Below are 45,458 nucleotides of genomic sequence, written 5' to 3' on the forward strand. Positions count from 1 at the left end.
CGACCCGGCCCGCCACACCGAGAAGATCAGGAACGGGCCACACGCGGCCCACATAACCAAGATTCAGAACGGGCACTCAGGCAACGCGAGTCCCTTCGGGCAGCGGGGTGGTTACGGCATCCTTCAGCGGCGTCGTGGAGTACGGGATCGGTAGCGGCGCGCCCTGGGCGAGATCGAACTCGTCGCCCTTGATGCCGGCGGCCAGCGCGTCGACGTCCCAGCCGTGTAGCCGCGCGATGTTGCCGCTGAGGATCGCCTTCTTGTGCTCGCGGGTGAGCTGCGGGACCGGGAAAAAGATCCCGTGTCGCGCCATCTGCTCCTCGGTGAACTGGAAGTCGACGAACGCCTCCAGGCCGGGTCGCGGATGCGAGTTCATCGCGCCGCTGGCCCAGTAGATACGATTGAGCGCGTCCTCACCCGCGACCCCGAGCAGCCCGGCGAGCAACTCGCCGAACACGCTCGGACGCATGGTCAGGACGAGGTTCATCGTCTCGAGGTTGACCCAGATGTTCGGGAACCGCGCGAGCAGCCAGGCGGTTTCCTCGACGAACGACAGTCCGCCGTGGACGATGGAGAAGTTGAGGTCCGGGAATGCGGCGGCCGCACCCTCGACGTCGATCGGGCTGAACGCGTCACCGCCGGACGGCGACGGGCCCATCGGTAGCGACTTGTGTGTCGCGACGCAGGTCAGACCGAGCTCGCGGGCCTTCTCGTAGAGCGGGAATCCGATCGCGGGGTCGTCCATGCGCCATGGGGTGACGTCGCCCTCGTGATAGCTGACCGGGTACAGCTTCAGTCCGACGGGGTTGTCCAGCAGCTCGACCTGGCGCTCCATCTCGCCGAGCGGGTCGGGACGCAGCGGGTCGATGGCGATGTAGGAGCCGATGAACCGGTTGGGCCAACGCCGCGTCGCCGCTACGGCCTTGTCGACGCTGGAGTAGCCGTCCTTGAAGAAGAAGATCGGGACGGGGTGGAACACCGCCACGTCGGTGTAGGACTCCCGGAAGAGGATGTCCGCGGTCTCCTCGACCGTCCAGTCGCGCAGCGTCGCCTCGGCATCGAGGTCGTAGCCGGCGGGCTGTCCCGCGAAGAAACTGGCCTGCAGTCGGCGCAGCGCGTCGGCGTACTCGGGCGAGGCCATGTTGGCCTCGCTCATGTCGAACGTGTGCGCGACGCCGTCGATGACGAAAAACTCGTCCTGCATTCTGGCTTCCCTTCGAAAAACCGGCCGCAATCTACCAACCAACCGTTTGGATCAAAATATCCGCATGCCTGTTGAGGGTCAAGGGTCCAGGTATGCGTCCGATCTCGGAGAATCCGAGGTCAGGTGATCAGGGCTCCGGCGTCGACCGGCAGCGCGACGCCGGTGATGTAGCGCGCCTCGTCCGACGCCAGGAACAGCAGTGCGCTACTGACGTCCCGGGCCTCGACCCACGGAATGGGCAGGGCGTGCATGGCCTGCGAGGCCGGCGCGAAGTCCGCGCGGGCCGGGTGCGGCAGGTCGGGCCGGAACAGCCGGTAGGTCGAGTCATTCATGATCATCGGAGTGTCCACCTGGGTGGGATGCAGGCTGTTCACCCGGATGTTGTGCCGCGCCAGCTCGAGCGCGAGCGCGCGCATCAGGCCCACCACGCCGTGCTTTGCCGAGACGTAGTGCGCGACGTTCGCATACGGCTGCAGCCCCGCCGCCGAGCTCGTCAGGACGATCGCCCCGCCGTGGCCCGCCGCGATCAGGTGCGGGATGGCCGCCCTGCACGTACGCCACACGCCGCTGAGATTGATGTCGAGCATCGTGGTCCACACGTCGTCGGGGATGTCCTGCGCGGGATGCGGTGCCGAGCTGATCCCGGCGTTCGCCGCGACGATGTCGAGCCGGCCGAACCGGTCGAGCCCCCGAGTGAGGGCGGCCGACACCGCCTCCTGGTCGCGCACGTCGGCCTCGACCGCGACAATGCGTCGGTCCAACCGCTCGACCTGCTTCACCGTCTCGGCGAGGTCCTCCGGGGACGGCCCGTCGTAGGGCACACCCTGAATCGACCGGCAGATGTCCATGGCGATGATGTCCGCGCCCTCCTCGGCCAGCCGGACGGCGTGGCTGCGTCCCTGCCCTCGTGCGGCGCCGGTGATGAAGGCGACCTTGCCTGCTACCCGTCCCGTCATGTGACTGCGGTTCTCCGTTCCCACTCGTCTGTTCCGTTCGCTGACGATCCCCGGCACCCGGCCGGTGGCTGCACGGTCGGCGAGGTCAGGGTCCGGCCCGGTTCGCGCCCGCGTTCTGCGTCACGTTCGTGGGACGGCGGTCCGACCCGTCGGTGTGGTCGGCTCCGTCGAGGACGGGTGGTGCGTCGAGGACGGGTGGTGCGTCATGGAGCGCCGTCGTGGCCGCGGCGGCCATCTCGTCCGGCGACGCCGTCCCCCTGCGGCCAGGCCTCCTGCGCCGAAGGGCTCCGGCGTAGACACCGAGCCCGACGCCCACGATCAACGCCGCACCGTCGAAGAGCTCGCTGACCCACGGGGCGGCCCCCCACAGGGTCAGCCCGTTGACGCTGATAGCGAGGAAGAACACCGCAGTGATCGTGCCCCATACGTTGTACCGACCGGGCTGGATCGACGTCGCGCCAAGAAACGCCGCGGCGATGGCCGGCAGCGTGTAGTTCGAGCCGAGCTGCGGGCTGCCGGCGCCGACGGCCGCGACGAGCAGAACGCCGGCGCCGCCCGCGATGCCGCCGGCGAGCACGAGAGCGCCGAACGTCTGCCGAGAGACGCCGATGCCCACCAACAACGCCGCCCGGGGATTCGATCCGATCGCGTAGAGGTTTTTGCCCGTCGGCGTCTTCTGCAGCAAATACCACGCGACGAGGGCGATGCCGAGGAGGAAGTAGAAGAGTGTGGGCACGCTGAGCCATTTTCCCGGGCCGAGCCTGAGGAGCCCGGGGCTCACGCCCGTGGTGATCGAGACTCCGCCGGAGTACGCGAGGACGGCCGCCCCGATCACGCTGGACATCCCCAGCGTGGCGATGATCGAGTTGATGCCCACCGAGGCGACGAGGATCGCGTTGATCGTGCCGATGACGAGGCCGATGACGATGGCGGCGAGGATCGCGGGGAACAGCGGCCAGCCGGACTTCGACATCAGGCCCGCGCACAGGACGGAGGTCAGGCCGGCATTCGGCCCGACCGAGAGATCGATCTGACCGGCGACCAGTGGAATCACGGTCGCGATGGCCAGGATCCCGAGGATTGACTGGTCGGTGAGGATGTTCCTGGCGTTGGCGACGGTATCGAACTGGGGGGTCGCGGAATTCACGCTGAAGAAGACGATGACCGCGACGAGCAGGGCCACGAGGCCGTACCGCTCGAAGAACTCGGTAATCCGTAACTGCGCCTTCATCGGGTCGCCCTCTGCTTCTCGAGCACGGATTCCAACAGGTCGTGGCTGGTCATCCCGTGCGGATGTTCGTCGACGATGCGGCCGTCGCACAGCACGAGGACCCGGTGGCTGATCCTGGTGAGCTCCTCGAACTCGGAGCTCACCAGGATCACGGCGGTGCCGGCACGACTCGCCTCGGACACGAGGCCCAGGACGGTCTCTCGGGATCCGACATCGATGCCCTGCGTGGGTTCGTCGAGCAGGAGCACCGTGGGCGAGGTGCGCAACCACCGGCCGAGCACGACCTTCTGCTGATTGCCGCCGGACAGGGCATCGATGGGCAGGTGGACGCTGCTCGTCCGGACCGCATAGGTGGCGACATCCCGCGCCACGTCCCGCAGCAGCAGGCCGGTGCGCAGCCACAATCTGGAGAAATAGCGTTCCGACTGGCCGGCGGTCATGTTCGTCGCGACACTTTCCTGCGGAAAGATGCCCGCCGCGATGCGGTCCTCGGGAATGAACGCGATGCCCCGGCGGGTCATGGCCGAGGTCGACGGCGATCGGACGGCAGTGCCGCGCACGACCAGGTCACCGCGCTCGATCCGGCGCGCGCCGTAGATCATCTCCATCAGCTCGGTCCGGCCGCTGCCGAGCAGGCCGGCGATGCCGACGATCTCGCCCGGACGAAGCGTCAGGCTGACATCGCGCAGCGGGCCGCCCGCGACATGGCGCAGCTCGAGCACGGGCGCCGCCGACGCATCGGCCGGCCGGGCGGCCGTGACCGAGCGCTCGAGCTTGCCGCCCAGGATCAGCTCGACCAGCCGTGCCTCGGACAGGTCGGCCGCGTCGAGGGTGCCGACGTGTCGGCCGTCCCGGATGCAGGTGACCCGATCGGCCGCCCGCCGCACCTCGTCCAGGCGGTGGGTGACGAGCACGACGCTGTGCCCGGCCTCGGCGAGCCGGCGCAGGGTGCGCAGGAGCTCGCTCGCCTCCTCGGCCGGCAGCGCGGCCGTGGGCTCGTCGAGGACGAGGATGGCCCGGCCGGACTCGTCGACGTCCTGCAGGGCGCGGGCGATGGCGAGCAGGGCGCGCTGCGGCGTGGACAGCGACGCCGCAGTCACCCGCGGGTCGACGTCCAGATCGAACCGGCGCAGCACCTCGGCCGCCCGTCGCCGCGAGCGCCGCGAGCGGATGGTGCCCAGCGGCCCCCGGACGAAGTGACCGCCGAGCCCGAGATTGTCGCCGACGCTGAGCACGGGCACGATGCCCAGGTCCTGGTGGACGAACCGGAAGCCGGCCCGGGCGGACTCCGCGGGCGTGTGCCGGGTGAGGTTCCACGTCGACCCGTCCGTCGTCAGCTCGCCGGCGTCGGCCTCGAGCACTCCGGCGAGAATCTTGATCAGGGTCGACTTGCCCGAGCCGTTGCCGCCCACCAGGGCATGGATCTCTCCCCACGCGAGCTCGAGCCGCACCCCGTCCAGCGCCTGGGTGCTGCCGAAGCTTTTCGACAGCCCCCGGACGACGATCGCGGTCCGGGCGTCGCCAGCAGGCATCGCTGACATCAGCGCGTGACTCCCCAGGACTTCTCGTACGCCGCCGGGACGTCGAAGCCCGGCGCGAAGTCCTTGCCCGCCGTGGGAAGGTCCTGCGCTCCGTCCACGATCTCGAATCCGAGACCCTCGTCCCGCGCGGGCGTCTTGTTGAAGTAGCTGTTCAGCGTGTCGACGGCCGCGAACGACCACCATTGCAGCGGCCAGGAGTTCACTGCTGCCAGGCCCTGGTGCGACCGCAGCGCGTCGTAGTCGGCGGCGACGCCGAATCCGCCGATCATCTGCATCTTGCCGGTGAGCCCGGACTGGGTCACACCCTGCGTGATGCCGAGGGTCGGGTTGGTCGCGCCATTGGCGGCCACCGCGTCCGGGTTCTGCAGGAAGGCGGCCTTGACCTTCGAGGTCAGGGCCGGCCCGAAGTCCGCGGCGAGCCAGGGGACCTCGACCCGCTTGCACGCCGGGCAGCCTGTCTTGATCTTCTGCGAGAAGCCCTGTTCAAGCAGCTTCAGCGTGGTGTACTCGTTGTTCGAGAAGTCGATGATCTTGCCTCGGCAGTCGGCCTTCGCGATGGCCCACTGCGCGGACGCCGCGCCGTAGGCACGCACCGCCGCGGCGAAGTCCTTGTAGCGGTCACCGAAGCTGATACGGGTCGTGAAGATCGGCTTCTCGGTCTGGGTCGACGGGTCGTCGTTGAGATCCCAGCCCTGGACCGAGACGATGGGGACGCCAGCCGCGGTCGCGTCCTTGACGGCCTGCGTTACCAGGGGCGCATCAAGCCCGACCCCGATGATGCCGTCGGCCTTCGAGGCGACGGCCTGCTTCACCATCACCGGGAAGTTGGCCGGATTGAGCTTGCCGTCGTACAGGGTGGCCGTCCATCCGATGGCCTTCGCGGCCTCCTCGACGCCCCGGGCGCCGACGGCGACCGTCGATGACGACATCCCCACTGCGATGATCGCGATCTTCTTTCCCCGGACCGCGGGGTTCGGCGCCGTCGGCGGCGCTGTGTAGGTCCTGACCGCGTCCGAGGACGAACCCGCCGAGCAGGCCATGGTGGATGCGGCCGCGCCGCCGCCAGACCCGGCCGTTGCCCCGGAGCCGGACGAGGCGCAGCCGGCGACGGCTGCCGATAAGACCGCCACGGACGCCGCAAGGAGTGCGGTTTTTCGCACATTGACCCCCTGAGATCAATTGTGATTCGCGCAACACGCGGTGAGGCAGTTTCTACCAACCGGTTGTTTGACTGTCAACGGCTGAGGGCGATGCGGCCGGGGAGGAGCGGCCGGGACGGGTCGCCGGCGCCGGGAGGCAGGGGAAGGTGGGACGGCCGCTCGGACGGACCGGACCCGACACCGGAGCGCGGGTGACAGGCGCGGCAGATGACCCTGCCGGCACTGTTGCATCGGCGATGTCCGCCCTCACCGAGCTGCCGATCGGTCGTGACCGGTGGATGCGTCGACGTCGTGTCCATGTCCCGGTTCCGACGTCGGAGTTCACCGGGTTCCGGTTCCCACCCGAGGTGATCGTCCTCGCGGTCCGCTGGTACCTGCGGTTCGTGCTGTCGTACCGGGACGTCGAGGAACTCCTTGCCGAACGGGGCCTCGAGGTCGACTACGTCACGATCTACCGGTGGGTGCAGCGCTTCACACCCCTGTTCGCCGACGCGGCCCGGCCCTGCCGGCACCGTCCCGGCGATCGGTGGTTCGTCGATGAAACGTAGGTGAAGGCCGCCGGCCGGTCGAGGTCACCACCGACAAGGCCCCGGTCTACCCGAGGCTCCTCGACGAGCTCCTCCCCGAGGTCTGCCACCTCGACGCGGCCCGAGAGAACACCCGGATCGAAGCCGATCATGGCTGGTTGAAAGCCCGACTGCGGCCGATGCGCGGCCTGAAACAGCCGTTGACACGCTCGCCGTAGCGGTGCGCCAACTCCTCGACGTCCACGGTGGTGGCCAGCCAGTCCGGGGCCGCGACCGCGAGGGCCTCCAACGCCGCCCGCACACTCTCCCCAGCAAGCTCGGTCCGGTTCAGGTCCCGCACCGCGCTGATCACATGGGTGGAATCGGTGCGCGCCCGGCCACCGGCGCCGATCAGGCCCCGCTCACGGCAGACCTCCACGAACCGGTCGAACACCACCCGTTCCAGGCATGGTCGGCCAGGCGGGCCCGGAACCGCGACAGCACAGTGGCGTCGAACCCGGTGTCGGTCAGCTCCGCGCCGAGGGCGTACTTCCAGTCGATCGCGCGGACCGCCATCGCCGCGGCCTGGCGGTCGGTCAGGTTATCGGTGAACTGCAACACCGTGACCAGCGACAACACCGCCGGCGGCAGACCCGGCGCCCCCCGCCGGCCGAACGCCGGGGTGAACGGCTCATCGACGAACACCTCGGCCAGCCGGTCCCGCAGCCGCATCGCCAACGTCCCCCGGGGAAACGCCGCCCGCGCGACCGCCACGGTCTGCGCCGGGATCTCGGGCAGCCCCTTCGGCTGCAACGACATGTGCCCCACCTCCCGCAGCCCACGAGGCGACCAGGACCGCAGAGGAGATCATGCCGCACCCACGACACCCAGCCGAATTAAGCAGCAGAGTCCGCTACGGCACCAAAAACCCCATGACCTGGGAGAACGCGGCACATCCCGGCACATCCCGGCACATCCCGGCACGGCCCGGCACGGCCCCGTGCGACTTCGGGGACCGGGACGAGATGGTTGCGGCGGAACCGGCCGATGTCGCCTTCCACGCCGCCCTTCTCGTGCGCCCCGCCCAGCCCGGGCTGGCAGTAGAACGGCTCGATGCCGTAGTGAGACCGGAACGCGGTCCACCGTTCGGTCTCGACCCGCGCCCGGGAGAAACCCAGCACCTGCGAGACCGCGGCCTTCAGGTTGTCGTAGTGGATCCTTCCCGCGGGAACTCCACCCAGGACCCGAAACGCGTGGACGTGACGATGCTCCTATGTCAAGCCGCGAGCTGACGGCCATCTGCGGGGGCCGGTGAGGGCGGTGCGGCGTGGCCGCGCGCGTCGGCGCGCAGAGCGGTGAACACGACTTCGGACAGCCGCCTGCGCAGGAGACGGACGGCTTCGGTGCGGGTCTTACCGCGGGCGAGCTGACGATCTGAATTTTCATGATTGGGGATACTGGCAGAACCTGAGCCAGTGGGTCAACATCCCATTTCACGTCGCAGCTTGGAGTAACCCCAACAGCTGCAAGGCGTACATCCGTTATGCCGGTGGAGCCTGTGCATACATAGCTCCGAATTACTACGAGATCGATTTTATTCCTCCTCGGGCGACGGATCAGATCTTCCTGCAGAACCCGTCGTACGCTCCGGCGCCGGGCTGCTAGAACAGCGTGACCGCGCGTAACTGCTACCTGTAGCAGGCTGATGGCACGGAGGGCGGGAGAGCTCATGAACCGAGCGGTTACCCTGACAGTCGCGATCGGTTCTGCTGTCGCTGCCCTCCGTGCTGTCATCGTTGCCAGTCGATGCGCGTCAACGGCCGTCATGTGACGGCACCGACGGTGGGAACGCGCCGGGTCGTGATGATCTCGGTGTAACTCATGACGGTCGGGGCGGCGGGAAGGCGCAGTCCAACGGGCGGTTGCGTGATGACCTGTTCGATGGTCAGCGGTACACCAGTGTCGGAGAAGATCACATACTCGGTGGCGAGGCTGGGCTGGTCAGAGACCACCAGGCCGACCGCATGACCGGGCCGGCCGGCGTGGTCGCGAACCGGCCCCACGTCGAAGACGCCAGGGACCATGGCGAGGGCCTCGTACAGCGCGGCGTTCTGGGCCGGGCTCGTCAGGCCAGAACGCAGGTCGCTCAGGACGTTGGACGAGATCGAGGTGTCGCTGGGGTAATCGACTGTCGCGGCACGGGTCTTCAGCCTCGCCACCAGCTGCGCGGGGTCGGTGGGAGTCAGGGCCGGATCGAAGTCCCGGGGCACCGGTGGCCGGTCGGACCTGCCCCCGAACCGGTCGTCGTCGAAGGGAGTCGGACCGCCGACGTCCCCGCCGGCACGGTCGATCTGCTGGATGTACCGGTCGGTCCGCGTCATCCCATCGTGGTCACGCCACAGGTCCGTGATCGTCGTGCGGGCGGTGGTCGTCGCCTTGCGGCGGGCGACCGTGACGTCGAGCCCGTAGGTCTGAATGCGGGCATAGCGGACCGGGCCCGTCCCGGGTTGCACGCCGTCCCGCTGCCCGCGGGCGGCATCCGTCAACGCCACCACGGCACGCTTATGATCACCAGTTGTGGCGGTGAGGAGCGGCGTGGGCAGCAGGGGGGCGGCTGCGGCCGTGTTGGGTGTTCGCACGGCCGTCCATCCCACCAGCACACCCGCGATCAGCAGGACGGTGGCCGCCGCGGCCAGAATCCCCCTCCGGCTCGGGGCAGAGCCCCGGCTGAACGACACCCCGCGTCGGCGGGGTCGCGCGGGCGGGTCGGCCATCAGCAGGGCAAGCCTGCGCTCCCCTTCCCGCTGCTCGACGGCGCTGAGCGGATGGTCTGCCACCGGGTTGGCGGCGCTGAGAAGCGCCCGCACAACAGCAGGATCGTCCTCGGTGCCGCCACGATCGATGCGGTCGGACATCATGACCTTTCCCTGGCAGTGAGTGGGGGCGTGGGTTCGGGGATGACCGGTGTCGAGGCAGCGTCGGCCAGGGCCGTCTCGAGACGGCTCCGGGCACGATGCAGGCGGACCTTTGCCGTGGTGGTGGACACGGCCAGGGCCACGGCCAGGCCAGAAAGGTCCAGCCCCTCCCACCCGGCGAGCTGCAGAATCTCCCGGTCGTTCTGAGAAAGCCGTTTCAACGCCTGCCAGGCGAGGTCTTTGCGTATCGCCTCGTCCGCGACGTCCTCGTCGGTCAGGGTCGCCGGGCTTCCCAGCGCGAACCCGAGGAACCGGGCTTCAAGCCGTGTCCGACGAACTCCCGCGCGACGCTGGTTACGCACGACGTTGCCAGCGATCCCATACAGCCACGGCCGGACCTCCGCCGAGACGGTGGGGCTGCGCCCCCAGTGCCGCCAGGCCGCGAGGAAGGTCTCCGAGACCACATCCCAGGCGGCCTCGTCGTCACCCAGGCGTCGCTGCGCGAACCGCAGGACCGCCCCGTGGTGCTCCCGGAACAGCGCCTCGAACGAGGGCATGTGCGAACTGACAGGCACAGGGACAGTCCTTCCGCAGGGGCGTCGTCCTGTATATGTCCCGCACCCCCGCGCGGTTACATCCCCACCAAGATTTTTCGCCCGGCCGGCAGGCCACTGGGACTCTTCTCTTCCGTAGTTCCTCGCGGGCAACGCCACACTGCCCGTGCTGACGTCTCGCGCGGCTCTGTTCCGCCGCCGGCCCTACGGATCTGTGAGTGTGTCGTTGCGGTGCTCCCGGGTGGAGTGCCTTCAGGCTCGGTGCCGGTGACCCCGGCGTGACTCGCTACGGATCCGGCCGCTGCGGCGTGCCTTGCCTTTGACCTGTCCGTCGGGGTTGCCGGTACCGGCCTGGCCCACCAGTTGGCCTGATCAGAAGCCTGTCCGCCCGCGAGGCGTGACCCGTCACAGATGTGCCGCTCGGTGACTCCACCCAGGCCGGTACCGACGTTGACCCGTCCGCCGTGAGAAAGGACCAGGCCGGTGCCCATGCTGGCAGAACACTGCGACGCCGTCGTCGGTATCGACACCCACCGCGACACCCACCAGGCAGAACTCGCCCTGCCGACCAGCTCCCCGGTCGCGACCTGCACCATCAGCAACGACAGCACCGGTTTCGCCCGCCTCCTCGCCTGGATCACCGACCACGCCCCCGGACCACGTGTCGTCGTCTCCATCGAGGGAATCCGCAGCTACGGCGGCGGTCTGACCCGCGCCCTGACCGCCGCCGGCCTGTTCGTCATCGAGTGCGAGCAGCCCCACCGCACCGTCCGGCGCGGCAAAGGGAAATCCGACCCCGTCGACGCGCACCTCGCCGTCCTGGCCGCACTCCGCCTCGACACCGGCAAACTCCCCGTCCCCCGCGCCGACGGCGACCGCGAGGCCCTCGGATCCTGCTGGGTGCCCGCCACGACCTCACCGTCACCAACACCGCGCAGACCAACCGGCTGCGTGCCCTACTGCTTGTAGGGTGCCAGAAGTCGGCCACCGGCGTTGACCTGGGGTTTTAGGCGGCTCGTTCGTATTCGTTGATCAGGCCGCCGAGGACGGGCTGGCGTTTGATCCGTTCCTGGGTCAGGTCTGCGACGGGGTGGTCGGGCCGTGGTGGTTGAAGGTCGCGGCTGCGGTGGGGTCGTCGTCCGTTGTAGTGGGCTGCGTACTCGGCCAGGACGGTGCGCAGGTGTCGTTCGCCGAAGAACAGCATTCGGTCGGTGACCTCGGTCCGGACTGCGCGGACGAACCGTTCGGCGTAGGCGTTCGCCCGGGGGGTTCGGGGCGGGATCTTGACGGTGGTGATGCCGGCGTCGGCGAGGACCGCGTCGAACGATGCGGTGAATTGTCCGGCGCGGTCGCGGACCAGGAACTGGAAGTCGGCTGCTCGGTCACCGAGGTCCATGAGGAGGTTCCGGATCTGTTGGGTGGTCCACGATCCGTCCGGGTGGGCGGTGACTCCGAGGATGTGGACGGAGCGGGAGTCGACCTCTATGACAAAGAAGCAGTACAGACGCCGCAGCGTCACCGCGCAATCCACGTGGAAAAAGTCCACCGCCAGCATCGTCGACGCCTGCGTACGTAGGAACTGCCGCCACGTCGTGTCGGTCTGCCGCCTGGGCGCAGGGGGCAGCCCCAGAGACGTCAGGACCCGGCGGATCGTGGATGTGCTCACCCGGTGGCCGAGCTTGAGTAGCTCACCCTGGATCCGCCGGTAGCCCCATGTCGTGTTCTCGGTCGCGAGTCGTTTGATGAGGGTCGCGATCTCCTTGCTGACCGGTGGCCGTCCGGTCCGGTGCGGGTGGGTCCATTTCTTTGTGATCAGACGGCGGTGCCACCGTAGGACGGTGCCGGGGGTGACGAGCAGGTGGGCTCGCAGCGTCCTGGGCAGGAGTCGGATCAGCGCGGCGAGAATCGTCCGGTCCGTCCAGTCCAACCGCAGCTTGGGCTGGGTACGGTGCAGCACTGCGACCTCATGCCGCAGCACGAGCAGCTCGATGTCCTTCGACGCCGACGAGCGGCTGAGGAGAACCAGCCAGCCACAGACCCGAACGAAGATCAGGTACAGCAGGCGTACGGACATAGCTGACCATCATGCCGACAGTCGCACCGTCGCATCAGCCCAGCCCATGGGCCCAGGCCGACTTTTGGCACCCAACAAGTGAGTTCCAGGAGACCAATCAGCGCACGTCTCGACGCGGCCATGGTCCGGGCCGCGGTCACGAGTGCCTCGCCGATCGCATGGGACCCTGGTCGTGACGCCGATCCCGAGAGAGCACGGGCGTGCAGTTCCTGATCTTTGTGGCCCCCTCCGGGCAGCCGGCGCTGTTGTATGGGCGATGTCCGCCTTCGCGTGGCTGCCGACCGGTCATGATCAGAGGATGCGTCGACGTCGTGTCCGTGCCCCGGTCCCAACGTCGGAGTTCTCCGGGTTCCGGTTCCCGCCGGAGGTGATCGTGCTGACGGTGCCGGTGGTACTTGCGGTTCGCGCTGTCCTACCGGGACGTCGAGGAGCTGCTCGCCGAACGCGGCCTCGAGGTCGATCACGTCACGATCTACCGGTGGGTGCGGCGCTTCACGCCGTTTCTCGTTGACGCGGCCCGGCCATGTCGGCACCGTCCTGGTGACCGGTGGTTCGTCGACGAAACCTATGTGAAGGTCGCCGGCCGCTGGACCTATCTCTACCGTGCTGTTGACCAGTACGGACAGGTCATCGTTGTCCTGGCCAGCACCCGCCGTGATCAGGCCGCCGCCCGCCGGTTCTTCATCCGGGCGCTGTCCCATGGCCGGCGGCCGGTCGAGGTCACCACCGACAAGGCCCCCGTCTACCCCCGGCTCCTCGACGAGCTCCTGCCCGAGGCCTGCCATGTCGACGCCGCGCGAGAGAACAACCGAATCGAAGCCGACCACAGCCGCCTGAAAGCCAGACTCCGGCCCATGCGCGGGCTGAAACGCCGGCGTTCTGCCCAGACGATCAGCGCAGGGCACGTGTTCGTGCAGAACATCCGCCGCGGCCACTACGAACTCGGAATCGACACCGACCCGCACGCACAGCTCACAGCCGCGTTCACCGAGCTCACCCTCGCGATCTGATCACCAGCTCGACGGGGTCAACCATGCCTACCTTCCCACAATGCAACAGACCCCTGCGAGACGGTATCGGGGATGTCTCCCCGGAGGGGCCGGCGGTGGCCGGAGACGGGCCGGCCGGTCTGCGTCTCACTCCGACGGAATGGCGATTGTTGGAAGCCCTTGCCTGCCGTCCCGGCAGGCTCGTCAGTCACCGACAGCTTGTGAGGCAGGTTTGGGGACCCGGAATAGCCGAGGACAGCTCCTCCCTTCGACTTTATATCAACAAGTTGCGCCGCAAGCTCGGACCCGATCCTGCCCGGCCCCGTTACCTGACCACCGAACCCGGCATGGGCTACCGCTACCAGCCGTGACCGTCATCGGCTATATCTCGATGTGTGAGCCCATGATGACGGTGCGGTCGCCCGGGAGGCCGAAGTGTTGGGCGGCGTCTGCGGTGATGTGGGACGTGGCGATGAACAGCCGTTTGCGCCAGCGGGCCATGGTCGGCGCGTCCCCGGTCCTGAGCTCAATCTTGGACAGATAGAAGGACGCGTGGTCCAGGTCCAGCCGGCCCTCGGTGGTGTCCGGGTCGAGCATCCGCAGAGCGCCCAGCACGTCCGGTTTCTCCAGGTAGCCGAACCGGGCGGTGACGTGGCTGATGCCATCGTCGGCGTAGCCGAGGTCGTCCACGGCGATCCGCTGGTTCGCGGGGGCGCGAGGCACCGGCAGGGTCTCGACGGACAGGATCAGTACATGGTCGTGGCGCACGTGGTTGTGCTCGACGTTGGCCCGCAGCGCCAGTGGCGCGGTCTGCTTGCCCCGGTTGAGGAACACCGCCGTGCCCCGCACCCGAACCGCGCGGAACGTGTTGGTGCGCAGGTGGTCGACGAACTCGCGCAGCGATCCCTCGCGCCGTTGCCGCCGCGCGGTGACGATCTGTCGGCCGCGCTGCCAGGTCGTCATGACCGTGAACGCTGTCAGGGCGATGAGCAGCGGCAGCCACGCGCCGTGGACGAGTTTGGTCAGGTTGGCCGCGACGAACAGGAGATCGACCAACAGCAGCACGCTCGCCCCCAGTCCGAGCAGCCATCCCGGCGTGTGCCACTTCCACCGGGCGAGGTAGAAGAACATCAGGGTGGTGATGGTGATAGTCCCCGTCACCGCCATGCCGAACGCGAACGCGAGGGCCGCGGAGCTGCGGAAGGCGAAGACCAGGGTGAGTACCGAGATCATCAGTAGCCAGTTGATCCACGGGACGTAGATCTGCCCGATCGTGGACTCCGAGGTGTGAGTGACCCGCAGTCGAGGCAGGTAGCCGAGTTCCGCGGCCTGGGAGGCGACCGAGTATGCCCCGGTGATCACCGCTTGGGAAGCGATCACGGTTGCGGCGGTGGCCAGCAGGACGAGGGGCAGCCGCGCCCATCCCGGTGCCAGGAGGAAGAACGGGCTGCTGACGGTGTTCGGGTTTCCCAGGATCAGCGCCCCCTGGCCAAGGTAGCTGAGCGCACACGCGGGAAAAACCAGGAACAGCCAGGCCCGGCTGATCGCTGGGCGACCGAAGTGCCCCATGTCGGCGTACAACGCCTCGGCGCCGGTGACCGCCAGCACGACCGCCGCGAGAGCGAAGAACGCGGTACCGAAATGGTGGACCAGGAAACCGCCCGCGCAGGTTGGCGACAGTGCCCGGAGGATGGCCGGGTGCCGGACGATGCCGGACACCCCGAACGCGCCGATGGCGACAAACCATACGATCATCACGGGTCCGAATATCCGGCCGACCGCGGCGGTGCCCCACCGCTGCACGAGGAACAGCACCACAATGATCACCGCGGTGGTCGGCACAACCACCTCCTTCAGCGACGGACGCAGCACCTTGACGCCCTCCACGGCGGACAGCACCGAAATGGCCGGAGTGATCATGCTGTCGCCGAAGAACAGCGCCGCGCCGAAAAGGCCCAGGGCGGCCAGTACCGCGGTGGTCTGCGGGCCTCGTTGCGTTCCCATCCGGCGCAGCAGGGTGATCAGCGCCATGATGCCGCCCTCGCCGTCGTTGTCGGCGCGCATCGCCAGCAGCACGTAGGTGACCGTCACGATGATCATCACCGACCAGAACACCAGGGACACCACGCCGAACACGTTGTCCGTACCGACGGGGACGGGATGTGGGTCGCTCGGGTTGAACACGGTCTGCAGGGTGTAGATCGGGCTGGTTCCGATGTCGCCGAACACGACACCGAGCGCACCGACGACCAGCGCGAGCCGCACCACCTCACGCGACTGCGGACCGTGGGCCGCCGACGTTACCGCCGATCCGGCGGGCGGTGCCGTCCGCCGCTGCCGATCCGTCACGACACCCCTCCCGAGCACCTGCGACCGCCAGCACCCCCACCGGACGGTACCCCCGTGACCTCGACGACCCCCGAGTGGAGTCCACAGACATGGTGTACGGAGTGTGATCTTCTAGAAACTCACCGGAGTGGCGGTTCGTGACGTAAAGCGACCACCGCGTGATCCTTTTCGGGAACAGCGAAGAACTCGGCGAGGAGGAAACGCGATGGCCGTGCGTCTGACTGTGACTGACGCCGAGGGGTTCGGCAGGGCCCTCCTGCGCGGAGCCGGAGGTGTTCGGGCTGGTGGCCTCGGACCCGACAGTGTCGTGGGTGGTCGACCGGCTGGCCGCCGACGCGGACGGGGCGCTGGCGGCGGTCGACCGGGCACGGGCCGGGTGTGGGCGGCGGCGGGCTGCCGCGCTCCGACCATCGGGTGTCGGCGGACGACCCACTGGTTGTAGACCTCGACGCCACCCTGGTCGCTGCGCGCTCGGAGAAGGATGCCTCGCAGCTCACTCCGGGAGCCGCCCTTCATCGAGGCTTCGTGAAGCAGTCGATGGTCGCGGCCAGATCCCTTCCGCTGTTGCTAGGCGGTGGTCGGCAGGGACTCAAAGTTGCCGCCAGCATGATCGACTTCTATCGCAGAATGCACGTCGATGGTTGGGATCGGTTCGTAGCTGTGCGACGAGACCGCGGGCTCTGCGGGCACCGATATGGAGGCGTCTGCGGAGGGTTTCAGTGGATATTGGTCGGCGGTAGGTCTGCCAGTGGAGGGCGTCCTCGACGCGGGCCCGATCGAGAAGATCCTGATCGGATGCACGCCCCTGTTGTTCGCGACGGCCAGCCCGGGTCGCTTCCCGTGGACGCGGCACCGGATAGGCCACCGCCAGCGGATCTGGCTGCCTGGCATGACCTGCTGCGGGCATAGTTCGGCTCCAGATTGCCGACGTCGGATCCTGCTTGTCGCTGTTCGTGGTGATCTGCAGGGCGTGGAGGAGGCCGGGTCCGATGTGGGACCAGCCGATGAGTAGGCAGCAGCCGACGGCGTCGAAGGAGGCGCGGCCGTAGTGTCCTTCGATGATCGGTTCTGCGGTGTTGAGGGCGAGGGTGACGAGGCTGCAGAAGATCAGGAGGCGTTGCGCGGGTCGGATCTGCTCTCGGCTGGCGCCGGCGAGGGCGAGCTGACGTGTGGCGACGAGCAGGGCAACGACGGAGAGATCGACTGCGGGGGCGACCAGTGGGGCGATGTAGGCGGGGACGCCGAGTCGGATGCCCAGCGCCCAGACGTTCCCCAGCCCGAACAGGAAACTCAGAGCGACGACGGCGGTGATCAGGATGGTCACCGCATGGAGCGCGATTCGCTGGCCGCCGAGAGGAAGTGGAGACGCAGATGCCGCGGGAGCCCCTGGCACATTGATCGTGTCTGGCCGGGTCTCGTCGGCTTGAACGGTCGGCGTGTGGGTATTGGTCATCGGCGCGCCCCGTTTCCCGCCGTCAGGAGGGTGAGGTCGAAGACTTCACGGAGACCGATCATGTACTAATGGGTCGAGTCCCCCCTCGGACACAACCTAGCAAGATCAACATGGTCTCTGAACTGCGCATATGGCCGTGGGGGTTCAACCACCCCGGCCGACACGGACCACTACCCCACCTGTGCCTCTACCTGCGCGTATGTGAGCGCATGTATATGTAGTGTCGGTTTGGTGATGGCGGCTCGCCGCGGCATCGCCGCCCCATCCTCACGAGTCCAGGCGCCTGCGGGCGTGGTCGGTCGGCGCTGTTGCATCGGCTCGGCCTGTCGGCCTGTCGGGCATGATCGTGTGATGCATCGCCGTGTCGGTCCGCCTGTTGGGGCCGTAGCTCGATGTAGCCAGGTCGGCTGGACACTCGAGGCGCTCGCTCTGTCGCAGGCCTGTTGAGGCCGCTCGATGGCCAGCTTACCCACCATAGGGCCAATGGTCACGTTAAGTGGAATTGCTAGGAACGCCTGGGCACGAAGAAGAGGAACGCTCTCGCGGGCGCATCAAGCGATGGGCTATCTGGACCACCACCGCCGAGAACATTTGCTTCCCGTTTGCTCGGACGATTGCCGTCATCCGCCGCGAAGAGTTCGACCTCGAAGGTCGCCGCCTCGCCAAGGAATACGCCTTCATCATCAACAGTCTGCGTGGGGACCGCGCCACCCCAGCTGCCGTCCACACCCATGTCCGCCTGCGCTGGGGAATAGAAAATCGCGTGCAATACGTCCGCGACACCGCCTGGCGCGAGGACGCCTGTCGAGCTCATCTCGGAGCCGGCCCACGAACCCTCGCCATCCTCCACAATCTCGCACTTAGTCTCCTTCGCCTCCACGGCGTCATAAAGATCAAGGAGATCCTCGAATGCATCGCCGGAGTCCGCAACCGGGTACTCCATTTCTTGGCTACCCGGCGTAGTCGATCATTACGGTAAGCTACCTCGCGCAACCTTGCTCACAGGCAGTGATTCTCCGATGGGCAGCGTCGGCGGCCCGATCTCGACCCGGGTCATCGATCAATCCAGTCAGTGATGTGACCGGTGTCTCAGATCGATACAACCGCCATAGCTGTGCCGATGGGAGTCTCCGACAGTGCCGGCGAACGTGGCGCCCGGCCGGTGCCAGCGAGTCCGGCGGTGGCGGCGTTTCCATCATTCTCCTGTCGGACGTGAGGGCCTTACATGATTGATCTCAGTGGTCGAGTCGCAGTGGTCACCGGTGCGGCGTCAGGAATCGGGGCGGCCAGCGCGGCTACCCTCGCGGCGCAGGGCGCCAAGGTCGTCCTGGCCGATATCAACGTGGACGGCGCGACCGAACAGGCCGAGAAGATAGCCGCCGGCGGCGGAACCGCCCTTGCCGTCGAGACGGACGTTCGCGTGGAAGAACAGGTCGCGCGGGTGCTCGCGCGTGCCGTCGAGGTCTACGGACGGCTGGATGTTCTGCACAACAACGCCGCAGCTATGGATCTTGCCGGGGTGGATCCGGGGATCACTGAACTCGACCTGAAGGTTTGGGAGGGGACTCTCGCCACAAACGCCCGGGGGCCTTTGCTGGGATGTAAGCATGCGGTGCCCCTGATGCTGCGGTCGGGTGGTGGCAGCATCATCAACACCTCCTCGATCTCGTCCCAGGTCGGTGAGCTGACGATGACTGCCTACGGGGCGGCGAAAGCGGCGCTGAGCCAGATCACCCGGGCTGTGGCGGCTCAATGGGGCAAGCAGGGAATCCGCTGTAACGCGGTCGCTCCAGGTCTGGTGCTCAGTCCTTCCGGCCTCGGTCTGCCGAGGGAGATCATCGATCTCTATATCCGGCACAGCCTCACGCCGTATGTGGGTGAGCCGCAGGACATCGCAAATCTGGTGGCGTTTCTGGCCTCCGACGACGCTCGCTACATCACGGCCCAGACGATCAATATCGACGGGGGTCTCGTAGCCCACAATCCCATCCAGGTCGAACTCGTCGAACTGGCGCAGGCGCAGCAGGCATAGTTCTGCCCGATCACGGCATCATTCTGAGGAGCATCATGGGACGTGTGGCGGGCAAGGTCGCCTTCATCACCGGAGCCGGGCGTGGGCAGGGGCGCAGCCATGCGGTGCGGCTGGCCGAGGAGGGGGCGAGTATCATCGCCACGGACATCTGCGCACCCGTCGGTTCGGTTTCCTATCCGATGGCTGGTGAAGCGGATCTGGCCGAGACCGCCCAGCTCGTCGAGAAGGCGGGCGGAAAAGTTGTCACCGGCGTCGCCGACGTGCGCGACCAGGCCGCGCTCGCCGCGGTGGCCGACCGCGGCCTGGCTGAGTTCGGAAAGATTGACATCGTGGTGGCGAACGCGGGTATCGCCAGTTATGCGCCAGCCTGGGAGATCACCGAGCAGGCCTGGCGAGAGATGATTGACATCAATCTCACCGGTGCGTGGCAGACCTGCCGCACGATCATTCCGCATATGATCCCGCGGGGCGGCGGCAGTATCGTCATCATCAGTTCGGCCGCGGGCCTGATCGCCCCGCCGAATCTCGCGCACTATGTGTCGGCCAAGCATGGGTTGGTGGGCCTCATGCGGGCACTCGCCAACGAGCTCGCCGGGCATTCGATCCGCGTCAACAGCATCCATCCGACCCAGGTCGATACTCCGATGATCATGCACGACGAGATTTATCGAATGTTCCGACCCGACCTGGAGGAACCCACAGCCGCCGACATCGTCGACGTCTCCACCGAGATGAACGCCCTACCGGTGCCGTGGGTCGAACCGGCGGACGTGTCCAACGCGGTCCTCTTCCTGGCCTCCGACGAGGCCCGCTACATCACGGGTGCCACACTCCCGGTGGACGCCGGCATTGTGAACAAGGTGTAGCCCTCCGTAGGTCTGGTTCTCCACGGGGTGCGGCCAGTCGGCGAAGCGTAGCTGATCCTCGCGCTGCTGTGTGCAGTGCTCCAATCGCCGTCCGCAGCCTTCTTGACATCGTGTCAGTAGTGCGGTCATGATCTGCGTCACACATGCTGGCTGCCTGGTGGGGCGGTAGGCATCCGTTGTGGAAGGCGCGTGACCAGTGTGACCAGACCAGCTCAGTTACAGGAACTGCCGGCCGTGACTCCGCGGGCGCTCGCGACCGGTGACTGGATTCGTGCCGTCGAGCGGGCCCGCAGCGTCCTCGACGAGGCGCCCCAGCGGATGGTCGAGCGGCCGGCGGCGGTGTCGCCGGTGGTGTACGAGTCCTGGCGTCGGTCAAGGATGCACGGGGTCTCCCCGCATCGCGTGCGTCCCGCCGTGGTCGACGATCTTGACCTCAACTCTCAGGTGGCGCTGGTCGTGGAGCCGGTGGTGGCCAGGAATGGCGCGGCGCTGGACCAGGCGTCGTGCGCGCTGAGCCTCACCGATCACGAGGGCTGCGTGCTGCGTCGGTGGGTTCCGGACCCGGAGCTGGCTAAAAGGATGGACGAGGAGGGCATTCGGCCCGGCTTCTCCGTGGCGGAAATGCATCTTGGCACCACCAGCGCCATCTCCCTGCTCAGCAACAAGCCTGTGCTGATCCGTGGTCCCGAGCACTTTGTTGACCAGTTCCGTGACATGACGTGCGCCGGAGTGCCGATCGTGCACCCCGTGACCCGGCGGACCGTCGGCAGCCTCGACCTGACCTGCCGGTTCGCCGACACCTCGCCGCTGGTTCTGCCGTGGCTGATGGAACTGGCAGCTCAGATCCAGAAGATCCTGCTGACGAAGGCGTCCCGGCGGGAGCGGCTGCTCCTGGACGCCTACCTCGCGCACAATCGGGACTCGCGGCACCCGCTCGTGGCCCTGGACCAGAAGACGATCATTACTAATGCCGCGGCGGCGAGGCTTCTGGGCGGCCTGGACCAGGCGATGCTGTGGGAGCACGCCGCTCAGTCGCTCCGGGCGCACTCGAGCGGGCCCCGGTCAGTGGTCCTGTCCAATGGCACGCGTGTGCGGATCGTGACGTGGCCGCTGACAGACGGGCCCGACCTCGCCGGCGCGGTGCTGATGCTCAAGAAGGAGCCGGAGTATCAGCAGGTCGGTCGCCAGGTGGACGTGCCAGCGCTGCCTGGTCTAGTTGGCCGCAGCCCGGCCTGGCGGGCCACCTGCCGTGAGGTGGCCCGGCTGAGTGAAGACGCGGAACGAGTGCTTGTCGTGGGCGAGCAGGGCAGCGGGCGGACCGCGGTCGCCCGGGCCATCGCCGGCCCGGGCGAGATCCGGTTGGCCGACGCCGCCGATGCCGATGCCAGGAATGCCGGCGACGGACAGCGGTGGCTGCGCGGCATCGAGGCAGATGCCGCGGGTTCCGCCGAGACGCTGATCATCCGCAACGTCGACCTGTTGTCGCCTGCTCTGGCCGCTGCGACCGACGCGGCGCTGCGGCGCTGGCCACGGGGCCGCCGCATCATCGCCACGTCCGCAACGGGGCCCATGGACTCGGCCAGTCCCAGTCCCATCCTTGACACCTTCAGCGAGGTCGTCGAGGTGGCGCCCCTACGACACCGGCAGGAGGACCTGGCACTGCTCCTCGCGGCCCTGACCTCCCGGCTGATCGGTGACGGACCCGCTGTGCGGTGGATGCCCGACGCGGTGCAGGCGCTGAGCCGTCTCGAGTGGCCGGGCAATGTCGCCTCGCTGGAGGCGCTGGTGAAGCGGATGGTGTCGCGGTGCTCGGGAGGCTACATCGGCGCCGCGAACCTTCCTGCAGACATCGTTGCCCACACCTCCTGGCGCCGCCTCGGCGGTCTCGAGCAGGCGGAGGCCCGGATGATCGTCCAGGCTCTGCGCGAGACGGGGGGCAACAAGCAGCGCGCCGCGGAGGTGCTCGGCATCGCCCGCTCCACGCTGTACCGGAAAGTACGCTCGCTCGGTCTGGATCTCAGCAGCACGGCGTACTGATCCCCGCTTGGGGTGCGGTGGCGCGCGCCGCCTGCTTCGCCTGCCGGCCGCCACGCCACGTACCTCGTCGGTGCCCAGGCGTGCCGCGGCGAACGCGTTCTCTTCTGGGACGGCCGCCGCCGCTGTCCCGATCTGCAACAACTTTCGGCTGTTGACTGAGGCTTGAATCACATTCGACGGTGCACTGCACTGCGGAAGTTTTTCGGACTGGCTCAGGAGGTCACATGTCGGTGGAGGGTATGAACGGTTCCCCTGGATCTACCGGGTCAGTTTCGTCCCACGACGCTGTGCTTGTTGGGGCCGGATTTTCCGGCCTGTACATGATGTATCGGCTCCGCGAGGAGCTGGGTCTCGATGTGCGCGGTTTCGAAGCCGCCGGTGGAGTCGGCGGTACCTGGTACTGGAATCGATACCCGGGGGCCCGTACGGACAGCCCGTACTCCGCCTACTGCTTCAGCTGGTCGGAGGAGATCGCCCAGGAGTGGAGCTGGTCGGAACGCTATCCCGGCCAGCAGGAGGTGCTGCGGTACCTGGAGTTCGTCGCCGACCGCTACGATCTCCGGCGCAGCTTCACCTTTGATACTCGCGTGACCTCGGCGCGACACGACGAGGACACCAACCTGTGGACGGTCGACACCGACACCGGCGAGACCGTCACCGCGACATATCTGATCACCGGTGTGGGTCTGCTCTCCGCCCCGAACCTCCCCCCGATCAGGGGTCTCGACACATTTCAGGGCGAGCTGGTCCACACAGCCAGGTGGCCGGCAGCGGGAGTAGATTTCGCGGCCAAGCGTGTCGGCCTCGTCGGTACCGGGTCGACAGGAATCCAGATCCTGCCCTCGATCGCCGAGCGGGCGAGCTCGGTGAGCGTGTTCCAGCGGACGCCGAACTATGTCGTCCCCACGCAGAACCGGCCGCTGACGGACGCGGAGAAGGCGGACCTGCGGGCGCGATACCAGGATATTGCCAAGCAGATCCGCCAGCATCCGTTCGCCATGCCGTTCACACCCACGGGGCAGAACGCGCTCGACGTCGACGAGGCGACCCGCCAGGCTGTCTACGAGGAGGGATGGCGGCAGGGCGGCTTCCACTTCCTGTTCGAGACCTTCGACGATCTGTCGGTGAATGAGGACGCCAACGAGACGGCCTGTGAGTTCATCCGTGGGAAGATCCGGGCGGCTGTCCGGGATCCCGAGGTCGCCGAGCTGTTGACGCCGCGCGGATATCCGTACGGGGCCAAGCGGCCGCCGGCGGGCACCGGCTACTACGAGACCTTCAACCGTGACAACGTCACGCTGATCGACGTCAGCGATGACGCCATCGAGGAGATCACCCCGACCGGGCTGCGGACCGGCACCCGGCGGTTCGATCTCGATGTCATCATCTTCGCCACGGGTTTCGATGCGTCGACCGGTGCGTTCACCCGGATCGACATCCGCGGGCGTGGCGGCAGGGCGCTCGCCGACAAATGGCGGGACGGGCCGGTGACGAACCTCGGATTCAGCACCGCCGGCTTCCCGAACCTCTTCATGATCACAGGTCCGCTCAGTCCGTTCGCCAACATTCCGACCTGTATCGAGGAGACCGTCGACTGGATTTTCGACGCGATCAGCTACCTGCGCGAGAATGGGTTGACTTCCTTTGAAGCGGCCGAGCGCGGCGAGCAGGAGTGGACGGGGCACGTCACCGCCATCGCGAACATGATCACCGCGGGAAAGGGGGAGGCGGTGAACACCTGGTTCGCCGGTGCCAACATCGAAGGCAAGCCGCGGGCAATCAATGTCTACTTCGGCGGCGCGAACGCGTACTTCGACACCTGCCGAGCGGTGGCCGCCAAGGCGTACGAGGGTTTCGTCCTCAGCTGACACGCTCTTGCGGTCAGGCTGGCTGCCGGTCCTGACGAGGCAGGTGGCCAGCCCGCCTGAGGGTCGCGGGCGGCAGTCACCCGTGGACGGTGACCCGGTCGCGACCACTGTCTCGGACAGCTTCCGTGGTTGGCGTTCCGCGCAGACGAGACCTGTAGCCGGGCCGTGTGACGCTTTCGGCTGGTGGCGGACTACCACGGATCACGATGGGGGAGTTCTCGCATGCGGGTGTACGAGACAGTGAGCGACCTGGCTGCTGACGTCGGCGCGGAGATCGGTGTGAGTGGCTGGGTCGACGTCTCCCAGAAGGTCGTCGACGCCTTCGCCGACGCGACGGGGGACCGGCAGTGGATTCACGTTGATCCCGAGCGCGCTGCCCGCGGTCCGTACGGTGCCACCATCGCCCACGGATACCTGACCCTGTCGCTGGTGCCCGTCCTGCTCATGGAGGTGTACACGGTCACCGACGTCTCGTCGGTCATCAACTACGGCGCCGACGGTGTCAGGTTCCCGGCGCCGGTCCGCATCCCGGCCCGCCTGCGGGGGAGGGTCACGCTGGCGTCCGTCGAGCCGTCCGGCGCGGGTCAGCGGGTCGTTTTCGCGGTCACGGTCGAGGTCGAGGGCGAGAGCAAGCCGGCCTGCGTGGTCCGCGTCACGTACCTGATGATCCCGTGACGACGCCAGCTCACTGCGGGCGGCCGATCGTGACCGCGGGCAGGCGCTGGCCCGCCCCGGTGCCAGCGCTCTGCCCGAACTGGGACTGCCTCACAGGCCGGTGGTGGCCGGGACCTGCGCGTAGGTCCGCTTGAGTAGCGGCCTGTCGATCTTGTTGGTGGCCGTGCGCGGGATCGCGTCCACGATCTCGATCCGGCGCGGCCGCTGTAGCCCGTGCAGGTTGGGCTCGGTGTCGCAGTAGGCGGCGATGTCCTGCGCGGACACGCCCGGCCGGTTGGGGACGACGATGGCCGTCACCTGGTTCGACAGCCGTTCGTGCGGGGTGCCGATGACGGCGACCTCGGCGATGAGCGGGCAGGCCGCGAGGTGTCCCTCCACCATCTGCGGGAAGATGTTCTCGCCGCCGCTGATGATCAGGTCGTCGGTGCGGTCGACGTAGTACAGGTAGCCATCGGGGGCCCGCCGCACGAGGTCGCTGGTGCGCAGCCATCCGTCGGTGAACCTGCTCGCGTTCGCCTCCGGGAGCTGCCAGTACCCCGGCGTGACGGCATCGCCGCGCACCCACAGTTCGCCGACCTCGCCAGGGGATGCGTCCTCCGGCTGCTCGCCGGAGGTCCTCACCACGCGGATCTGCACGATCTGTTCGAGCGGCCGGCCGAGCGATCCTTCGCGACGGGCCTCGTGCGGAGGTTCGGTGACGGAGAGTCCGCTCTGCTCCGTCTGCCCGTAGATGTTCACCGGGACGATGCCGGTGACGTCCGTCAACGCCTTGAGCCGGCTCTGCGGCAGCGCCGAGCCGCCGATGGCGCAGACCCGGACCGAAGCCAGTGGAAAGGGCTTACCGCCCAGCTCGTTCACAATGTCGATCATCATTGCGGGAACCAGCGCAGTGAACGTGGGACGCAGTCTCGCCGCGTCCTCGAGCCACTCCCGCACCTTCCAGCGGCGCAGGGTCACCTCCCCTCCGGTGAGCAGCGTCGGCAGGGAGATGAGCTGAAGTCCACCGACGTGGAACAGGGGTGTGCTGACCAGGGCGTGGTCCCGCTCGGTCAGCTCCCACACGTCGATCGCGGCCTCGCTCACCGCGACCGTGTTCCGATGCGTCTGCCGGACACCCTTGGGGTTACCGGTGGAGCCGCTCGTGTACATCAGCACCGCGTCGTGTGTGTCGAAACGGGGAACGACATCTGTGCGGGTGGGTCGGGAAAGGACTTCGTCCCACGTCACGGTGGAGCCGCCGTCGCCGTCGCCGCTGTCGCCGTCGGCCCGGCCGACGGACACCACACGGTCCTCGGCGGGCAGTCCCCGCAGCGCGTCGCGAAGGCGCGGGACGTCGCCGGCCGGCGTGAATATCCATCTCACGTCCGCGTCGAGCGTCGCGTGGCGGATCGCCGCCGGGTGCGACAGGTAGTTGTAAGGAACGAGGACGCCGCCGGCCTGCCAGATACCCATCATGGCGACGAGCCATTCCGGCTGGTTGTGCATGAGGATGCCGACTCGCTGGCCCGGTTCGACGCCGTTGTGGCGCAGCCAGTTCGCGACGCGTCCGGCCTGGTCGAGGAAGTCGGCGTAGGTGGTCTCGACGCCGTCGTGCCGGATGGCGACACGGTGCGGGGTCCGTAAGCCGACGCGGCGCAGAGCGATAGCGATATTCACGATCAAGTCCTTAGGTGCGGGTCTGTCGCCCAGCGTCTTGGCCCGTATCAGCTCCGCGGCAGGCGCAGGACGCGTTCCGCGATGTAGTTCAGAATCGACTCGTTGTTGATGGGTGCGATCTGCAGGACGCGGATCATCGGCCAGAGCGTGACGACATCGGTCTCGTACACGAAAGCCGACCCACCGTGGGTCTGAATGGCCGCCTCGACGGCGCTCAGGGCGGCGCGACTCCCGAGCAGCTTCGCCATGTTGGCCTGCGCGCCCGCGTCCCGGCCGTCGTCATAGCCCGCGGCCGCCGAATAGGTGACCTGCCGGGCGGCCTCCATCTCCGCCATGGCGAGGGCGAGTGGGTGCGCCACCGCCTGGTTCGCCCCGATCGGTTTCCCGAAGGGCGCCCGTTCCTTGGCGTATCCGACCGCTTTCTCCAGCGCGTAGTTGCCGAGCCCGAGAGCCCACGCGGCGATCGTGACCCGCTCCTGGTTCAGGCACGACAGGAGATAGTCGAAACCGAGCCCCTCCTGCCCGATCAAGGCATGGGAGGGGACCTCCACGTCGTCGAAGAAAATCTCGTACTGGTTCTCGGGTGCGTACCACTCGATGTCGAGACGGTTGAGCTGGATGCCGGGCGTCGCGAGGTCGACGATGAACAGGCCGAAACCCGAGCGCCGGGTCAGCGGCTCGCCGGCCGGTGCGGTGCGGGCGAGCAGCAGAATGTGGTCGGCCTGATCGGCGCCGGAGATGAACACCTTCTGGCCGTTGATGCGGTAACCGTCGGTGGTGGGTCGCGCGGAGGTGCGCAGCGCGAAGGAGTTCGTGCCCGCCTCCGGCTCGGTGACGCCGAAGCAGATTTTGCGGTCCCCACTGATCGTCGGGATCACGTGGTCCTTGATCTGCTGCTCGGATCCGTACCGGCGGATCGCCTCGCGGGAGAACGACGTCAGCGAGTACAGCAGCGGCGGAATACCGGCGCGGGCGAGGGCCTCCATCACCGCGGTGTTGCCGGTGAGGCCGCCGCCGGCGCCCCCCAGTTCCTCGGGAACGCCGATCGCCAGCAGATCGGCCTCGACGAGCGCGTCCCACAGTTCGCCGGCGTGGCCCTGCTCGCGGGCTCGACGCAGGAACATCGACCTCGGGAACGCGGCCAGCACCCCGTCCACGGCCTGGAACACGGACTCGACGAGTTCGACACTTCCAGCCCGGACGGTCGGTGGCAGATCGGTAGTCATGACAGTTCTCCTGTCAGCGGTTCTCGTAGCGCGGGGTGCGCTTGTCGATGAAGGCGGCCGGACCTTCGCGGGCATCGCGGGAGGCGAGAACACGGGCGTTCAGGGCGCTTTCGAGTCCGAAGCGTTGTTCGTTGGCCCAGGCGCGCACCGCGATCTCCTTCGCGGTGCGCACCGCGATCGGCGCGTTGCCGGCGATGGTCTCGGCCAGTTGGATCGCTCGCGGCAGTACCTCGTCCGGTGCGACGACCTCCCCGATCAGCCCGATCCGGCGGGCCTCGTCCGCGTCGACGGTCTCGCCGGTGAGCAGCAGCTGCATGGCGTTTGGCCAGCTGATCTGCTGGGGGAGCCGCACATGGGTGCCGGCACCGGGTACCAGGCCCCATCGCACCTCCGGCAGGCCGAACACGGCCCGGTCGGAGGCGACTCGGACGTCGGTGCCGAGAAGAAGTTCGAGGCCCCCGGCCAGGCACAGGCCGTTCACCGCCGCCACAACCGGCTTGTAGAAGTCGGAGAAGAACCGTTTCGTCGGGTCGGGGATGAGCACGTCGACTTCTCCGGCGGTGAGGCGCGGAATCAGCTCACCAAGGTCGCCACCCGCGGAGAAGGCACGTGACCCCGCACCTGTCAGGACCAGGACGCGAAGGTCGTCGTCGGCGTTCACCTCGCGCACAACGGCGGCCAGCCGGGCCAGCATGGCCACCGTCAGCGCGTTGTGAGCCTGCGGCCGGTCCAGCGTGACGAGGGCGACGTGGCCGCGCCGTTCCAGAGTCACGTCCCCTGGCTTGACCTGCTGCGCGGTCATCGTTCCCCCTCGGGCTCGTGTCGACGTCCCGAACGCTAGGGGCTCAGCGCCCTCGGCCGGTGTTGCACTGTGGTACAGCCGGCGGCCGAGAGCCGGACGCGGCCGTCCGGCCTGGTACGCGGGTGGGGCTGTCCCGATGTGGGACGCCGGACGCGCCAGTCGCCGGCGGACACTGCGCCCAGGTGTACCGGCAGCGAGGAGCGGCGGATGGGACAGGCGCGGGACCTCGTCGATCAGGTGGCGTTGGTGACGGGCGCAGGGTCGGGGATCGGGGCCGCGACGGTGCGGCGACTCGCCGGGCGCGGGGCACGTGTCGTCGTTGCCGACATCGACGTCGGGGCCGCCTCGGCCCGCGCCGCCGAGGTGGGTGGCCTCGCGGTGCCGGTCGACGTCTCGGATCCGGACTCCGTACAGGCGATGGTGAGCGCCGCGGTGGCGGTCTCGGGGCGGCTGGACATCGCGGTGAACAACGCCGGTATCGGCGTGCCGGTCAAGAAGCCGGTGGGGGACATGTCGCCGGACGACTGGCACCGGGTCATGCGGGTGAACGCCGACGGGGTCTTCTACTGCCTGCAGGCGGAACTGGCGGTGATGCAGGCGGCCGGGCGTGGCGTGGTCGTCAACGTCGCCTCGGTGATGGGCGTCGTGGGGACACCCGGTGGGGCTGCCTATGTCGCGTCGAAGCACGCCGTGGTGGGCCTGACGAAGGCGGCGGCACTCGACTACGCCGCGAGCGGCATCCGCGTCAACGCCGTCGGGCCGGGCTTCGTCGACACGCCGTTGCTCGCCCGCCAGGACGCCGCCACCCGTGCGCGTACCGAGGCGGCGCACCCGGTGGGCCGCCTGGCCAGCGCGGACGAGGTCGCCGCGGTCGTGGAGTTCCTGGTCTCGCCGAGCGCGTCGTTCGTGACCGGCGCCCTGTACACGGTCGACGGCGGCTACACCGTCGGGTGAGCCGCGGACGCCCTGAGCTGCATCTATCGGGCGCCAGCGGTTCCCGCTGACCTGTAATCGGACACCCGCAAATCTGGATGCGCCGTGATTGTGCTCCCAAGCATCGGCGTGCAGACCGGTCGGTTCAGGGCTCGGCAGGGCCGTGCCTGCGCAGCGCCTGGCTCGCCGCACCAGAGGAGACGAACATGAGACATCGGGCGAGGACCGCCACCTGCTTACTTGCGGCATCGGTCGCCATTTTGACCGCCGCGTGCGGCAGTAGCGGTAGTTCCGGGGGGTCTGCCGCCGGTGACGTGCTGAAGATCACCTACATTGCCGACACCTCCGGCCCGGGTGCCTTTTACGGCAAGGACTACGTCGCCGGGGCCAAGTACGCGGTCGACCAGGTGAACGCCGAGGGGGGCGTCGGCGGGCGAAAACTCGACCTCGAGGTCGTCGACTCCGCCTCCGACCAGCAGGCCGCGGTCGGCGCCATGACCAAGGCCGTCAAGTCGAACTCTTCCGCCGTCCTGTACGCCCTGCTAAGTCAGAACGCGCTCGCGATGGCCCCGATCGCCCAGCGGTCAAAGGTGCCGTTCATCGTCGGCCAGTCGGGCGTTGACGGGATCACCGAGGCCGGCGACTACGTCTACCGTACGACCACGTCCGAGGGGCGCTTCTACGAGGCGATGCTCTCGACCCTGCACGACAAGGGCGCGTCGTCCACGGCCATTCTGTACGCGAGCGACAATCCGACGGCCGTGACGAACGCGACCAAGACCATTCCGGCGATCGCCAAGAAGCTCGGCATGACGATTACCGAGACCGTTCCGGTGAAGACAGCCGACACCGACTACTCGCAGCCGGCGTCGCGCATCGCCGACAGCTCGCCGGATGTGGTCGCCGACCTGACCTTCGGCCCGGCGGTCACCACGTCGATCCAGGCACTGCGGGAAGCCGGCTTCGACGGCCCGCTGTACGGCACGTCCGCCCTCGGTGCCGGTGCGCTCAAGCCCGCCGGTGCCGCGGCCAAGGACACCTACTACCCGTCGGTGTTCATCCCGTCGCCGAAGCTGCCATGGGCCTCGGGCACCTCGTTCCTGTCCGAATACCAGAAGGCGACCGGTTCGGCGCCGTCGTTCTCCGCGGCCGGTGGACACGACCAGGTGATGTTCCTGGTGGCCGCGTTGCAGGAGATCGGCAAGGGTGACGTCACCCACGAGAGCGTCAAGGACGCTCTCGCCTCCGTCGCCGGCAAGGGGTTCGTCGGAGCAACCGGGGAGCCCGTGCGGTTCGTCGACCGGGCCGCCGTGACGCCGGGAGTGCTCGTGCGCTGGGACGGCGAAGCGGAGACTGTCGCGCCGGACCAGCCCTCGCCGCTGCTGGCCGCCTACACCGGCCGAGGATGAGGGAAGGAGGAACGCGATGACTCAGCAGCTCGTCAACGCCATCGCGCTGGGCTCGATCTACACCTTGTTCTCGCTCGGTCTCACCCTGTCGTGGGGAATCTTGAACGTGCTGAACCTGGCACACGGGGCGATCTTCACGGCGGGCACGATGTTCGCGTTCCTCCTGACCGAGCACGCCGCCGGCCTGCCGTTCGCGGTGGTACTCGCAGCCGCCCTGGTTGGGAGCGCGCTGCTGGCGGTCCTGATGGAGGCGGTGGCCTTCGCCCCCATCCGGGCCCGGTCCGGGAACGCGCTGGACGCCGAGATGCGGACCCTGATCGCCAGTGTCGCCGTGGCGTCGATCATCGTGACTGTCGTCGGCATCCAGAGCGATCACCAGCCTTATGCGCTGCCGCAGTCGCTGCTCGAACGGCACCGGTACGACGTGCTCGGCGTCCACGTGTCGAACGTGCAGATCCTGGTGCTGGTGGCGGCGATCGTGCTGTCGGCGCTGCTGGTGCTGTTCGTCCGCCGGAGCAGGTACGGGCGGGCGATGCGGGCGGTCGCCTTCGACCGCACCGCCGCGGGCATGGTCGGCATCTCGGCCCGCACCCTGCAGTTGGCGGCGATGGCGCTCAGCGGTGCCCTCGCTGGCGTCGCCGGGGTGCTGCTGGCCGTCTACCTGGGCGCGGCCGACGCGCACATGGGTGACTCGTTCCTGCTCAAGGCGTTCGCCATCATCATCCTGGCCGGTGTCGGCAGCCTCGAGGGAGCGGTCTTCTTCGCCTACGCCTTGGCCCTGGTCGAGACCCTGGTCGGGTACTACCTCGGCGGCGATGTGCGGGACGCCCTCGCATTCGTGCTCATCGTCGTCATCCTTGTCCTCCGTCCGCAGGGGCTCGCGGCCCGGCAGGGGTGGCAGCGCGCATGATCGACTGGTTCAGCGGCAACGAGGGCTACATCCAGGGCGCGCTGGTCGCGGCCCTGCTCGCGGCGAGCGTGCAGGTCGCCCTGCGGGCCGGCGTCCTGTCGTTCGCGAGCGTCGGTTTCTACGGCGTCGGGGCCTATGGCACGGGCTACCTGACAGCGACGCAGGGATGGGGGACGGCGCCGGCCGCGGCCGTGGTCGTGATCATCACGGTTTTCCTGTCCTGGTTGCTCGCGCTGGTCCTGGCGCGGCTGCGCGCCCTGTATCTGGCGATGGCCACCATCGCGTTCGTGTTGCTCGTTCAGATCGGGGCGCTCGCCTGGGACAGCGTGACGGGTGGTCCGCTCGGTCTGTTCGGCATCCCGCCGGCGCTCGGCACCGGCGGGGTGGCCGTGATCCTGGCCGGCGTGCTGGCCGTGAACGCGCTGACCCAGCGGGGCGCGGTCGGGCGCCGACTGCTCCTGCTGCGCAAGGACGAGGCGCTCGCCAGCGCGCTCGGCGTGAACGTGCGCCGCCAACACCAGATCGCGTTCGTGTGGAGTGCGGTCCTCGGGTCGCTCGCGGGTATCTCCCAGGCCAGCCTCCTGACGGTCTTCACCCCCGAGAACCTCGGCTTCTCCGTCATGGTGTCCGCGCTGACCGCCCTGGTCGTGGGCGGCACCTGGCACTGGAGCGGGCCGTTGATCGGCGGGGTCGTGTTCTCCTGGTTCCTCTCCGCTTATCTGGGTTTCGCCAGCGACTACCGGGGGGTGGTCGAAGGCGCGCTGACCGTCGTCGTCCTGGTGTTCCTGCCGAAGGGGCTCGCCGGCCTGTCCGAACTGCTCGATCCCCGCCGCCTGCGCCGCGCGGCGGGCACGCCCACCGGCGGACCAGGCGGCGTATCCGCCGGGGTGCCAGGCGGCGTGTCCACCGGTCCGGACCGGCCAGTGCCGGCTCCGGAGATGGGGGTGTCCTCATGACCGCCGTCCTCGAGCTGCGGGACATCAAGGTGTGGTTCGGCGGGGTGAAGGCCGTGGACGGGGTCTCGCTCGCCCTCGAACCGGGCCATCTGCACGCCCTCGTCGGGCCCAACGGGTCCGGTAAGACCACCGTGGTGAACACGATGTCGCGCCTGGTCACCCCGACGGCCGGGCAGGTGTTCCTCGACGGGCAGGACGTGACGGCGGCCGGACCACACGAGGTCTACCGCCGCGGGTTGGCCCGCACCTTCCAGGGCATCCGGCTCGTCGAGGGCCTGACGGTGCGCGAGAACGTGCTCCTGGGGGTGCAGGAACTCCCCGCGGCGCGATCCCGGGCCGGCCGTCGGCGTGCCGCCGAGGCCGCCGACGAGGCTCTGGAACGCATGGACGTGCACCACCTAGCCCAGGTCGCACCGGCTGCGCTGCCCTACGGCGTCCAGCGGCGCGTCGAGATCGCCCGGGCCGTTGCCGGTGCGCCGAAGATCCTGCTGCTCGACGAGCCGGTGGCCGGCATGAGCGCCGGTGAGCGCCAGGAGATCTCCGCGGTGCTCGGCCGCCTGCGCGATGACGGGATGACGATGCTGCTCATCGAGCACGACCTGCGGTTCGTGCTCGGCCTGAGCGACCACCTGTTCGTGCTCAACTTCGGTCAGCTGCTGGCCGCAGGCGATCCGGCGGCCACCGCCGCGCTGCCGGCCGTGCAGGAGGCGTTCCTGGGGAGGAAACATGTCCCTGCTTGAGATCGAGCACCTGCGGGTCGCCTACGGCAAGGTCGTCGCGCTGCGCGACGTCGACCTGGTGCTGGAGGAGGGCGCCATCACCGTCGTCGTCGGGGTTAACGGGGCCGGCAAGAGCTCGCTGATGAACGCCGTCAGCGGCCTGGTCCGGGTGTCGGCCGGATCGGTGCGGCTGCGCGGGCGCGACATCACCAACCGCCCGAGCCACCGGATCGCGCGGGCGGGGGTCGTGCAGGTGCCCGAGGGCCGGCGGATCTTCGCGCCGTTGACCGTCGAGGACAACCTGCTCCTCGGCGGGCACACGATCCATGATCGTCGGCGCCGGCAGGCGATTCTGGCGACGGTGTACGAGTCGTTCCCGGTGCTCGCCGAGCGCCGGGACTCCACCGCGGGCCTGCTCAGCGGGGGTCAGCAGCAGATGCTGGCGTTCGGCCGGGCGTTGATGACCGATCCCAGTCTCCTGCTGCTGGACGAGCCGTCCATGGGCCTGGCTCCGGTCATGGTCGACGTCATCGTCGAGGCGATCCGCGACATCGCCGCCCGCGGCATGTCGATCCTTCTGGTGGAGCAGAACGCCGCCGCGGCGTTCAGCGTCGCCTCGCAGGCGTACGTCCTGGAGAACGGCGAGGTGGTGCTGTCGGGTCCGGCCTCGACGGTGGCCGAGGATCCCCGGGTGCTACGGGCCTTCCTCGGAATCGAGGCCGGGGTTTCCTGACCGAGCGGAGCCGTCCCGTCGGTCAGTCCGGGACGACGACGGCCCGCCCGCGAACACTGCCTTCGGCGAGGCGCCGGTAGGCGACCGGGGCCTCGTCGAGGCTGTAGGTCTCCACCTCGACGCGGATCTGGCCCGCGGCGGCCATCTCCAACACCTCGAACAGCTCGGGGCGCGAACCCCAGTACGGGAACCGGACCGACGCGTCGAACGCGATGGTGCGGTAGCCGACCGGGACCGCGCCGCCGCCGACACCGATCACCGACACGTCCGCCCCCCGGGCCGCCACCCGCGCCGCCAGATCGGTGGTGGCGGGGGACCCGACGAGATCCAGCACCATCGCGGCTCCGGTGCCGCGGCTGAGGCCGGCGACGAGCTCGGCGGCGTCCTCACCCCGGACGGCGTGCTGGGCGCCGAGGCCGCGGGCGAGCGCGAGCCGGTCGTCGTCGATGTCGACGGCGACGACCGTGGCCGGGCAGAGCGCGCGCAGCATCTGCACGGCGACGTGCCCCAGCCCACCGACACCCACGACCACGGCGATGCTGCCGGGTAGCAGCCGTGGCAGCGACTGCCTGATCGCGTGGTACGGCGTGAGACCGGCGTCGGTGAGACAGACGTGGCGCACCGGGTCGAGATCGCCGAGCGGCACCAGGTGGCGTGCGTCGTTGACGAGCTGGTACTCCGCCATCGACCCGGCCGACCCGAGACCGGGAGCACGGATGCCGAGGCCGGCCGCGAACGGGCAGTGGTTCTCCGCGCCGGTGGCACAGACGCGGCAGCGACCGCAGCCCCACGGTCCGTAGACGACCACCGGCTCGCCAACACGAACCCCGGCCACGCCCGCCCCGATCTCGGCCACCACACCCGCGCCCTCGTGGCCCAGCGTGAGCGGCAGCGAGCCGTACGGGTAGGTGTCGGCGTCGCGCGCGAGCAGGCCCAGGTCGGAGTGGCACACCCCGGCCGCGGTGACCCGTAGCAGAACCTGACCGGGCCCGGGCCGGGGCCGTTCGACCTCGACCACCTCGGGCCACTGGCCGAAAGTGCGGTACTGCAACGCCTTCATGCTTCTCCCCTCGCCGCCGCGTCCGTCTCGGGCCGCCACCATCGCACCGCCGCGCGGGACGTCCGCGCTGTCCCGTTGTCGGACAGCCCGTCCGTGGCGAATCGGCTTACCTTCCTTCGAGGGCAGCCGCCCCGGGACAGAGGAGGACCATGAACCCCGCTGGAAGCAGCGCCATCGTGACGGGGGGTGCCTCCGGACTCGGCCTGGCCAGCGCCCGCGCGCTCCTCGCCCGGGGCGCGGCAGTCGTACTCCTCGACCTGCCGACATCCGCGGGCGCCGCTGTCGCGGCCGAGCTCGGTGACCGGGTCCGCTTCGTACCGGCGGACGTGCGTGATCCCGAGCAGGTGTCCGCCGTCCTCGACGCGGCCGAGGACCTCGGCCCGCTGCGGATCGTCGTGAACTGCGCGGGTATCGGGGACCCGGCCCGGACCGTCGGACGGGACGGGCCACTCGACCTTGCCAGGTTCACCCGGGTCGTCGAGATCAACCTGATCGGGACGTTCAACGTCGCGCGGCTCGCGGCGGCCCGAATCGCCGCCACCGATCCCGTCGACGGGGAACGTGGCCTGGTCGTGTGTACCGCCTCGGTCGCCGCGTACGACGGCCAGATCGGCCAGGCATCGTACTCGGCGTCCAAGGGCGGCATCGTCGGCATGACGCTGCCGCTGGCCCGCGATCTCGCCAGCCACCAGATCAGGGTCGTGACAATCGCGCCGGGGATGTTCGAGACGCCGATCCTGTCCGGCCTGTCGGACGAGATCCGGGCGTCGCTCGCGGCCCAGGTGCCGCACCCGTCCCGGCTCGGCCGGCCCGACGAGTACGCCCAGCTGGTCGTGCACCTGGTCGGGAACGCCATGCTCAACGGCGAGGTCATCCGCCTCGACGGGGCGATCCGGATGGCGCCCAGATGAGCACCGGGCGGCCGGTGGCCCTGGTGACCGGGGCGTCGCGGGGCATCGGTGAGGCGGTCGCCGTCCGGCTGGCCGCCGCCGGCCATGACCTGACGATCAGCGCCCGCGGCGCCGACGCGCTGGCGTCGCTCGCGTCCCGGCTGCGGGACGAGTACGGCAGCCAGGTGGCGGTGTGCGTCACCGACATGTCCGTCGAGGATGACGTCCCCCGTCTCGCCGCGACGCACCGCGAGGCGTACGGCCGCCTCGACGTGCTGGTGCTCAACGCCGGCATGGGGGCCATCGGACGCTTCGCGGACTACCCGGTGCGGCGCTTCGACAAGATGTTCGCGATCAATGTGCGGTCCGCCTATGTGCTCGGCCAGGAGCTCCTCCCGCTGCTGCGCGAGGCCGGTGCGGCGACCGAACTTGGCGGCAAGATCATCGCTGTCGCGTCGATGACGGGGCTCGCCGGGGAGCCGCTCAACTCGGCCTACGGGGCCACCAAGGCGGCCCTGATCTCCTGGTGCGCGGCCGTGACCACGGAGGAGTCGCTGGGGGGCGTCGTGGCCACCGCGGTCTGTCCGGGGTACGTGGCCACCGCGATGACCGAGGGCCTGGCCGACTCGGTCCCGCTCGACACGATGATCCCCGTCGACGACGTTGCCGAGGCCGTCGCGTCGCTCACCCGGCTGAGCCGTCACACCGTCGTCCCGACCTTCGTCCTGGCCCGGCCTGGCCCGCACACCTGGCGGGCCTGATCCCGCAGCGCAACGGCGACGCTCCGGTCGGACAGTTGCGATTCTTCGTCGCCGGCACAGTCTTCGACCCCGTCCGAAAGAGGTAAACCATGACCAGCGCAGTGATCGTCGATGCTGTCCGCACGGCTTCGGGCCGGGGGAAACCGGGCGGTGCGCTCTCGGTTCTCCACCCGGTCGAGCTGTTGTCGCAGACGTTGCAGGCCCTGCTCGCCCGTAACGACGTCGACCCGGCCACGATCGACGACGTGATCGCCGGTTGTGTGTCGCAGACCGGTGAGCAGGCGCTTAACATCGCGCGCACCGCATCCCTGGCCGCGGGCCTGCCCGTGGAGGTCCCGGGCACGACCGTCGACCGGCAGTGCGGCTCCAGCCAGCAGGCCGCGCACTTCGCCGCGCAGGGCGTCATCGCCGGCGCCTACGACATCGTGATCGCCTGCGGCGTCGAATCCATGAGCCGCATCCCCATGGGCGCGAGCTCCCAGGGCCAGGATCCGAACGTGGCCCCGCTGAGCCGGCGGTTCCCCGAAGGCCTGGTCGGCCAGGGGATCTCGGCGGAGCTCATCGCCGCGCGCTGGAAGCTCTCGCGCGAGCAGCTCGACGAGTACTCGGCCCGTTCGCACCGGCTGGCCGCCGAGAGCGCCGCGTCCGGGCTCGTCGCGCGCGAGCTGGTGCCGATCGCGCTGCCCGACGGCACCCTGCACACCGTCGACCAGACCGTTCGCCCGAGCACCACGGCCGAGGGCCTGGCGGGGCTACGGCCGTCGTTCGAAAGCCCGGAGTTCGCCGCCCGGTTCCCGGAGATCGACTGGAGCATCACCGCCGGCAACTCGTCCCCGTTGACCGACGCCGGCTCGGCGGTGCTCATCATGAGCGAGGACCGCGCGCGCCGGCTCGGCCTCACCCCGCGGGCCCGGTTCCACAGCTTCTCCGTCACCGGCAGCGACCCGCTGCTGATGCTCACCGGCGTCATCCCGGCCACCCGCAAGGTGTTGGACAAGGCGGGCCTGTCGATCGACGACATCGACGTGTTCGAGGTCAACGAGGCCTTCGCACCGGTTCCGCTGGCCTGGCAGATCGACACCGGCGCCGACCCGGCGAAGGTGAACCCGGCCGGCGGCGCCATCGCCCTCGGCCACGCCCTCGGCGCCTCCGGGACACGTCTGCTGACGACCATGCTGACCAACCTGGAGGCGTCTGGTGGACGCTACGGCCTGCAGACGATGTGTGAGGGCGGCGGCATGGCGAACGCGACGATCATCGAGCGGATCTGACCATGAACCTGACCTTCGACTTCACCGGCCGCACGGCGCTTGTCACGGGCGGCGCGCAGGGCATCGGCCTGGAGATCGCCGCGCTCTTCCACCGCGCCGGGGCCCGGGTGGCCGTCCTCGACCGTGACCCGGAAGCCCTGCAGAGATCCTGGCCGGCCGGCGTGGACCGCTGCCGCACGTACGCCGTCGACGTCAGCGACAGCAGCCAGGTCAACGCCGCGGTGGACGACGTCGCGCGGTGGGCGGGCTCCGTCGACATCGCGGTGAACAACGCGGGCATCACCCGGGACACGGTGGTCTGGAAGATGTCCGACGACCAGTGGCAGGCAGTTCTCGACGTGCACCTCAAGGGGACTTTCGCGGTGACCCGGGCCGTTGTTCCGCACATGCGCGCCGCCGGTTTCGGGCGGATCGTCAACGTGACGTCGTACACCGGGCTGCACGGCACGATCGGGCAGGCGAACTATGCCGCGGCCAAGGGTGGGATCGTCGCGTTCACCAAGACGGTGGCCAAGGAGGTCGCCCGGTTCGGTATCACCGTCAATGCCATCTCGCCGAACGCCGCCACGGCAATGGTGAAAGCCGTGGGGGAGGAGCGCCTCGCCGCGATGACGGCGACCGTGCCGCTCGGTCGCTTCGCCGAACCCGCCGAGATGGCGACCGCGGTCGGCTATCTGGCGGCGGAGGAAAGCGCCTACGTCACCGGAGTGGTCCTGCCCGTCGACGGCGGGCTCGCGATATGAGGACCCGGGGACGACCAGCTCACCCACAGCCAACCCTACAGGGCAGTGTTTCGCACCCGGTCTATTCTGGACCCCGTGCGGGCGCAGACTGAGCCGGGCAGCGGCGAGCCCCGGCGGCTGCGGACCCGTCTGGACGCGGACGACCGGCGCGAGCAGATCGTGGAGGCGGCGCGCAAGCTGTTCGCCGCTCAGCCCTACGAGTCGGTCTCGACCGGTGACATCGCCGCGGCCGCCGGGACGACCCGGACCAACATCCACTATCACTTCAGCACGAAGCGTGAACTGTTCCTCGAGGTCATCGGGCGGTTCTCGCGCATTCCCGAGGATGTCGTCGTGGCCCAGGGCGGATCGGCCGAGAGCCGGGTCGCGGCGGTCTTCCATCGCTGGCTCGACGCGCTGGAACGCAACCGCGCCACCTACGTGACGATGCTGCACGCGGCGTCGAGCTCCGACCCGCAGGTGAGTGGTGTCGTGCGCCAGAGCATGCAGGCCTGGGAACGCAGACTCGTGGAGGTCGTGGGCCTCGACCCGCTGTCGGGCCCGCACGCGGCGATGATCCGCAGCTTCCAGGCGATGGTCACCGACGCCACCGCCGCGTGGCTCGAACGGGGGGAACTGTCCCGTGCGCACGTCGAGGCGATGTTCTCCCGCGTCCTGCTCGCCCTCGGCGAGGCGGCGAGGGACGCGGACGGATCGGCTCCGGGGCAGTCGAGTACGACCGGGGACCGAGGACCGGGGGACTGAGAACCGGGCTCCGGACGATGCGCGGTGGTCCGGTGGCGAGATGCCACGACCGGATGGGACGCGGGCGGACGGACCGGGACTGCGGCCCGTCCGCCCGCGTCGGTCTCAGGCGAGATGCTTGGCGAGAAACCGGCCGATCAGGTCGGTCGCCGCGCGTGCCTGCGGAAGGAACGAGAACAGCGGCCAGATGTGGACCATGTTCTCGCCCACCTCCAGGGTGGCGTCTCCACCGGCGGTGACGATCTTGTCGATGAGGCGGACCGCGTCGTCGTACAGGCCCTCGTCGGTGCCGACCAGCGCCAGCGTGGGGGGGAAATCGTGCAGGTCGGCCCACAGCGGGGACGCGAGCGGGGTCGCCTTCGGGTCCCGGCCGGCCAGGAACGCGCCGCCCATCTGTTCGATGAGCGCGCGAGCTGGGAGCGGGTCCCGATCGGCACGCTCGACAAGCGAGGCCGCTTCGCCGGTGAGATCGACGAGCGGCGACATCAGCACGAGCGCGTCCGGCGGCGTCTCACCGCTCTCACGCAACGCCACCACCGCCCCGGTCACGAGACCTCCGCCGGAGGAGTCTCCGACCAGCGCGACGCTGGTCACGCCGGGCTGGGATCGGGCGAACCGGTACGCCGTGAGCACGTCGTCGAGCGGTTCGGGGTAGGGATGCTCGGGGGCGAGCCGGTAGTCGACGACGAGGACGCGGCAATGGGCGGCTGCGGAGATCCGGTGGGCCAGCTCCCGGTACCCCGCGGCGGTTCCCATGCACCAACCGCCGCCGTGGACGAGGACGGCGACGGTGCTGGACTCGACGGCCCGGTCGCGCACCCAGTACGACGGGACACCGCCAGCGTCGACCGCCTCACTCGACGCCTCGGCCGGCAGCGGAAATGTGGCCAGGACTTCGTCGTAGAGGTCCCGGTAATCCTGCATCGTGCCGTCCGGCCTGGAGACGAGATGAGCCAGCAGGTCGCGGGCACGTTGAATATCAGTCGTCATCGTCGCGGCTCACAGTCGCTGAAGCTCGGGGAGGACCTCGGTGCTGAAGAGCTTGAAGCTCTCCTCGGCGAGGTCGCCATACAGTCCGCCATACTGGAAGACCATGATCGGTTCGTATTCGCCGACGATCTCCTTGCGTTCGCGGTGCTTGCGCAGGATCTCTTCCGGCGTCCCCCAGATCTGCGCGTCGACGTAGGTCTGCACGACCTTGTCCAGACCCAGCTCGTCGATGGCACGTCTCGCCGCTGCGTAGGAGGCGTATCCCTGCGTGCTCTCGAAATGCCGGCCGCCGAATTCATAGTGCTCGACGCAGGTCATGTAGTAGTTGGCGACCCTCTCGGTGGCCACCTGTCGGGCCTGCTCGGCATCCGGGTGGCAGTAGGTGAGGTCGATCATCATGGGCGGTGGCGCTTCGGTTCCATGTGTCTCGCGGTGGGCCTGCCGATACTGCTCGATCATCGGCAGGTGCATGTCCCGCATCGGGCCCTGGATGAAGGCCATCATCTGGATGCCGAGCCGACCGACGGCGACCGCGGAGTCGGGACTCATCGCGACGCCGCTGGTGCGGCCCTTGAACGAGGCCAACGGGCGCGGGTGCACGGGCACTCGGGGTTGCTGGTAGTAGGTTCCGTGGTTCTCGACATAGCCGTCCTCCAGGCCGCGAATAATCATTTCGGCGGCCTCGTCGAAGCGGTCCCGGGACTCACCCATGTCCAGCCGGAATCCCTCGAATTCACGGCGGGAAAGTCCGCGACCCATCCCGAAGATCACGCGCCCGTCGGCGAGATTGTCCAGAAGGGCGATCTTCTCGACCACGCGCAGTGGGTCGTTCCACGGCAGGATAACCGCGGTCGTCTGCAGTTTGACGTTGCTCGTCCGGGCGGCCAGGTAAGATAAGAACTGTGTGTTGTCCGGGCACATTGAGTACCCGGGGTCGAAGTGGTGCTCGACGCAGCCGATGCTTTCGTAGCCGAAATCGGCAGCCATCTCCGACAGGCGCAGGTGGTCGCGATAGACTTCGTGGTCGTCGCGTTCCTGTCCGTAGTTCTGCAACAGGTTGGTCAGATGGACTTTCAAGGTGTATCCCCTCGTGACCGAGTCGGGTAGTCCCAACGCGCTGGTCGTTGTTACTCCCGCCACTATCACCGCTGCGCCGTACAGCTCCGGTGTCGCAGGACGAGACAGTGGTCCTTGCTGGTCAGAAGGCGCGGGTGTCGAGGTCGATTCCGAGGGCACGCATCTTGCGGTAAAGCGTCGAGCGGGCGATGCCGAGGGCGGCCGCGGCGTGCTTCTTGTTGCCCTGATGGTCACGCAGCGCCTGCAGGATGGTGGTCGCCTCGGCCCGCTCGAGGCCGACGAGGGTGCGTCTCGACGCCGCGCTGATGACGTGGGCGGGCAGGTCGCGAGCGCCTATGTATCCGGTGTGGGCCATGGCGACGACCTGGGCGACGAGGGTCTCCAGCGAGCGCAGGTTCGCCGGCCAGTCCAGCCGCGAAAGGGCCTGGACAGCGTCCGGCATCCACCGCGGTGGCGGTGTGCCGGGCGGAGAGTGCCGCTCGGTGAGGTGGCGCAGAAGGTCGGGCAGATCCTCGAGACGAGCGGCCAGCGGAGGGACGTGGATCACCGCACCGAGCGGTGCGACCAGCTCGTCACGACCGCTTGTGCCCGGTAACCGGGTCGCGGTGGCACGCAGAATCGTCCGGCCCGACGCCGAGCTGAGCGCATCAGCCACCGCGGCGGTCAGGTCGGCCGGTGTCTCGTCGAGGTGACGCATCAGCAGTGCGGAGGGCCGTTCGCGCAGGAGCCCGGTTAATCGGGCCAGCCATGCTTCGGGAGCCACCGCGGCGTCCCGGGCGTCGAGGACGGGGGCATCGCTGGGGAGATCGACCGAGGCGATGCTTGCCCGGCCGCTTCCCGGCTCGCCAACGACCAGCATGGGACGCGACCCGGCGGCACGGACCTCGCGGGCCAGGGAACGCCAGGCGGCGCTGTGCCCGACCAGGCCGTCCAGCGTCGGTGCCGGAACCGGCGTCGAGGTCGGGTGACCCATGTCGGCCGTCCGGATGAGTCTGACAATCACCCCGACGATCCGGTCGTCGTCGTGTATCGGGAGGTAGCAAGCACGCAGACGACGCCCGTCGGTGACGGTGAGGGCGTCCACGGTGCTGTGGTCGGCGGTGAGGACGCGCGCGGCCTGTTCCCAGATGCCCGCCTGGTCCACTCCGCCCAGCAGGCGGGCCGCGGCCGCGTTGGTGACGATCGTTTCGGCGCTGACGGCGAGGACGGGGTGGCCGGTGTCCCGGTTCTCGCGCATGAACCGCTCGATCAGGGTCCGCTCCGCCCGCGACGACCGGTGCAGCAGCGCCGCCTCGACATCGGCGGCGAGTTCGCGGATCCAGGCCAGTGCCAGCCGCGAGGTGTCGGCGAAGCGGCAGGTCAGGTTCAGGCTGCCGACGACCCGGCGGGACACGGGGTGGGTGATGACGGTGCCGGCCGACGTCAGAGCGCTGAACTGGGCGGCGAAATGCTCCGGCCCGCGAACGAGCGTTGGACGCCGGCTGAGCAGCGACGTCCCGCTCGAGGTTCCGATGATGCTCTCGTCGACGACGAACCCCGGCGTGATGTCGAGGTGCTCGAGCCGGGCGGCGAGCGCCCGGCTGCCGAGCCACTGGCGCAGGATGACGCCCTCGGCGTTGGTCAGCGAGAGGCAGGACTCCGACTGCTCCAGGTCGTCGCGCCGGGAAGCCAGCACCGAGTCGGCCTGCTCGGCGAACCGCAGGTCCTGCTCGCGAGGCTTGGTGGCCCGGGCCCGGACGGGCGATGTCACTGCGGGGTCCAGGCCCGCCTTGAGGCATCGCGCCCACGACTCCAGGACCGTCTGCGAGACCGTGAAGTCGACGGGCCATGCTGATGACTGACGCTCCCGGAGCAGGTTGCGGGTCGCGGCCTCCGGCGCCACTCCTCGATAGGTGTTGTGGGTCACATCTGGAGTGTCGGATTGGTACTGACACTCTGTCAACGGTGCTGTGGACGCCCGCCTCGGCTGTTTCGGGAAAGGCGTGGCGCCCTCGGTGGCCGGGCGGTTCAGAAGGCGCCAGTCGGCGTCGACCGGGAGAAGTGGTCGGGCTCAGTCGCGGGCGGGCTCGAAGTGGGCGATGTCGAGGATCTGCCCGGACCGCTGCGGGGCCCACACCGCCCGTACCCGGCTGCCCGCCGGCAGCTGGGCGAGCAGCGTCGCCGGCTCGGTGAAGTCCAGCCCGATGACCCAGTGCATGAGCAGCGTGCTCGCTCCGTCCAGGCGCACGCCGCCGATCGCGTACGGCGGCGTGGGCCCCCCTCGGAAGCCGTGCCAGGCGACGGTGAAGACCTCCAGGCTGCCCTCGGGCGGCAGCTCGACCCACCGGTCCGTCCGCTCGAAGCAGGATTCGCAGTAGGCCTGTGGCGGGACGAACACCCGGTCGCAGGCCGGGCAGACGTTGGCGAGGATCTTCTGGTCCCGGAGCCCGTCCATGAACCGACTCCACGTGGCGCCGAGGTGGATGTCGTAGTGCAGGTCCCAGTGGACGGCCTGGGTGGGGGTGGTCGTCATCGGTCACTCCTGGGAAGGGCCTCGAAGATCGCGAGGTTCTCGAACTGGAAGAAGGTGCCGCCCGTTCCGTGTGCCAGGGCCCGGCGCGCGCCCGGCACCTGGATCGGCTCGGGAGCCGCGCCCATCACCTGCAGCGCGGCGTACGCGTAGGGCGCCAGCTCGCCGGCCACGCCGGCGTTCGTGCACTTCGGCCCGCCGGAGAGGTTGGTGGGCAGGGACCCGCCGGCCGAGGTCGCGCCCGACCGGATCAGCTCGACGCCGCCACCGGGCGGTGCCAGCTGCAACGCCTCCAGCTGCATCGGCTGCATGTGCGCGTAGGGCGCGAAGATCTCGACGACATCGAACTCGGCGGCCGGGTCACGCACGTCCGCGAGCGCGTACACCCGCCGGGCGAGGGTGGCCAGGTTCTGCATCTCGGCGAAGTCGCCCTTGCCGCCGCCGAGGTACGGGTCGCTGGACATCCCCATCGCCCGGATCAGCGCCGGGGTGGACCGCAGGCCGTCGACATCGTCCGCGTCGGCGACGATCATCGCGACGGCCGCGGCCGACACGGGGCACACCATCGGCTGGGTGAGGGGCGAGGACAGGGGGCGGCCGTTCACGACCTCGTCCTCGGTCACCGTGTAACGCAGGTGCGCATGCGGGTTGCGTGATGCCTTCTCGTGGTCCGCGACGACGACGGCGGCGAGGTCCTCGGGTGTCAGGCCGTAGCGTTGCCGGTAGGCGTTCGCCGCGAAGGCGCCCATGTGGTAGGCGCCCATGCCGAGCGGCTGCTCGATGATCATCGGCGAGTTGGTGTTGATCGCGCTCTGCAGGTCGCGGACGCCGAAGAAGGTCGGCCCGCCCAGGCACAGCACCCGGGCGTGCGATCCGGAGCGGACCATCCGCGCGGCGACCTGCATCAGGTTCCCGCCGGTCGTACCGCCGGTGTTGATGATCGTGACGGGCAGGTCGGCACCCAGGCCGAGCGCCCGGGTGAGGTTCCTGGCGCCGAGGACTGTGCCCTCGAAGCCGTCGATGTTGCCGACGACGATCCCGTCGAGCGTGTCCGGGGTGGTGCCGGCATGGTCGAGGGCGGCCCAGGTGGCCTGCTGGCACAGTTCGACCGCCGAGAGCTGCTGCTTGCGGGGCGAGGTGGCATCGGTGATGCCGGCCCCGACGACCGCGGCACGGTAGGACATCAGGCGGCCTCCACGACCAGGACGGACACGTCCTCGCTGACCAGACCGGTCCCGGTGTCGACCGAATGCGCGACGGCGGTGCTGGCACCGGCCCGGCTCTCGAGCTGTTCGACGACCTCGAGCAGGCGCAGCGCGCCGTTGGCGAGGCCCGGGTAGTTGCTGCGGGCGCCGCCGCTGGCGTTGACGCCCTTGTCGCCCAGCGAAGTGGTCAGACCCAGGGCGCCGAGGTAGGGGCCGTGCAGTGCCGGCGTCGGCGCTGTCAGTTCCAGGAGACTGACCTGCTCTGCCGGGGCGGAGATGCCGGCCTGCCCGTAGGCGATCCGCGCCGCGCGGCGGGTGGGGGCCGCCGGGTCGGACAGCCACCGGCCGTCCCACGTGTATCCGCCGGTCGCGTGACCGAAGCCAGTGATGCGGGCCGATCGGCCCAGGCAGCGGCCCGCCCGCGCGGGCGAGGCCAGCACGACGGCGACCGCGC

The 45,458-nt window shown here is 68.9% G+C and carries 39 protein-coding genes and 6 pseudogenes; 21 read left to right on the forward strand and 24 right to left on the reverse strand.

The window, feature by feature from the left end; all coding sequences use genetic code 11:
- Positions 1–76: 76 nt before the first annotated feature.
- The 5 genes from ND748_RS02120 to ND748_RS02140 form a co-directional block, all read right to left on the reverse strand.
- Positions 77–1,204 carry an amidohydrolase family protein gene (locus ND748_RS02120; RefSeq protein ID WP_251743702.1) on the reverse strand — a complete coding sequence of 376 codons (1,128 nt, stop codon included), beginning with the start codon at positions 1,202–1,204 and terminating at the stop codon, positions 77–79.
- Between the two features lie 119 nt (positions 1,205–1,323).
- A complete protein-coding gene (locus ND748_RS02125) occupies positions 1,324–2,160 on the reverse strand; it encodes a mycofactocin-coupled SDR family oxidoreductase (protein ID WP_251743703.1) in 837 nt (278 codons plus the stop codon).
- Positions 2,161–2,245: 85 nt separating this feature from the next.
- Entirely contained in the window at positions 2,246–3,391 is a 1,146-nt protein-coding gene (locus ND748_RS02130) for an ABC transporter permease (RefSeq protein ID WP_251743704.1), read from the reverse strand.
- Complete coding sequence (locus ND748_RS02135) at positions 3,388–4,932, reverse strand: sugar ABC transporter ATP-binding protein (protein ID WP_251743705.1); 1,545 nt, start codon at positions 4,930–4,932, stop codon at positions 3,388–3,390. Before ND748_RS02135 ends, ND748_RS02130 begins: the two co-directional genes overlap by 4 nt.
- Entirely contained in the window at positions 4,932–6,062 is a 1,131-nt protein-coding gene (locus tag ND748_RS02140) for a substrate-binding domain-containing protein (protein ID WP_251743706.1), read from the reverse strand. The genes ND748_RS02135 and ND748_RS02140 overlap by 1 nt, the downstream gene beginning before the upstream one ends.
- A 308-nt stretch (positions 6,063–6,370) precedes the next feature.
- Here ND748_RS02140 and ND748_RS02145 point away from each other — a divergent pair.
- A pseudogene (locus ND748_RS02145) lies at positions 6,371–6,816 on the forward strand (transposase); the annotation flags it as partial.
- On the opposite strand, the gene ND748_RS02150 reads toward ND748_RS02145, so the two are convergent.
- The 5 genes and pseudogenes from ND748_RS02150 to ND748_RS02170 all read right to left on the reverse strand — a co-directional run bounded on the left by ND748_RS02150 (position 6,768) and on the right by ND748_RS02170 (position 10,088).
- Positions 6,768–7,052 (reverse strand): hypothetical protein, encoded by a 285-nt coding sequence (locus tag ND748_RS02150; protein ID WP_251743740.1) that lies wholly within the window; start codon positions 7,050–7,052, stop codon positions 6,768–6,770. The pseudogene ND748_RS02145 and the gene ND748_RS02150 overlap by 49 nt on opposite strands.
- On the reverse strand, positions 7,010–7,417 hold the full coding sequence (locus ND748_RS02155) for a transposase (RefSeq protein ID WP_251743707.1): 408 nt from the start codon (positions 7,415–7,417) through the stop codon (positions 7,010–7,012). The genes ND748_RS02150 and ND748_RS02155 overlap by 43 nt, the downstream gene beginning before the upstream one ends.
- Positions 7,418–7,599: 182 nt before the next feature.
- Positions 7,600–7,860, reverse strand: a pseudogene (locus tag ND748_RS02160) (IS21 family transposase); the annotation flags it as partial.
- Positions 7,861–8,421: 561 nt separating this feature from the next.
- Positions 8,422–9,513, reverse strand: a complete 1,092-nt coding sequence (locus ND748_RS02165) for a CU044_5270 family protein (protein ID WP_251743708.1) — start codon at positions 9,511–9,513, stop codon at positions 8,422–8,424.
- A complete protein-coding gene (locus tag ND748_RS02170) occupies positions 9,513–10,088 on the reverse strand; it encodes a sigma-70 family RNA polymerase sigma factor (RefSeq protein ID WP_251743709.1) in 576 nt (191 codons plus the stop codon). The genes ND748_RS02165 and ND748_RS02170 overlap by 1 nt, the downstream gene beginning before the upstream one ends.
- A gap of 468 nt (positions 10,089–10,556) precedes the next feature.
- Here ND748_RS02170 and ND748_RS02175 point away from each other — a divergent pair, with 468 nt between their 5' ends.
- Positions 10,557–11,036, forward strand: coding sequence for a transposase (locus ND748_RS02175; protein ID WP_251743738.1), 480 nt, complete (start codon positions 10,557–10,559; stop codon positions 11,034–11,036).
- Between the two features lie 37 nt (positions 11,037–11,073).
- On the opposite strand, the gene ND748_RS02180 is transcribed toward ND748_RS02175, so the two are convergent.
- Positions 11,074–12,141, reverse strand: coding sequence for an integrase core domain-containing protein (locus ND748_RS02180; RefSeq protein WP_251743710.1), 1,068 nt, complete (start codon positions 12,139–12,141; stop codon positions 11,074–11,076).
- A gap of 298 nt (positions 12,142–12,439) precedes the next feature.
- On the opposite strand from ND748_RS02180, the pseudogene ND748_RS02185 reads away from it, so the two are divergent.
- Together ND748_RS02185 and ND748_RS02190 are read left to right on the forward strand one after the other, a co-directional pair.
- A pseudogene (locus ND748_RS02185) lies at positions 12,440–13,151 on the forward strand (IS6 family transposase).
- Between the two features lie 113 nt (positions 13,152–13,264).
- Positions 13,265–13,501, forward strand: a pseudogene (locus ND748_RS02190) (winged helix-turn-helix domain-containing protein); the annotation flags it as partial.
- Positions 13,502–13,511: 10 nt separating this feature from the next.
- Here ND748_RS02190 and ND748_RS02195 read toward each other — a convergent pair.
- Positions 13,512–15,479 carry a potassium transporter Kup gene (locus ND748_RS02195; RefSeq protein WP_251743711.1) on the reverse strand — a complete coding sequence of 656 codons (1,968 nt, stop codon included), beginning with the start codon at positions 15,477–15,479 and terminating at the stop codon, positions 13,512–13,514.
- 260 nt (positions 15,480–15,739) lie between these two features.
- Between ND748_RS02195 and ND748_RS02200 the strand changes: the two are divergent.
- Positions 15,740–16,004 (forward strand): annotated as a pseudogene (locus tag ND748_RS02200) (IS1380 family transposase); the annotation flags it as partial.
- 64 nt (positions 16,005–16,068) lie between these two features.
- Here the strand turns inward: ND748_RS02200 and ND748_RS02205 are convergent.
- Both ND748_RS02205 and ND748_RS02210 read right to left on the reverse strand, forming a co-directional pair.
- Positions 16,069–16,803: a hypothetical protein gene (locus tag ND748_RS02205; RefSeq protein ID WP_251743712.1), complete on the reverse strand. Its 735-nt coding sequence runs from the start codon at positions 16,801–16,803 to the stop codon at positions 16,069–16,071.
- 634 nt (positions 16,804–17,437) lie between these two features.
- Positions 17,438–17,875, reverse strand: a complete 438-nt coding sequence (locus ND748_RS02210; protein WP_251743713.1) for a hypothetical protein — start codon at positions 17,873–17,875, stop codon at positions 17,438–17,440.
- A 282-nt stretch (positions 17,876–18,157) separates the two neighbouring features.
- On the opposite strand from ND748_RS02210, the gene ND748_RS02215 reads away from it, so the two are divergent.
- The 5 genes from ND748_RS02215 to ND748_RS02235 all read left to right on the forward strand — a co-directional run bounded on the left by ND748_RS02215 (position 18,158) and on the right by ND748_RS02235 (position 24,410).
- Entirely contained in the window at positions 18,158–18,964 is an 807-nt protein-coding gene (locus tag ND748_RS02215) for an SDR family NAD(P)-dependent oxidoreductase (RefSeq protein ID WP_251743714.1), read from the forward strand.
- A 35-nt stretch (positions 18,965–18,999) separates the two neighbouring features.
- Positions 19,000–19,830 carry a mycofactocin-coupled SDR family oxidoreductase gene (locus ND748_RS02220; RefSeq protein WP_251743715.1) on the forward strand — a complete coding sequence of 277 codons (831 nt, stop codon included), beginning with the start codon at positions 19,000–19,002 and terminating at the stop codon, positions 19,828–19,830.
- A 189-nt stretch (positions 19,831–20,019) separates the two neighbouring features.
- Positions 20,020–21,867: a helix-turn-helix domain-containing protein gene (locus tag ND748_RS34425; protein WP_251743716.1), complete on the forward strand. Its 1,848-nt coding sequence runs from the start codon at positions 20,020–20,022 to the stop codon at positions 21,865–21,867.
- Between the two features lie 239 nt (positions 21,868–22,106).
- Positions 22,107–23,735, forward strand: a complete 1,629-nt coding sequence (locus ND748_RS02230) for an NAD(P)/FAD-dependent oxidoreductase (RefSeq protein WP_285901484.1) — start codon at positions 22,107–22,109, stop codon at positions 23,733–23,735.
- Between the two features lie 222 nt (positions 23,736–23,957).
- Positions 23,958–24,410 carry a MaoC family dehydratase gene (locus ND748_RS02235; RefSeq protein WP_251743717.1) on the forward strand — a complete coding sequence of 151 codons (453 nt, stop codon included), beginning with the start codon at positions 23,958–23,960 and terminating at the stop codon, positions 24,408–24,410.
- Positions 24,411–24,500: 90 nt separating this feature from the next.
- Here ND748_RS02235 and ND748_RS02240 read toward each other — a convergent pair whose 3' ends face one another.
- From ND748_RS02240 to ND748_RS02250, 3 genes are read right to left on the reverse strand one after another with little or no spacing between them, the layout of a single operon-like run.
- Positions 24,501–26,066 (reverse strand): class I adenylate-forming enzyme family protein, encoded by a 1,566-nt coding sequence (locus ND748_RS02240; protein ID WP_251743718.1) that lies wholly within the window; start codon positions 26,064–26,066, stop codon positions 24,501–24,503.
- Positions 26,067–26,113: 47 nt separating this feature from the next.
- Entirely contained in the window at positions 26,114–27,292 is a 1,179-nt protein-coding gene (locus ND748_RS02245; protein WP_251743719.1) for an acyl-CoA dehydrogenase family protein, read from the reverse strand.
- Between the two features lie 13 nt (positions 27,293–27,305).
- Positions 27,306–28,094, reverse strand: a complete 789-nt coding sequence (locus ND748_RS02250; protein ID WP_251743720.1) for an enoyl-CoA hydratase/isomerase family protein — start codon at positions 28,092–28,094, stop codon at positions 27,306–27,308.
- A gap of 207 nt (positions 28,095–28,301) precedes the next feature.
- On the opposite strand from ND748_RS02250, the gene ND748_RS02255 reads away from it, so the two are divergent.
- The 6 genes from ND748_RS02255 (at position 28,302) to ND748_RS02280 (ending at position 33,754) form a co-directional block, all read left to right on the forward strand.
- Complete coding sequence (locus ND748_RS02255; RefSeq protein WP_251743721.1) at positions 28,302–29,048, forward strand: SDR family NAD(P)-dependent oxidoreductase; 747 nt, start codon at positions 28,302–28,304, stop codon at positions 29,046–29,048.
- Between the two features lie 293 nt (positions 29,049–29,341).
- Positions 29,342–30,436 carry an ABC transporter substrate-binding protein gene (locus tag ND748_RS02260; RefSeq protein WP_251743722.1) on the forward strand — a complete coding sequence of 365 codons (1,095 nt, stop codon included), beginning with the start codon at positions 29,342–29,344 and terminating at the stop codon, positions 30,434–30,436.
- 16 nt (positions 30,437–30,452) lie between these two features.
- Positions 30,453–31,346, forward strand: a complete 894-nt coding sequence (locus ND748_RS02265; RefSeq protein WP_251743723.1) for a branched-chain amino acid ABC transporter permease — start codon at positions 30,453–30,455, stop codon at positions 31,344–31,346.
- Positions 31,343–32,302 carry a branched-chain amino acid ABC transporter permease gene (locus ND748_RS02270; protein WP_251743724.1) on the forward strand — a complete coding sequence of 320 codons (960 nt, stop codon included), beginning with the start codon at positions 31,343–31,345 and terminating at the stop codon, positions 32,300–32,302. The genes ND748_RS02265 and ND748_RS02270 overlap by 4 nt, the downstream gene beginning before the upstream one ends.
- Positions 32,299–33,042: an ABC transporter ATP-binding protein gene (locus ND748_RS02275; RefSeq protein WP_251743725.1), complete on the forward strand. Its 744-nt coding sequence runs from the start codon at positions 32,299–32,301 to the stop codon at positions 33,040–33,042. Before ND748_RS02270 ends, ND748_RS02275 begins: the two co-directional genes overlap by 4 nt.
- Complete coding sequence (locus tag ND748_RS02280; RefSeq protein ID WP_251743726.1) at positions 33,029–33,754, forward strand: ABC transporter ATP-binding protein; 726 nt, start codon at positions 33,029–33,031, stop codon at positions 33,752–33,754. The genes ND748_RS02275 and ND748_RS02280 overlap by 14 nt, the downstream gene beginning before the upstream one ends.
- A gap of 22 nt (positions 33,755–33,776) precedes the next feature.
- Here ND748_RS02280 and ND748_RS02285 read toward each other — a convergent pair whose 3' ends face one another.
- A complete protein-coding gene (locus ND748_RS02285) occupies positions 33,777–34,814 on the reverse strand; it encodes an alcohol dehydrogenase catalytic domain-containing protein (protein ID WP_251743727.1) in 1,038 nt (345 codons plus the stop codon).
- A 149-nt stretch (positions 34,815–34,963) separates the two neighbouring features.
- On the opposite strand from ND748_RS02285, the gene ND748_RS02290 reads away from it, so the two are divergent.
- From ND748_RS02290 to ND748_RS02310, 5 genes are all read left to right on the forward strand, one after another.
- The gene (locus tag ND748_RS02290) at positions 34,964–35,725 is read left to right on the forward strand and encodes an SDR family NAD(P)-dependent oxidoreductase (RefSeq protein WP_251743728.1); all 762 of its coding nucleotides are present in this window, start codon (positions 34,964–34,966) and stop codon (positions 35,723–35,725) included.
- Positions 35,722–36,465 (forward strand): SDR family oxidoreductase, encoded by a 744-nt coding sequence (locus ND748_RS02295; RefSeq protein WP_251743729.1) that lies wholly within the window; start codon positions 35,722–35,724, stop codon positions 36,463–36,465. Before ND748_RS02290 ends, ND748_RS02295 begins: the two co-directional genes overlap by 4 nt.
- A gap of 89 nt (positions 36,466–36,554) precedes the next feature.
- Entirely contained in the window at positions 36,555–37,736 is a 1,182-nt protein-coding gene (locus ND748_RS02300) for a thiolase family protein (RefSeq protein ID WP_251743730.1), read from the forward strand.
- A 2-nt stretch (positions 37,737–37,738) separates the two neighbouring features.
- Positions 37,739–38,479, forward strand: coding sequence for a 3-oxoacyl-ACP reductase FabG (gene fabG / locus ND748_RS02305; protein WP_251743731.1), 741 nt, complete (start codon positions 37,739–37,741; stop codon positions 38,477–38,479).
- A gap of 75 nt (positions 38,480–38,554) precedes the next feature.
- Positions 38,555–39,223 carry a TetR/AcrR family transcriptional regulator gene (locus ND748_RS02310; protein ID WP_251743732.1) on the forward strand — a complete coding sequence of 223 codons (669 nt, stop codon included), beginning with the start codon at positions 38,555–38,557 and terminating at the stop codon, positions 39,221–39,223.
- Positions 39,224–39,328: 105 nt separating this feature from the next.
- On the opposite strand, the gene ND748_RS02315 is transcribed toward ND748_RS02310, so the two are convergent.
- The 6 genes and pseudogenes from ND748_RS02315 to ND748_RS02340 all read right to left on the reverse strand — a co-directional run.
- The gene (locus ND748_RS02315; protein ID WP_251743733.1) at positions 39,329–40,213 is read right to left on the reverse strand and encodes an alpha/beta hydrolase; all 885 of its coding nucleotides are present in this window, start codon (positions 40,211–40,213) and stop codon (positions 39,329–39,331) included.
- 9 nt (positions 40,214–40,222) lie between these two features.
- Positions 40,223–41,290, reverse strand: coding sequence for an LLM class flavin-dependent oxidoreductase (locus ND748_RS02320; RefSeq protein WP_251743734.1), 1,068 nt, complete (start codon positions 41,288–41,290; stop codon positions 40,223–40,225).
- A 121-nt stretch (positions 41,291–41,411) separates the two neighbouring features.
- Complete coding sequence (locus tag ND748_RS34430) at positions 41,412–43,040, reverse strand: helix-turn-helix domain-containing protein (RefSeq protein WP_251743735.1); 1,629 nt, start codon at positions 43,038–43,040, stop codon at positions 41,412–41,414.
- Positions 43,041–43,340: 300 nt separating this feature from the next.
- Entirely contained in the window at positions 43,341–43,802 is a 462-nt protein-coding gene (locus ND748_RS02330; protein WP_251743736.1) for a Zn-ribbon domain-containing OB-fold protein, read from the reverse strand.
- Positions 43,799–44,983, reverse strand: coding sequence for a thiolase family protein (locus tag ND748_RS02335; protein WP_251743737.1), 1,185 nt, complete (start codon positions 44,981–44,983; stop codon positions 43,799–43,801). Before ND748_RS02335 ends, ND748_RS02330 begins: the two co-directional genes overlap by 4 nt.
- Positions 44,983–45,458: pseudogene (locus ND748_RS02340) on the reverse strand (hypothetical protein); the annotation flags it as partial. The gene ND748_RS02335 and the pseudogene ND748_RS02340, both read right to left, overlap by 1 nt.

Source organism: Frankia sp. AiPs1, assembly GCF_023716945.1.
In the GTDB taxonomy this organism is placed as follows: domain Bacteria; phylum Actinomycetota; class Actinomycetes; order Frankiales; family Frankiaceae; genus Frankia.

Excerpts from the sequence above, each read along its gene's own strand:
- ND748_RS02120 (WP_251743702.1), bottom strand. The coding sequence starts at position 1,204 with ATGCAGGACGAGTTTTTCGTCATCGACGGCGTCGCGCACACGTTCGAC.
- ND748_RS02125 (WP_251743703.1), bottom strand. The coding sequence starts at position 2,160 with ATGACGGGACGGGTAGCAGGCAAGGTCGCCTTCATCACCGGCGCCGCA.
- ND748_RS02130 (WP_251743704.1), bottom strand. The coding sequence starts at position 3,391 with ATGAAGGCGCAGTTACGGATTACCGAGTTCTTCGAGCGGTACGGCCTC.
- ND748_RS02135 (WP_251743705.1), bottom strand. The coding sequence starts at position 4,932 with ATGTCAGCGATGCCTGCTGGCGACGCCCGGACCGCGATCGTCGTCCGG.
- ND748_RS02155 (WP_251743707.1), bottom strand. The coding sequence starts at position 7,417 with ATGTCGTTGCAGCCGAAGGGGCTGCCCGAGATCCCGGCGCAGACCGTG.
- ND748_RS02165 (WP_251743708.1), bottom strand. The coding sequence starts at position 9,513 with ATGTCCGACCGCATCGATCGTGGCGGCACCGAGGACGATCCTGCTGTT.
- ND748_RS02175 (WP_251743738.1), top strand. The coding sequence starts at position 10,557 with ATGCTGGCAGAACACTGCGACGCCGTCGTCGGTATCGACACCCACCGC.
- ND748_RS02180 (WP_251743710.1), bottom strand. The coding sequence starts at position 12,141 with ATGTCCGTACGCCTGCTGTACCTGATCTTCGTTCGGGTCTGTGGCTGG.
- ND748_RS02210 (WP_251743713.1), bottom strand. The coding sequence starts at position 17,875 with ATGGAGTACCCGGTTGCGGACTCCGGCGATGCATTCGAGGATCTCCTT.
- ND748_RS02215 (WP_251743714.1), top strand. The coding sequence starts at position 18,158 with ATGATTGATCTCAGTGGTCGAGTCGCAGTGGTCACCGGTGCGGCGTCA.
- ND748_RS02220 (WP_251743715.1), top strand. The coding sequence starts at position 19,000 with ATGGGACGTGTGGCGGGCAAGGTCGCCTTCATCACCGGAGCCGGGCGT.
- ND748_RS02230 (WP_285901484.1), top strand. The coding sequence starts at position 22,107 with ATGAACGGTTCCCCTGGATCTACCGGGTCAGTTTCGTCCCACGACGCT.
- ND748_RS02235 (WP_251743717.1), top strand. The coding sequence starts at position 23,958 with ATGCGGGTGTACGAGACAGTGAGCGACCTGGCTGCTGACGTCGGCGCG.
- ND748_RS02245 (WP_251743719.1), bottom strand. The coding sequence starts at position 27,292 with ATGACTACCGATCTGCCACCGACCGTCCGGGCTGGAAGTGTCGAACTC.
- ND748_RS02250 (WP_251743720.1), bottom strand. The coding sequence starts at position 28,094 with ATGACCGCGCAGCAGGTCAAGCCAGGGGACGTGACTCTGGAACGGCGC.
- ND748_RS02255 (WP_251743721.1), top strand. The coding sequence starts at position 28,302 with ATGGGACAGGCGCGGGACCTCGTCGATCAGGTGGCGTTGGTGACGGGC.
- ND748_RS02265 (WP_251743723.1), top strand. The coding sequence starts at position 30,453 with ATGACTCAGCAGCTCGTCAACGCCATCGCGCTGGGCTCGATCTACACC.
- ND748_RS02270 (WP_251743724.1), top strand. The coding sequence starts at position 31,343 with ATGATCGACTGGTTCAGCGGCAACGAGGGCTACATCCAGGGCGCGCTG.
- ND748_RS02275 (WP_251743725.1), top strand. The coding sequence starts at position 32,299 with ATGACCGCCGTCCTCGAGCTGCGGGACATCAAGGTGTGGTTCGGCGGG.
- ND748_RS02280 (WP_251743726.1), top strand. The coding sequence starts at position 33,029 with ATGTCCCTGCTTGAGATCGAGCACCTGCGGGTCGCCTACGGCAAGGTC.
- ND748_RS02285 (WP_251743727.1), bottom strand. The coding sequence starts at position 34,814 with ATGAAGGCGTTGCAGTACCGCACTTTCGGCCAGTGGCCCGAGGTGGTC.
- ND748_RS02290 (WP_251743728.1), top strand. The coding sequence starts at position 34,964 with ATGAACCCCGCTGGAAGCAGCGCCATCGTGACGGGGGGTGCCTCCGGA.
- ND748_RS02295 (WP_251743729.1), top strand. The coding sequence starts at position 35,722 with ATGAGCACCGGGCGGCCGGTGGCCCTGGTGACCGGGGCGTCGCGGGGC.
- ND748_RS02300 (WP_251743730.1), top strand. The coding sequence starts at position 36,555 with ATGACCAGCGCAGTGATCGTCGATGCTGTCCGCACGGCTTCGGGCCGG.
- fabG (WP_251743731.1), top strand. The coding sequence starts at position 37,739 with ATGAACCTGACCTTCGACTTCACCGGCCGCACGGCGCTTGTCACGGGC.
- ND748_RS02315 (WP_251743733.1), bottom strand. The coding sequence starts at position 40,213 with ATGACGACTGATATTCAACGTGCCCGCGACCTGCTGGCTCATCTCGTC.
- ND748_RS02330 (WP_251743736.1), bottom strand. The coding sequence starts at position 43,802 with ATGACGACCACCCCCACCCAGGCCGTCCACTGGGACCTGCACTACGAC.
- ND748_RS02335 (WP_251743737.1), bottom strand. The coding sequence starts at position 44,983 with ATGTCCTACCGTGCCGCGGTCGTCGGGGCCGGCATCACCGATGCCACC.